General features: G+C 37.3%; 42 protein-coding genes and 1 pseudogene (2 of these 43 cut by a window edge). 27 read left to right on the plus strand and 16 right to left on the minus strand.

The genetic code is table 11. The features are described 5' to 3' along the window. The 10 genes from ACE1OF_RS02575 to ACE1OF_RS02620 all read left to right on the plus strand — a co-directional run. Positions 1-946, plus strand: partial view of an NADPH:quinone oxidoreductase family protein gene (locus ACE1OF_RS02575; RefSeq protein WP_448892510.1) — the 3' portion only. 32 nt of this gene lie to the left of the window's left edge; the window shows 946 of its 978 coding nt (coding positions 33-978); its start codon lies beyond the left edge, outside the window; its stop codon occupies positions 944-946. An 80-nt stretch (positions 947-1026) separates the two neighbouring features. Next, positions 1027-2274 carry an acyl-CoA dehydrogenase family protein gene (locus ACE1OF_RS02580; protein WP_448892511.1) on the plus strand — a complete coding sequence of 416 codons (1248 nt, stop codon included), beginning with the start codon at positions 1027-1029 and terminating at the stop codon, positions 2272-2274. Positions 2275-2381: 107 nt separating this feature from the next. Further along, positions 2382-3575, plus strand: coding sequence for an acyl-CoA dehydrogenase family protein (locus tag ACE1OF_RS02585; protein WP_448892513.1), 1194 nt, complete (start codon positions 2382-2384; stop codon positions 3573-3575). Between the two features lie 12 nt (positions 3576-3587). Beyond that, positions 3588-4724, plus strand: a complete 1137-nt coding sequence (locus ACE1OF_RS02590) for an acyl-CoA dehydrogenase family protein (RefSeq protein ID WP_448892515.1) — start codon at positions 3588-3590, stop codon at positions 4722-4724. A gap of 43 nt (positions 4725-4767) precedes the next feature. Continuing rightward, positions 4768-5520 carry an electron transfer flavoprotein subunit beta/FixA family protein gene (locus ACE1OF_RS02595; protein ID WP_448892516.1) on the plus strand — a complete coding sequence of 251 codons (753 nt, stop codon included), beginning with the start codon at positions 4768-4770 and terminating at the stop codon, positions 5518-5520. Then, positions 5517-6446: an electron transfer flavoprotein subunit alpha/FixB family protein gene (locus ACE1OF_RS02600; protein ID WP_448892517.1), complete on the plus strand. Its 930-nt coding sequence runs from the start codon at positions 5517-5519 to the stop codon at positions 6444-6446. The genes ACE1OF_RS02595 and ACE1OF_RS02600 overlap by 4 nt, the downstream gene beginning before the upstream one ends. Before the next feature lie 93 nt (positions 6447-6539). Continuing rightward, complete coding sequence (locus ACE1OF_RS02605) at positions 6540-8192, plus strand: electron transfer flavoprotein-ubiquinone oxidoreductase (RefSeq protein WP_448892519.1); 1653 nt, start codon at positions 6540-6542, stop codon at positions 8190-8192. Between the two features lie 13 nt (positions 8193-8205). Then, positions 8206-9864: a 3-hydroxyacyl-CoA dehydrogenase gene (locus ACE1OF_RS02610; protein WP_448892521.1), complete on the plus strand. Its 1659-nt coding sequence runs from the start codon at positions 8206-8208 to the stop codon at positions 9862-9864. A 3-nt stretch (positions 9865-9867) separates the two neighbouring features. Beyond that, on the plus strand, positions 9868-11097 hold the full coding sequence (locus ACE1OF_RS02615; RefSeq protein ID WP_448892522.1) for a 3-oxoadipyl-CoA thiolase: 1230 nt from the start codon (positions 9868-9870) through the stop codon (positions 11095-11097). 124 nt (positions 11098-11221) lie between these two features. After that, positions 11222-12016 carry an IclR family transcriptional regulator gene (locus ACE1OF_RS02620; RefSeq protein ID WP_448892523.1) on the plus strand — a complete coding sequence of 265 codons (795 nt, stop codon included), beginning with the start codon at positions 11222-11224 and terminating at the stop codon, positions 12014-12016. 154 nt (positions 12017-12170) lie between these two features. Here the strand turns inward: ACE1OF_RS02620 and ACE1OF_RS02625 are convergent, their stop codons facing one another. After that, on the minus strand, positions 12171-13082 hold the full coding sequence (locus ACE1OF_RS02625; protein ID WP_448892524.1) for a LysR family transcriptional regulator: 912 nt from the start codon (positions 13080-13082) through the stop codon (positions 12171-12173). 220 nt (positions 13083-13302) lie between these two features. On the opposite strand from ACE1OF_RS02625, the pseudogene ACE1OF_RS02630 reads away from it, so the two are divergent. Continuing rightward, positions 13303-13509, plus strand: a pseudogene (locus ACE1OF_RS02630) (glutathione S-transferase family protein); the annotation flags it as partial. 98 nt (positions 13510-13607) lie between these two features. Next, positions 13608-14735, plus strand: coding sequence for a zinc-binding dehydrogenase (locus ACE1OF_RS02635; protein WP_448892525.1), 1128 nt, complete (start codon positions 13608-13610; stop codon positions 14733-14735). Between the two features lie 133 nt (positions 14736-14868). Here ACE1OF_RS02635 and ACE1OF_RS02640 read toward each other — a convergent pair whose 3' ends face one another. Continuing rightward, the gene (locus ACE1OF_RS02640) at positions 14869-15984 is read right to left on the minus strand and encodes a patatin-like phospholipase family protein (RefSeq protein ID WP_448892526.1); all 1116 of its coding nucleotides are present in this window, start codon (positions 15982-15984) and stop codon (positions 14869-14871) included. A 109-nt stretch (positions 15985-16093) separates the two neighbouring features. On the opposite strand from ACE1OF_RS02640, the gene ACE1OF_RS02645 reads away from it, so the two are divergent. The 4 genes from ACE1OF_RS02645 to ACE1OF_RS02660 all read left to right on the plus strand — a co-directional run bounded on the left by ACE1OF_RS02645 (position 16094) and on the right by ACE1OF_RS02660 (position 20051). Next, positions 16094-16885: an enoyl-CoA hydratase/isomerase family protein gene (locus ACE1OF_RS02645; protein WP_448892527.1), complete on the plus strand. Its 792-nt coding sequence runs from the start codon at positions 16094-16096 to the stop codon at positions 16883-16885. Between the two features lie 264 nt (positions 16886-17149). Beyond that, positions 17150-18076, plus strand: coding sequence for a TRAP transporter substrate-binding protein (locus ACE1OF_RS02650; protein WP_448892529.1), 927 nt, complete (start codon positions 17150-17152; stop codon positions 18074-18076). A gap of 64 nt (positions 18077-18140) precedes the next feature. Beyond that, positions 18141-18656: a TRAP transporter small permease gene (locus tag ACE1OF_RS02655; protein WP_448892531.1), complete on the plus strand. Its 516-nt coding sequence runs from the start codon at positions 18141-18143 to the stop codon at positions 18654-18656. A 3-nt stretch (positions 18657-18659) separates the two neighbouring features. Next, positions 18660-20051 (plus strand): TRAP transporter large permease, encoded by a 1392-nt coding sequence (locus tag ACE1OF_RS02660; RefSeq protein ID WP_448892533.1) that lies wholly within the window; start codon positions 18660-18662, stop codon positions 20049-20051. Positions 20052-20610: 559 nt separating this feature from the next. On the opposite strand, the gene ACE1OF_RS02665 is transcribed toward ACE1OF_RS02660, so the two are convergent. The 5 genes from ACE1OF_RS02665 to ACE1OF_RS02685 form a co-directional block, all read right to left on the minus strand. Then, positions 20611-21099: a PaaI family thioesterase gene (locus ACE1OF_RS02665; protein WP_448892535.1), complete on the minus strand. Its 489-nt coding sequence runs from the start codon at positions 21097-21099 to the stop codon at positions 20611-20613. Positions 21100-21123: 24 nt separating this feature from the next. Then, positions 21124-22569 (minus strand): aldehyde dehydrogenase family protein, encoded by a 1446-nt coding sequence (locus ACE1OF_RS02670; protein WP_448892537.1) that lies wholly within the window; start codon positions 22567-22569, stop codon positions 21124-21126. A 55-nt stretch (positions 22570-22624) separates the two neighbouring features. Continuing rightward, positions 22625-24484 carry an AMP-binding protein gene (locus ACE1OF_RS02675; protein ID WP_448892539.1) on the minus strand — a complete coding sequence of 620 codons (1860 nt, stop codon included), beginning with the start codon at positions 24482-24484 and terminating at the stop codon, positions 22625-22627. Positions 24485-24655: 171 nt separating this feature from the next. Further along, positions 24656-25537, minus strand: coding sequence for a 5'/3'-nucleotidase SurE (gene surE, locus ACE1OF_RS02680; protein ID WP_448892541.1), 882 nt, complete (start codon positions 25535-25537; stop codon positions 24656-24658). A gap of 3 nt (positions 25538-25540) precedes the next feature. Continuing rightward, positions 25541-26335, minus strand: a complete 795-nt coding sequence (locus ACE1OF_RS02685; protein ID WP_448892543.1) for an SDR family NAD(P)-dependent oxidoreductase — start codon at positions 26333-26335, stop codon at positions 25541-25543. 153 nt (positions 26336-26488) lie between these two features. Here ACE1OF_RS02685 and ACE1OF_RS02690 point away from each other — a divergent pair, with 153 nt between their 5' ends. The 7 genes from ACE1OF_RS02690 (at position 26489) to metH (ending at position 39980) form a co-directional block, all read left to right on the plus strand. Further along, positions 26489-26944, plus strand: a complete 456-nt coding sequence (locus ACE1OF_RS02690; RefSeq protein ID WP_448892545.1) for a MaoC family dehydratase — start codon at positions 26489-26491, stop codon at positions 26942-26944. An 81-nt stretch (positions 26945-27025) separates the two neighbouring features. Continuing rightward, positions 27026-27790: an SDR family NAD(P)-dependent oxidoreductase gene (locus ACE1OF_RS02695; protein WP_448892547.1), complete on the plus strand. Its 765-nt coding sequence runs from the start codon at positions 27026-27028 to the stop codon at positions 27788-27790. 35 nt (positions 27791-27825) lie between these two features. Then, entirely contained in the window at positions 27826-28911 is a 1086-nt protein-coding gene (locus tag ACE1OF_RS02700; RefSeq protein WP_448892549.1) for a phosphotransferase, read from the plus strand. A 52-nt stretch (positions 28912-28963) separates the two neighbouring features. Next, on the plus strand, positions 28964-30982 hold the full coding sequence (locus tag ACE1OF_RS02705; RefSeq protein ID WP_448892551.1) for an FAD-dependent oxidoreductase: 2019 nt from the start codon (positions 28964-28966) through the stop codon (positions 30980-30982). A gap of 107 nt (positions 30983-31089) precedes the next feature. Then, complete coding sequence (locus ACE1OF_RS02710; protein WP_448892553.1) at positions 31090-34920, plus strand: molybdopterin-dependent oxidoreductase; 3831 nt, start codon at positions 31090-31092, stop codon at positions 34918-34920. Positions 34921-35244: 324 nt separating this feature from the next. Next, positions 35245-36192, plus strand: coding sequence for a homoserine O-succinyltransferase (locus ACE1OF_RS02715; RefSeq protein WP_448892555.1), 948 nt, complete (start codon positions 35245-35247; stop codon positions 36190-36192). An 83-nt stretch (positions 36193-36275) separates the two neighbouring features. Beyond that, on the plus strand, positions 36276-39980 hold the full coding sequence (gene metH, locus ACE1OF_RS02720; protein WP_448892557.1) for a methionine synthase: 3705 nt from the start codon (positions 36276-36278) through the stop codon (positions 39978-39980). 72 nt (positions 39981-40052) lie between these two features. Here metH and ACE1OF_RS02725 read toward each other — a convergent pair whose 3' ends face one another. Together ACE1OF_RS02725 and radA are read right to left on the minus strand one after the other, a co-directional pair. Continuing rightward, the gene (locus ACE1OF_RS02725; RefSeq protein WP_448892559.1) at positions 40053-42362 is read right to left on the minus strand and encodes a DPP IV N-terminal domain-containing protein; all 2310 of its coding nucleotides are present in this window, start codon (positions 42360-42362) and stop codon (positions 40053-40055) included. A 115-nt stretch (positions 42363-42477) separates the two neighbouring features. Continuing rightward, positions 42478-43848 carry a DNA repair protein RadA gene (gene radA, locus ACE1OF_RS02730; RefSeq protein ID WP_448892561.1) on the minus strand — a complete coding sequence of 457 codons (1371 nt, stop codon included), beginning with the start codon at positions 43846-43848 and terminating at the stop codon, positions 42478-42480. A gap of 196 nt (positions 43849-44044) precedes the next feature. Here radA and ACE1OF_RS02735 point away from each other — a divergent pair, with 196 nt between their 5' ends. Then, entirely contained in the window at positions 44045-46495 is a 2451-nt protein-coding gene (locus ACE1OF_RS02735) for a PilZ domain-containing protein (protein ID WP_448892563.1), read from the plus strand. An 11-nt stretch (positions 46496-46506) separates the two neighbouring features. Here ACE1OF_RS02735 and serB read toward each other — a convergent pair whose 3' ends face one another. Continuing rightward, entirely contained in the window at positions 46507-47514 is a 1008-nt protein-coding gene (gene serB / locus ACE1OF_RS02740; RefSeq protein ID WP_448892565.1) for a phosphoserine phosphatase SerB, read from the minus strand. 47 nt (positions 47515-47561) lie between these two features. On the opposite strand from serB, the gene ACE1OF_RS02745 reads away from it, so the two are divergent. Continuing rightward, the gene (locus ACE1OF_RS02745; RefSeq protein WP_448892567.1) at positions 47562-48230 is read left to right on the plus strand and encodes an AhpA/YtjB family protein; all 669 of its coding nucleotides are present in this window, start codon (positions 47562-47564) and stop codon (positions 48228-48230) included. Here the strand turns inward: ACE1OF_RS02745 and ACE1OF_RS02750 are convergent. Then, positions 48216-49049: a TatD family hydrolase gene (locus tag ACE1OF_RS02750; RefSeq protein WP_448892569.1), complete on the minus strand. Its 834-nt coding sequence runs from the start codon at positions 49047-49049 to the stop codon at positions 48216-48218. The two genes, ACE1OF_RS02745 and ACE1OF_RS02750, sit on opposite strands and share 15 nt — an antisense overlap. 123 nt (positions 49050-49172) lie before the next feature. After that, positions 49173-53132: a phosphoribosylformylglycinamidine synthase gene (purL, locus tag ACE1OF_RS02755; RefSeq protein WP_448892609.1), complete on the minus strand. Its 3960-nt coding sequence runs from the start codon at positions 53130-53132 to the stop codon at positions 49173-49175. A gap of 298 nt (positions 53133-53430) precedes the next feature. On the opposite strand from purL, the gene mltF reads away from it, so the two are divergent. Both mltF and ACE1OF_RS02765 read left to right on the plus strand, forming a co-directional pair. After that, on the plus strand, positions 53431-54897 hold the full coding sequence (gene mltF / locus ACE1OF_RS02760) for a membrane-bound lytic murein transglycosylase MltF (RefSeq protein ID WP_448892571.1): 1467 nt from the start codon (positions 53431-53433) through the stop codon (positions 54895-54897). Between the two features lie 143 nt (positions 54898-55040). Then, positions 55041-55205 carry a hypothetical protein gene (locus ACE1OF_RS02765; protein WP_448892573.1) on the plus strand — a complete coding sequence of 55 codons (165 nt, stop codon included), beginning with the start codon at positions 55041-55043 and terminating at the stop codon, positions 55203-55205. A 36-nt stretch (positions 55206-55241) separates the two neighbouring features. Here the strand turns inward: ACE1OF_RS02765 and tadA are convergent, their stop codons facing one another. The 4 genes in view from tadA to ACE1OF_RS02785 are tightly spaced (at most 50 nt apart) and all read right to left on the minus strand, a layout consistent with a single transcriptional unit that may run on beyond the window. Next, positions 55242-55739 carry a tRNA adenosine(34) deaminase TadA gene (gene tadA, locus ACE1OF_RS02770; RefSeq protein WP_448892575.1) on the minus strand — a complete coding sequence of 166 codons (498 nt, stop codon included), beginning with the start codon at positions 55737-55739 and terminating at the stop codon, positions 55242-55244. After that, positions 55736-56938 (minus strand): radical SAM family heme chaperone HemW, encoded by a 1203-nt coding sequence (hemW, locus tag ACE1OF_RS02775; protein ID WP_448892577.1) that lies wholly within the window; start codon positions 56936-56938, stop codon positions 55736-55738. The genes tadA and hemW overlap by 4 nt, the downstream gene beginning before the upstream one ends. Before the next feature lie 50 nt (positions 56939-56988). Next, positions 56989-57591: an RdgB/HAM1 family non-canonical purine NTP pyrophosphatase gene (gene rdgB, locus ACE1OF_RS02780; RefSeq protein WP_448892579.1), complete on the minus strand. Its 603-nt coding sequence runs from the start codon at positions 57589-57591 to the stop codon at positions 56989-56991. Positions 57592-57629: 38 nt separating this feature from the next. Further along, on the minus strand, positions 57630-57671 hold the 3' end of the coding sequence (locus ACE1OF_RS02785; protein WP_448892581.1) for a DUF4426 domain-containing protein. The gene runs 411 nt beyond the window's last position; 42 of the gene's 453 nt are visible here — the last part of the coding sequence; the start codon falls outside the window, past its right edge — the gene reads right to left on this strand; the stop codon is at positions 57630-57632.

Below are 57671 nucleotides of genomic sequence, written 5' to 3' on the forward strand. Positions count from 1 at the left end.
TATTGAGGCTCTGAGCTTTGAAGAAGTTCCTGAGCCAATGTTAGCTGAAAATGAATTAAAAATTGTTGTTCATGCTGCTGGAGTAAACTTTCCTGATGCCTTGTTAGTACAAGGACTATACCAAGCAAAACCTGATTTACCTTTTATTCCTGGTTCTGAATTTTCAGGCGTAGTTGAGCAAGTTGGTGATGAAGTTAGAGGCTACAAGGTTGGCGATAAAGTGATCGGTTTAAGTAGCACTTATGGCGCTTATGCACAGAAAATCACTTGCCCAGCCGAGAAAGTGATGCCAATGCCTGATTTTATTTCTTATGAAGCCGCCGCAAGTTTGGTTTTAGCACATGGCACAGCGCATCATGCTCTTAAACAGCGAGGTCAGTTAAAGGCCGGTGAAACATTGCTTGTTTTAGGTGCTGCTGGCGGTACGGGCATTGCCGCAGTACAGATAGGCAAGGCGATGGGGGCTCATGTTATTGCTGCTTGTTCAAGTGAAGATAAATTGGAACTTGCTCGTGCCAATGGGGCAGATGAATTAATTAATTATACGGAAAATGACCTTAAAAGTGAGATCAAACGTTTAACCAATGGTAAAGGCGTTGATGTTGTTTATGACCCTGTTGGTGGCGAGTTTTTTGATGCTTGTGCTCGTTGTATGAAAGCGGAAGGTCGATTGCTTGTTGTTGGTTTTGCCAGTGGCACTATTCCTAAACTACCGGTGAATTTAACGTTAGTTAAAGAGTTCTCTGTTGTTGGCGTATTTTTTGGTGCTTACACCAGACGAGATAAAAAAGGTTATGCCGACAATATGCAAGAGTTATTTAATTGGTATCAGCAAGAGAAAGTTAGCTTAATCATTGATAAATGTTACCCACTCGCCCAAACAGCACAAGCATTAAAAGCAGTAGCAAATCGTCAAGTGATGGGGAAAGTAATACTTACGCCTTAGGTTGAGGGTGCTTAGTTTCCCCTCATGATGAAGCAACCTAAATGCCCATGCTAATAGTTATATAAATAAGTGAGAAGCTCATGGATTTTGAATACAGTGAAAAAACACAAAAATTAAGACAGCAGTTAGATAATTTTATGCAGCAACATATATTGCCTCGTCTGCAGCAATACAAAGATGAAGTAAAGTCAGGACAGTATCCTGTTTCTTTTATGGAAGATTTAAAAGCATTGGCGCGTAGCGAAGGTTTATGGAATTTATTCTTACCGGGATTAAAAGAGGGTGAGCAAGGCACGCGTTTATCTAATTTAGAATATGCGCCGCTAGCCGAAATAATGGGGAAAGTGCCTTGGGTGTCTGAAGTGTTTAATTGTAATGCACCTGATACTGGTAATATGGAATTGCTGCACATGTTTGCAACGCCAGAACAGAAAAAACAATGGCTTGAACCCTTAATGGCGGGAGAAATTCGTTCTGCTTTCGCAATGACAGAGCCAGATGTACCTTCATCTGACGCGACAAATATCCAAACGATTATTCAACGAGATGGCGATGATTATGTTATTAATGGCCGTAAATGGTTTATTTCAAATGCTAGTCACCCAAACTGTAAATTGTTTATTTTGATGGGCAAAACAGACCCAGATAATGAAGATCGTCATCTACAGCAAAGTATGGTGCTGATCCCTAAAGATGCTGAAGGGGTTTGTGTAGAACGTAATATTAGCATCATGAATCACATTAACCCACACGGGCATTGCGAAATAACGTTTAAAAATGTTCGTGTACCTGTAAGTAACTTACTTGGAGAATTGGGCGGTGGTTTTACTATGTCACAAGCCCGATTAGGCCCTGGAAGAATTCATCATTGTATGCGTTCAATTGGGCAAGCTGAATTAGCACTACAAATGATGGTTGAACGCGCACAAGAGCGTAAAACCTTTGGTCGTTATTTGTATGACCATGGTGCGGTATCAGATTGGATAGGACGCTCACGTATAGAAATAGAACAAGCACGTTTATTGGTACTACGTGCAGCATGGAAAATAGATAAAGTGGGTGCTAAAGCTGCAGCAGATGATATTTCTCTTATTAAAGCACTGATCCCCACCTTGCAAACAACGGTTGTTGATAGAGCTATGCAAACCTTTGGCGCAATGGGAATAAGCCCAGATACGCCTTTACCTGATATGTGGACTCAAGGGCGTTCCTTACGATATGCAGATGGCCCAGATGAAGTGCACATACGTAAGATTTCTCGTATGGAAATTAACAAGAGTAAAAAAAATCCAGCCCAAACATTGATTTTTTACTCAAATCAGCGGTAAAAATAAAACGAACTTAAATTTCATTAAATTAACACTTGATTTCGCACAGTGAAACTGTATACTGAAATTAGTTGTAATACAATTTCACTTTATTTATGGTAAACAATATGAATATAGATTTTACAGAATCAGAGAAAAACTTTCGTCTTGAAGTAAGAGATTTTTTTCAAAATGAATTGCCAGAACAAGTCAAGCTTGCAATTGATAATGGCTTACGTCTGTCAAAAGAAGAGCAGATACTTTATCAACAAGCTTTAGCAACGAAAGGTTGGGCAGGTACTAACTGGCCTGTTGAACATGGTGGTACAGGTTGGAGTGCTACACAAAAATATATTTTCTATAATGAATCAGCCAAAGCTAAAGCACCGCGAATAGTACCCTTTGGTTTATCTATGGTTGCGCCAGTAATTTATAGTTTTGGTAACAAAGAACAGCAAGAGCGTTTTTTACCTGATATTTTGTCAAGTAAGGTTTGGTGGTGTCAGGGCTATTCTGAGCCTAATGCTGGCTCAGATTTGGCAGGTATTAAAACTAAAGCAGTACGTGATGGTGAAGATTATATTGTTAATGGCGTAAAAACTTGGACTACGTTAGGTCATTATGCTGATTGGATTTTCTGCCTTGTTAGAACGCAAGATACTGGTAAAAAGCAAGAAGGGATTAGTTTTCTACTTATTGATATGCACACTCCTGGTGTTACGGTAAAACCTATTATTACCTTAGATGGACGCCGAGAAGTCAATGAGGTGTTTTTTGAGGATGTACGTGTTCCTGCACATAATTTAATTGGTGAGGAGGGGAAAGGTTGGACTTACGCTAAAGTTTTATTAACTCACGAGCGAACTAATATTGCTGGTGTAGCTTCTTCTAAACAGCGTTTGAGTAGCATATACGAAATGTTAGAAACACCACCTGATGGTATGGCTGACTTAAGAAAGAATAATGTCTTTATGGCCAGAGTTTTAGCTACGGAAGTTGAGCTTAAAGCGCTTGAATATACTGAATTACGTGTATTGTCTTCTGTATCAACGGGTAAAGCACCGGGACCTGAATCATCTATTTTAAAAATCAAAGGCACTGAAGTTCAGCAAGCCTTAGATGAATTATACGTTGAAATGGCTGGTATATATGCCTTGCCATTTCTTCCTCAGCAGTATGATGACGCAACCGTAGAGCCAATAGGACCATTCTTTGCTGCTAATACCGCACCGCATTATTACAATAACCGTAAAGTGACAATTTATGGTGGTACAAACGAAATACAGAAAAATATTATAGCCAAACATGTACTTGGACTTTAGGAGGAGCTTACCGTGGATTTTTCATTAAATGATATTCAACAAATGCTGCAAGATAGCGCAGCAAAATTTATACAAAATGATTATGACTTTGAAACCCGTCAACGTTTTGCTCAAAGTGAACTTGGCTTTAATCCCAATAACTGGTCTTTATTTGCCGAGTTAGGTTGGCTCGCACTACCATTTTCAGAAACTTATGGCGGTTTAGATGGTAATGCTCTTGACTTAATGGTGTTACAAACTGAGCTAGGTAAAGGCTTGATCACTGAACCTTACATAGCGAGTGTTGTTCTAGGTGGCAATATAATTCAACGTCATGGTAGTGAAGTACAAAAGACTACATTACTTGAAGCCTTAATTGCTGGTGACTTAAAATTAGCACTAGCCGCTCAAGAAGCTAGTTCGCAAAATGATCTTACCACCATCACCACAACCGCTAATAAAACTGAAGGTGGCTATTTATTACATGGTCATAAATCTGTAGTTTTAGGGGCAAGTTGTGCAGATAAAATTGTTGTATTGGCTAGAACTTCAGGAAAATCATCTGATAAACATGGCTTATCACTATTTATTATTGACCCCCAACAAGCAGGCGTGACGTTAAATTCTTATGTAACAAACGATGGTAATCAGGCAGGTGATGTTGCTTTTGAGAATGCTTTTGTTTCATTTGAAAATGTGCTTGGTGAAGTAGATACAGCCTTTGATAATGTAAAAAAAGTTCTCAATGATGCGATTGTAGCTGTTTCAGCTGAAGCAGTGGGAGTGATGGAAAAAATGCTTAATGCGACTGTTGAGTACTGTAAAGTGCGTAAACAGTTTGATCAGCCTATTGGTAACTTTCAAGTATTACAGCATCGTATGGCAGATATGTTTATGGAGTGTGAGCAAAGTAAATCAATGCTGTATTACGGTGCTATTGCTATTAGCTCTGACGATGATGCTGATAAAGCAGCTTCGTTATTAAAAATTAAAATTGGCACAGCGGGTAGGTTAGTTGGTCAGGCTGCCGTACAGCTTCACGGCGGTATGGGGGTTACTGATGAGCTAGATGTTGGTCATTTCTTCAAACGTATTACAATGATCAACACTATGTTTGGTTCACATGATGAGCATTTAGATAACTTAGTTAAGCAACAGCAAATAGCATAATTTCCTGTAACTAATAACATACCCATAGAATGAAGAGCAAACCATGAAAATACTTGTAACGATTAAACGGGTGATAGATTTCAATGTAAAAGTTCGAGTCAAACCTGATAACAGTAATGTAGATTTAGCCAATGTGAAAATGGCTATTAACCCTTTTTGTGAAATAGCAGTTGAAGAGGCGGTGCGTTTAAAAGAAAAAGGTATTGCCTCTGAAGTTGTTGTTGTCTCTATTGGTGATAAAGCTTGTCAAGAGCAATTGCGTACTGCTTTAGCATTGGGCGCAGATAGAGCTATTCAGGTTGATACGGAAGAGGTTTTAGAACCTTTATCTATTGCAAAGCTACTTACTAAAGTCATTAAAGAAGAGCAACCAAGCTTGATTTTAATGGGTAAGCAAGCCATTGATGAAGATAATAACCAAACAGGACAAATGTTAGCTGCGTTGAATGGTTTTGCACAGGGTACCTTTGCTTCGAAACTTGAAATAGAAGATGGTAACGTCAATATTACGCGTGAAATAGATGGTGGTTTGCAAACACTCAAATTAACACTACCCGCCATTATTACCACTGACTTACGGTTGAACGAACCTCGTTATGCTTCATTGCCAAATATAATGAAAGCTAAACGGAAACCTTTGGCTATAAAAGCTGCAGCTGATTTAGGGGTAGATTTAAGTGCTCGGACAAAATTACTAAAAGTAACAGCACCTGCTGAGCGTCAAGCTGGCATAGTAGTAGAAACAGTTGATGAACTCGTTCAAAAACTAAGAAATGAAGCGAAGGTGATCTCATGAGTATTTTAGTATTTGCTGAACACGATAACAGTACCTTAAAAACTGAAACCTTAAAAACAGTTGCGGCTGCGCAAGCTATTGGAGGTGATATCACACTTTTAGTGGCGGGGTTTAATTGCCAAAGTGTCATTGACGCTGCGGTTAAAATAAATGGCATAGGCAAAGTATTAGTTGCTGATAACCCAGTTTATGAGCATCAATTAGCTGAAAATATCTGTTTACTTGTTAGTGAACTAGCTAGTGATTATGAGCATATTATGGCTACCGCATTAAGTACTGGTAAAAACTTTATGCCTCGTGTTGCTGCTTTGTTAGATGTAGCACAAATATCTGACATTATTGGTGTGGAATCAAGCGATACTTTTATTCGACCAATCTATGCTGGTAATGCTATTGCAACAGTACAAAGTTTAGATAGTAAAAAAGTGATCACCGTGCGGGCAACTGGTTTTGATGCCGTTGCAACAGACGGTAATGCTGAAATTGTTACTTTAGATTTTGTTACAGATGCAGGCATATCAAGTCATGTTAGTGATCAATTAACTGAATCTGAACGTCCTGATTTAGGCGCTGCAAGCGTGATTATTTCAGGTGGACGAGGCATGCAAAATGGCGATAATTTCAAATTACTTGAGGGGATTGCAGACAAGCTTGGTGCTGCTATCGGTGCATCACGTGCTGCAGTTGATGCAGGCTTTGTTCCTAATGATATGCAAGTGGGTCAAACAGGTAAAATTGTCGCGCCAGACTTATACATTGCGGTAGGCATTAGTGGCGCTATTCAACATTTAGCGGGTATGAAGGATTCAAAAGTTATTGTTGCTATTAACAAAGATGAAGATGCTCCTATATTCCAAGTGGCTGATTATGGCTTGGTTGCAGATTTATTTGATGTACTGCCTGAGTTTGAAGCAGCACTGAGTTAATAGAAAATTGTGCTTGGCTAATTTGTGATTTGAGAAATGAAAAAGATGCTGAAATGGTGTCTTTTTCAAACCTACTCTTATGGGGGTTATAAGATGGAAAGAGAATTTATGGAGTTTGATGTTGTTATTGTAGGTGCTGGACCTGCTGGTTTATCAGCATCTATTAAATTAATGCAGCAAGCTAACGCTAATCAACAAGATTTGAATGTTTGTGTCATTGACAAAGGTTCTGAAGTTGGTGCGCATATTTTGTCTGGGGCAATAATTGAACCCACAGCATTGAATGAATTATTTCCTGATTGGCAAGAACGAAATGCCCCTCTAAATACACCTGTCACTGAAGATGAGGTTTATTTATTTACCTCAGAGACACGCGCGATAAAAATGCCTAATTTTGTTGTGCCAAAAACGATGCACAACCAAGGTAATTACATTGCCAGTTTAGGGAATTTTTGTCGCTGGTTAGCCGTGCAAGCAGAAGACATGGGTGTTGAAATTTTTCCGGGTTTTTCCGCCTCTGAAATTATTTATGATGCTGATGGTTGTGTTAAAGGGGTTATAACTGGTGATATGGGTGTTAGTGAAACAGGTGAACAAAAAGATAGTTATATGCCTGGTATGGAACTACGCGCAAAATACACCCTGTTTGCAGAAGGATGTCGAGGCAGTTTAGGAAAAGAATTACAACAAAAATTCAATTTAGCTAAGGATACTGATGCTCAGCATTACGGCCTAGGTATTAAAGAGTTATGGGATGTGGCACCAGAAAATCACCAAGAAGGGCTAGTGGTTCATGGCTCTGGATGGCCATTAGTGAAAGGCAGTAGCGGTGGCTTTTTTCTTTATCATACTGAGAATAACCAAGTTGTAGTCGGTTTAATTGTCGATTTAAACTATAGCAATCCATATATGAGTCCATTTGATGAATTTCAACGTTTAAAGCATCACCCAACAATTGCCAAGGTTTTACAGGGAGGAAAGCGCGTTTCTTATGGCGCTCGTGCGATCACTAAAGGTGGTTTAAATGCCTTACCTAAAATGACTTTTGCTGGTGGTATGATCATTGGTTGTAATGCAGGTACATTAAATTTTGCTAAAATCAAAGGCAGTCACACGGCTATGAAGTCAGGTATGTTAGCGGCCGAATCAGTATTTGCCGCACTCAATGATGACAGTCATGTTGAGGGCGAGGAATTGGTCGATTTTGATGGTCGTTTTAAATCTTCGTGGTTATACGATGAGTTATATCGTAGTAGAAGTTTTGGGCCTGCGTTACACAAATTTGGTTTAATGGTAGGTGGTGCGTTTAACTTTATCGATCAAAATATTTTCTCTGGTAAATTGCCTTTTACCATTAGAGATAATCATGCTGATCATGAACAACTTAAACTTGCTAGTGATTGCCAGCCTATTTCATACCCTAAGCCAGATGGTGTTTTAAGTTTTGATAAATTGTCATCAGTGTTTATCTCTAATACCAATCATGAAGAAGACCAGCTTTGTCATTTAAAGTTAAAAGATAAAAGCATTCCTATCGACATCAATTTGGCTAAATTTGATGAGCCAGCACAGCGTTATTGTCCTGCTGGTGTGTACGAAGTCGTTAAAACAGACGGCCAACCGCAATTGCAAATTAATGGGCAAAACTGTTTACATTGTAAAACCTGTGACATTAAAGACCCGATGCAAAATATTACTTGGGTAGTACCTGAAGGTGCTGGTGGCCCGAACTACCCTAATATGTAGTGAGAATAATTTCATGAAAAATAACACAATAAATACTGAGAGTGTCATCGACAAAAATGCAAATGAAAAGGTTCAAGTAATTGGTGTGATCGGTGCTGGAGCAATGGGGCGTGGCATTGTTCAAATTGCCCTAGCCGCTGGCTTTAAAGTTGTGCTATCTGATGCTAACAAACAAATGTATGATGAAGCAGCTAGTTTTGTTATGAATATGCTTGCTAGAGCTGTTGAAAAAGGTCGATTAGCACCACAAATATTAGCGCAAGCAAAGCTAAATTTAACCTTGGCTAATTTAGACGATTTAACGACGTTTAGTGATTGTGATATTGTTGTTGAAGCTATTGTTGAAAACATTGGTGCCAAGCAAACCTTGTTTGATCGTTTAGAGCAAGTTATTAACGAGCAATGCATATTAGCGACAAATACCTCATCTTTATCCGTTACTGAAATTGCAGCTAAATGTCGACTACCTGAACGAGTAGCAGGTTTACACTTTTTTAATCCTGTGCCTTTGATGAAAGTGGTAGAGGTCATTTCAGGACAATTAACAGATAAAAAAGTCTGCGCTAAACTCGTTGATTTCTCTAATCAAGTTGGTCATCGCCCTGTCGAAGTGACTGATATGCCCGGTTTCTTAGTTAATCATGCTGGTCGAGGGTATGGTACTGAAGCTTTAAAAATACTCGCCGAAGGCGTTGCTGATCCCCAAACGATTGACCAAATCCTTCAACAACAATGTGGTTTTAAAATGGGACCTTTTACTTTATTTGACCTGACAGGGTTAGATGTTTCGCATACGGTAACCGAGTCAATTTATCATCAGTTTTATCAAGATCCACGTTATTGTCCGAGCCCAATCACAGCTCAGAGAATGAAAGCTGGTTTATATGGTAGGAAAACAGGTCGAGGATTTTATGATTATAGCGAGCCTGCTGAACATCAACATGAAGTAGAAAAGAGTGTAGATAACAACATAAGCCTTGATAACTATAAGAAAATGACTGTTTGGATTAGTCCTGAGCTACCCCAAGGTTATTCTGCTTTGTTATCAGTTTTAGAAAAAAATACTATTACTATTGAAACAAGTGACCGCCCATCAGAGAATGCACTTTGTTTAGTGACTCCTTTAGGTGACGATGCTACTCATACGGCTTTAAAACAAAGTTTGAATCCAGAACATACGGTGGCTGTCGATACATTTTTAGGGTTAGCTAAGATGAGAGTAATGATGTTAACGCCTGTTACTCACCCCATTTATAGAGACTTTGCTAAAGCTTTGTTGGCTGAAGGTAGTAATCAGCAAACAAAAAATCAAGTGGCCGTGATTAATGATAGCCCTGGGTTTATTTCGCAGCGAGTATTAGCTGCAATTATTAATATCGCTTGTGAAATTGCCCAGCTAGGTATTGCGAGCCCGGATGATATTGATAGTGCTGTTGTGCTAGGTTTAGGTTATCCCAAAGGACCTTTAGCGTGGGGGAATTCGCTTGTAGCGGATAATATCTTAGCTATTCTTACTTCTTTACAACAGCGTTATGGTGATCCTCGTTATCGTCCTAGTTTATGGTTGCAACGTCGTTCAAAGTTAGGACAATCATTATTGATGTTGCCGACAAAAATAACAGGTACCACACAACATAAGAGTGCTGAAAATTCAGTTACTTTGGAGTTATAGACAATGTTAGACGCTTATATTTATGATGGAATTCGTACACCAATAGGATGTCATGCGGGCGTGTTATCAAGTATTCGCCCTGATGATTTATTAGCCGAAAATATCAAACATTTATTACAAAGAACAAATGTTGATATTAGTCGAATTGAAGATGTTGTGATTGGTTGTACTAATCAAGCGGGTGAAGATGCCCGAAACGTTGCCCGACATGGCGCTTTACTTGCTGGATTACCTGTTAGTGTCGCAGGACAAACACAAAATCGTTTATGTGGTAGCGGGCTGTCCGCTATCATTGAAGCATCTAGAGCTATCTCTTGTCAGGAAGGGGAGTTATTTATTGCTGGTGGTGTTGAAAGTATGAGCCGAGCGCCTTACGTGATGGCAAAAAATGAAACGGCTTTTTCCCGTAATGTTATTGTATTTGATAGTACTATTGGTGCTCGATTTCCAAATAAAGAAATAGAGAAAGTATTTGGTGACGACACTATGCCTCAAACGGCTGATAATATTGCAGTTAATCTTAATATTAGTCGTAATGAAAGTGATGACTTTGCTTTGCGCTCTCAACAAAACTATCAACGTGCTTTATCGGCTGGTTTTTATAACGATGAAATCATGTCTATGAGTATTAAAAAATCTAAAAAATCTAAAAAATCTAAAAAATCTAAAAAATCTCCCGTAGAAACGGTTAACGCAGATGAACACCCAAGGCCGCAGATAACGTTAGATAAGCTATCAAGGTTGTCGCCTTTATTTGAAGGTGGTGTTGTAACTGCTGGTAATGCTTCTGGCATTAATGATGCCTCTGCTTTATTACTTATGGGTAATAAGCAGGTTGGTGAAGCATACAACATAAAACCTCGAGGTAGGATAATTGCAGCAGCTGTTGCTGGTGTAGAGCCTCGTCTAATGGGACTAGGCCCGGTAGTTGCTATCCAAAAAGTATTATCTAGAGCAAATTTGGCTTTGCAAGATATGGATGTTATAGAAATCAACGAAGCTTTTGCTACCCAAGTATTAGGTTGTCTCAAACAGCTAAAGCTTAGTTATAATGATGAACGTGTAAATCCAAATGGCGGTGCAATTTCAATGGGCCATCCATTGGGGGCATCTGGCGCTCGGCTTGCATTAACTGCTTTAAGACAGTTAGAAAATACTGGTGGCCGTTATGCTGTTGTTAGTTTATGTATTGGTTTAGGGCAAGGTATTGCGGCTGTTATCGAAAGAAGCTAGCACTATTTATTCCAATGGAATTTAAAATCGAATGGCGGATTATGGTTTTGTTCATTAAGAAATTTGTTGTACAATAGGCAAATACGGTAATGAAATTTTATTTATAACTAAAAGATGACTATAAATGACTGATATTTTTGATGCACCAAGAGAGAAAAAGGAAGAGAAAGATCGTAAATTTATTGAAGCATTAGCGCGCGGGCTTGATGTCTTAAGAGCATTTAGTCGACAGGGTGGTGTATTAGGTAATCAAGACTTGGCAAAAATCACAGGTTTACCTAAGCCAACCGTGTCAAGAATGACTTATACCTTAACACAATTAGGGTATTTAACATACTCCACACAGCTTGAAAAATATCAATTAGACGCTGGTGTTCTAGCATTGGGTTATGCTTATACTTCTAACTTACAAGTAAGAAGAGTTGCAAAGCCAATGATGGAAAGTTTAGCTGAACGCACCAAATTATCAGTAGGGTTAACCATACGAGAACGTTTATCTATGCTTTATGTAGAGAATTGTCGAGGAGATGATTCTCAAGCTCTTAGGATGGAAGTAGGCTCAAGTTTACCTTTGGCAACCTCAGCTGCAGGACGTGCATACTTAGTCGGTTTACCTGAACATGACCGTGAAATAGTGTTGGAAGAGATGAAAAAGCGAGCAGGTGAAAAATGGCCTAGGTATGAGGAAGGGATTATAAATGCTTTAACAGAATACGAAGAGCTGGGTTTCTGTACATCTCTTGGTGATTGGGATAAAGCCATTAATAGTGTTGGTGTGCCATTACAATTACAAGATGGTCGTATTATGGCTCTTAATATTGGTGGCCCGAAACATTTGGTTTCTGATGAAATGACAATAGAGTCTCTAGGCCCTCAGTTGGTGCATGTTGCTAGAAATATTATTTCTACAGGCGTATAATTGCTTTGAAAGCAAAAGTTAGAGACAAGGGAGCGTTAAATTGGTTTCGCGTATAGCGCATACTCACGTTAGAACAGCAGCAGTAATGAATTGAATGGCTTGTAGTAGTTAATTACTCTTACTGGCTGTTCATGTTATATTCTGATTAGCTACTTTAACTTCCATTTGTTATTTTTATTCTTTTAACTAAAAAGTCCACAACGGCTTTTACTTTTGGTACAAAGTAGCGCTGTTTTTGATATAACAAGTAAACGGCCATATTAGAGTTTTGAGTTATAGCTAACTGATGATCAAACTTAAGTTCTTGCAACTTTCCAGACTCTATATATGAAGCTAACGCCCATCGAGTTGACATTAAAATACCTTCTCCGTTACAAGCTTTTTTCGCCAACCATGGTCCATTATTTGCGATCGCTACCGCTGGTCCTGATACATCCTGCCATTGACCGTTCACATTGCATAGCCAAGGAGTGGGCCCTGATGGCGTTTTAAAATAAAGGCCATTATGTTCCTTTAATTCTATCGCATTGTTAGGGATTCCGTGCTTCTCTATATAATCTGGTGAAGCTACAGGTATAAATTCATTGTCCATTAGTCTTATCGCTAACACTCGTTCATTTGGAGCGTAACCACCTCGAATAGCAATATCGACGTCATCACGTCCGAGAGTTGATAACTCATCACTTAAACTGATATCTAATACAATGTCAGGATATAACGCGCTGAATTCATCCAACAAAGGAAGCAATATCTTGTTACCAAAGCCCACCATTGAACTTATACTCAAACGTCCCATAGGTGTTGTTTGATAACTACGCACAGCTTCATTGCTTTTCTCTAGCTGAATCAATATTTGTTGTACATCGTTATAATAAATTTGTCCCACTTCCGTTAGTTTAACTATTCGGGTCGAACGTTTTAATAAGGTTGCTCCTAAACTCTTTTCTAGATCAGCAACTCGCCTTGATAACGATGAAGGTGGTACCTTGAGGGTACTCGCAGCTTTGGTAAAACTGCCAGTTTCGACTACTTTACTGAAATAGCGTATTGCACGTAGTTGATCCAACAAACTTCCCCATTAAATAAATGCCTGAATATTTTAGCTTTATTATTGTCTTAAAAGCAATTGTAATTCGCCTTTTCCCTTATATATAACCAAATTAAAACAAGTCATAATTCATTCTTTGTAATCTTGCTTCTGTAGTTTCTTTGAATACAGGGGCTTTCATTTGGTTTTTGGTTATTCAAATAATCTATTACGTTAATTATGGATGGCTGATATCTAGGTTTATTACGTCAACACCATTGTCAGTTCTTTTAGCTCTAGTCAACTTGATTGGGATGTACTTGCAGAAGTCCCCAGAATGGAAGAGAAAAATGACTCCATGAGTCAATCTGTCATTACCAAAAATGTGGAGGTAGATTGTTTAGCAAACATGCCCGAGTTTAGCGAAAAGGTAAAGGCTCAAGTTCAAGCCGCAAACGCTGGATAGTAAGAACCAACATTAAAATCATTATTCTGACTGAAGTTTAGCCAATAGAACAAAGTTATTGGTTCAACAATTTTTATTATGTACAGGAACAAACCCCTATGACAGATACGAATATCCAACTTATTTCAACAATTAGCGAAGATAATAAATTAACACTCGCTTTACAAGAATTCGAAATGCCACAACCTTGTGCCGATGAAGTTGTTATTCGAATTGAAGCTGCTCCTCTAAATCCGTCTGACCTAGCAGTTATGTTCAGCGTTGCTGATATGCTAACAGCAAAACAATCAGGTACAGAGCAAAGCCCTGTTATAACGGCTGATGTTCCTGCTCATTTTATGTCAGCAGTTAAAACTCGTATTGGTAAAGCGTTTCCTGTTGGCAATGAAGGTGCAGGAACTGTTGTCGCAACGGGTTCATCGGCTGCGGCACAAGCGTTAATGGGTAAAACTGTTGCTGTGATTGGTGGTGGAACTTATAGTCAATATAAATGTGCCAATGTGCAAAGCTGCTTAGAATTAAAAGCAGGTACATCGGCTAAAGAAGGCGCATCTTCTTTTGTTAACCCGCTAACAGCATTAGCTATGGTTGAAACAATGCGTGCTGAAGGTCATAAAGCTATTATCCATGCAGCTGCTGCATCTAATCTCGGTCAAATGTTAAACCGTATTTGTATTGCCGATGGTATCGATTTAATTAACATAGTCCGTAAAGAAGAACAAAAATCGCTGTTACGTGATATGGGCGCAAAATATGTTGTTAACTCAAGTAGTGATGAATTTCTTACTGAATTAACCGCGGCGATTATCGAAACGGGTGCAACTATTGCGTTTGATCCAATCGGGGGCGGTAAGCTATCAAGTGACATTCTTAAATGTATGGAATTTGCTGCAGCTCGCAATATGAAAGAACATAGCGTTTATGGCTCAGACACTTTCAAACAAGTTTACATTTATGGTGCATTAAACCCAGGTCCTATTACGCTTAATCGTAACTTTGGTTTTGCTTGGGGAGTAAATGGATTTTTATTATTTAATGCTCTCGGTAAGCTAGGTACTGAAACTGTAATGTCGATGCGTAAGCGTGTTGTTGATGAAATTACCACAACATTTTCTAGTCGCTACACACATGAAGTGTCATTGGTAGAGGCATTGCAACTACAATCAATAGCTGCTTATTCTAAACAAGCTACAGGTGAGAAATACCTGATTACACCCCAAAGGTAATTGTTTCTCAATTATTTGGGTAAAACCAGATAACGGTTCTTGTTATCTGGTTTTTATTTACTTGATCTTAAATAGAAAACAACTAACAATACTTGTACTAACGTTATGGTTCGACGTTAATTATATTATGACTTTAGAAGTTTAATTTTCTTATTCTACTCATATCGCTACTATTTAAAAAATGTTTGAACTCATCTTTAAGTATTGTTGTTTTATCGAGTACCTCCTTCCAAAATTTAATTCTGTGAGATGATGACATCGTTTTAAAATCAGACCTATCAGGAATTTTTTGTTGAGATAGCGTATTGATAAACTTTTGTGAAGGGCAAATTAATACCGTTTTATCATAATTTTTTGCTGATACGGAACGATTTAAATTTTTATCAAACCAACCGGCCTTTGGAGTAGAATTAAAATGAGGATAAAGCGTTAACCCTTCTCCTTTTGGCATAAAATCAAAATGATAATCTACAATACCACCATCTCGATAGGTGCCAATAGGAGATCCTGCAATATTATTAATACGTTCCATAACTATCGGTATAGAAGCCGAAGCTAATAAAGCTTGCTTAATATTCCTTATATTTAGGGGGATTTTGTGGGTTGTAATTTGAAATTGATCAGTTAAATCTAAGCTGCTTTGTGGATGATGAAAAATGTATCGTTCATTGTTAATATCTAAATATTTGCGGTTTAGCCGATTAAGAAGGTAATTATATAAGAAGCCTATTGCTTGTAGAAATTGGCTTTTCTTTGCGCTTAAACCATGCACTTTCGTTACGATAAAATGTGCTCTAAACAATGGGTTGTTAATTATTTCTAAAGAAGCATTATTATCAAAGAGTGCCTCAACTAGATTATTCACCTTTGCTGAAACCTCTGATGGGGTTGGTTTGTCGGAATAAGTGGTTTCTGAATAATGCTTAGCAAGTAATTCAATTGCTTGTATTGGTTGTTTTTGGCTAAAGCACGCAGCTCTAAATGCACCAATACTTGAGCCTATGATGTTAAGGGGCGTAGTTCTTTCTTTAAAAAACTCACCAAAAAAATACTTATCTAATGCATATAATATAAACCATTTAGGCCCACCACTCGCCCCTAAAAAATTTGTAAATAGCTCTTGTTTAAAACCATGTTCTTGAATAGTTTTAAAAGCGCTTTCTCCCGCATATATTTCCAACATCATATTTATATTTTTACCTCTATCATTGTTATGGTTTTTAACGCGAAGGTATTCTATAACTTGCATTAAGTGACATATAAACCGAACCACTAGTTTCTCATAAATGTACCAAAGATGTATTGCATTGTGAAATTGTGTTTTGTAATATGGTATTTTATTTTGCAGTAGGTTTTTTATGAGCGGGTATAACGTATTAACTTATCAACGAAAGAATGATTTAGGCTTTATTACATTAAACCGGCCACAATCTCGTAACTCTCTTAATAGGGAATTGAGGCAGGAATTAATTTCTGCCATTGAAAAAGCCAATAATGATGAAAGAATTCGTGTTGTTGTTATTTCAGGTGCTGGTAAAAGCTTTTGTTCAGGAGCAGATTTAACGGAAAAATTAGCAGGACGTGATGCTGATAATTTCACTGCTGAGATTATGCATAATGAATATCACCCTATTATTAAGGGGATTTTTAATGCGCCTAAACCTTATATAAGTGCTGTCAATGGGGCTGCTGCGGGTATTGGTTCATCGTTGGCTATGGCATGTGATTTAATGGTTATGGCTGATGATGCTTTTTTATATTCACCCTTTGCCATGATTAGTTTAATTCCTGATGGTGGTTGCCATAAATTTTTATTGTCGTTATTAGGTTCAAAAAGAGCCTATGAAGTGATCGCTTTTTCAGAGCGTATTTCGGCTGAGGAATGTTTATCTCTTGGTGTGACGAATAAAGTCGTTGAAAAAGAAAAGCTGCTAGATTATAGCATTGACTGGGCAAATAAATTGGCTGAGCAAGCGCCGTTAAGTTTGAAGTTCTCTAAGCAATTATTACGTGAGTCAGCAGCTATTAGCTATGAAGAGGTTATGAATATTGAAGCTAAGTACCAAAATATAGTTAAAAAAAGCAGTGACCATCAAGTAGGGGTTCAAGCCTTTTTTGAAAAGCGTAAAGCAAACTTTATTGGAAAATAGCTATTCCAACAACATCTTCTAGATTGCAGTTATATCTCTTATTTTCAAGTGGTTGACTAATGTAGTGTCTTAACCAGTTTCTTTCATTCTTATTGATAGTAAAACCCTCTTGATTTATAGATTCACTTGTTTTATTGTGGTACTTAATTTCGCATCGCGAACCTATGTTTTGTGTTTTTATTGTTTTAGGGAAATAAAGTGATTCCATTTATTCGATTTATATGTTCAATATTTTTAGTTGTTAGCTGTTATTCTGCCAAAATAATGGCTGAACCTATTACTCTCACTTTTGCGTCTTGGGGGCCAGATAAGCACTACATAGCTGAGGCTCGTACTAGCTGGGTTTCTCAAATAAATGAAAAATTTAAAGGTCGCCTTACTATAGTTGAATATCCTGCCGGCCAACTCTATGGACCGAAAGAAATGCATATAGCAGTAGCAAAAGGTTTAGTTGATTTGGGTGTTATTTTGCAGCCTCGTATGATGGCTTTAATACCAATGCTACAAGGCGTTTATTTACCGTTTGCTTATGATAATGTCACCCATGCTGCTCAGGCTTATCAAGGGGAGTCCTTAGAAATTATTGATAAGGCATTAGCTGAGAAACATTTGAAACTGATCTACACAAGTTTTACTGATGGTGTGCAAATGTTTAGTGCGAAAAAAAGCCTAGAATCAATTAATGACTTTGTTGATTTAAGAATATTGTCGACAAGCCCAATGTTAACAAAAATTTTGGCAGGTATAGGCGCTTCTCCTGATACATCAATTCCACAGACAGAACAATATATGGCTTTAAAGCGGGGAGTTGCAGATGCTAGTTTAAACTCAACGGTTTCTGGCTACTTCCAAAAGTCTTTTGAAGTGTCTCCTTATGTAACCAAAATAAATATGAGCTATCCAACGATTATGGTAGCTATGAACTTGGATAAGTGGCAAAAACTACCAGTCGATATCCAAGAATTTATGTTATCAACAGGACAGCAACAATCTGAAAAATCGATAAAATCAGCTATTGCTTGGGAAAATAAATTTACTTCTGTTTTAAAAAGGTCAGGGGCTATTGTCACTGATTTTCCTGAACAACAACGAGGTGAATTAAAAAAAATGAGTCAGGTGTTCTGGAGAGAATGGGCTAATACCTACGGTGAAGATGCAAAGCGTTTGCTTGAACTAAATATAGAGAGATAACGTTCAAATATACTGCTTGTTATAAGATTTTAAGCAGAACTTTAAATTTTTTTGAGGATTAAAAATGAAAAATAGTGCACTACCTTCATCACGTTTTTTTCTACTACGATGGATAGATATGTTATGCGATATTGGCGGTGGTATTGCTGCTGTTTGTTTATTTTTACTGGCATTTTGCGTAACGGCTTCAGTACTGCTTCGTTATTTTTTTAGTTACCAAACACCATGGATACAAGAAGTGAGTACTTATCTTTTTATGGCAATAGGTTTTTTGGCTGCGGCTTATGCTCTGCGTAAAGGGGGGCATTTCTCTATTACTTTTTTGGTTGATAAACTCAATGTTAATAATCGTAAAAAAATAACCTTTTTCGCTAATTTATTAGGGCTTTTGTATTCCATTACTTTCATTTATGAAGGGATAAAAATGGTTGCTTTTTCTCATGAAATAAAAGATGTCAGTACTGGATTATTGAGTATCCCTATATGGATTCCTCAGCTGTTAGTACCCATTGGTGGTTTTCTACTTGCTTTGCAATTTTTTAATCAATTGTTTTCTGCTACGCAAACTAATAAGGAATAATTCATGACGTTATATGTAATAGGCTTTGTAATAGCATTTTTCTTTGTTTTGCTAAGTGGTTTGCCTGTGGGTTTCGGTTTGGGGTTGCTGGCGTTAGGGTTAATGACGATGTTGACCAATTTTGATTTAGCATTAACAACGAGCATTGATAAAGCTTACATTTCGATGGACTCAAGTATTTTAATCGCGATTCCTTTATTCATATTAGCTGCGCAGTTAATTTCTGCTACAGGAATGGGCAAGCGCTTATTTGATGCGGCTAAAACATTGTTAGGGGGATCTCGTTCGGGTCTAGGTGTAGCAACTATTGCAAGTAGTGGTGTATTTTCAGCAATGACAGGTTCTAGTTTTGTGTCAGCCTCAACGATGGGGTTAATCGCTATTCCTGAATTACGACGTGCGGGATATTCGGATCGTTTAATTTCATCAGCTATTACTGCTGGAGGTTCTCTCGGTAGTGTCATTCCTCCAAGTATCGTCATGATTGTTTATGGTTATTTAACTGATGAGTCGATTGGGAAACTATTTATGGCAGGTATTGTACCTGGCATATTGTTAATTTCATTATATTCAATAGTATTATCTTTTTTTGTGCGAAGAGAGCTAAATAAACCCATTGGAGTTGGAAAAACAGTTAATAATTCTTTAGCGGAAAGTGACGAACATTCGTTTGACTCAGAAACGCAAAGTATTGCTCAAGGGATCACCGATTTAGAAACTTCTACTAAAAACATTTCTGTCAGTGAAGCTTTTATTGAAGCCTTTTGGGGAATAATGGCGCCAGTTATCATTTTAGGTGGTATCTATTTAGGGGTATTTACGGCCACTGAAGCTGCTGCTGTCGCTGTAGTTTATTGCATGATAATCGGTTTTTTTGTTTATAAAAGTTTAACGATAAAAGGCTTAATTAATGTTCTGATGGAAGCGACTTCTACATCAGCAATGATAGCAATTATCGTTATTGGTGGTGCAATATTGGGGCATGCTATTATCTATGGTCGTGTACCACAGGACATTCTTAGCGTGATTATTGACGCGGACTTATCGCCTGGCTTATTAATGTTAGTGATTAATATTGCTTTATTTATTTTAGGTATGTTTATGGAGGTATTAGCACTGATGTACTTGGCTATTCCTCTGTTATTGCCATTAATTGCCTATATGCAGTGGGATAACATTTGGTTTGCCGTTATTATTTTAATCAATGTTAATTTAGCTTTAATAACTCCGCCACTAGGTGGCGTATTATATGTGGTATCTCATATAGGCAACATTCCTTTAGCGACGGTCATTCGAGGAGCCATGTTACCCATTGTAATATTATTGTTTACCCTTCTATTAGTGATACTTTATCCACCGATTGCTACTTGGTTACCAAGTATGATGGACGGCTAGAATAGTAAAAACTCTATTTGGAAGTATTTTAGAAAAAGTATGATGAAGCATAATACCAGTTTTATTAAGTTTGTGATCTTATTGTGCGTAGGAAAAATAAACCAGGGCAAGGCGCTCGATAGAGTAATAGCAAGCTATTGGGATTGAGAGCAACGCCGCCATGGAGTATTTTAACCAGCACAAGTGGGTAATAATTTAGTGAAATTGGTATAATTGCTTCCTCTTTTGTGGGTAAGTAGTTTATTCAGGAGTTCATTAATACTGTTATCTTAGAGGTGTAGTGTCGAAGATCCATTGTCTTTTAACTTCTTCAGTGATCTTATTAACCTAGTACGAAATAGTGTTCAGTTAATAATATTCCACATAAATCCACATAAAGAAGTGGCCAGATAGAATGAAATGAGGTGACATTAGAAGAAGTAAATACGTGTAGTTATTTTATATCTACACGTATTTTGTGTTATTGATTTTTACACAGAAGCTACCTCCCTGTAGCTTGATAGACATTACTGGAATCGATTATCCAGAATAATCACTATCGGTAATTAATGCCTTGCTTTTAAGTGCTGGCTATACGCTCAGTTTTTGGCACACCTTCAGCTTTTTCAGATCCTGAACGTAATCGAAATGTACCTTCTCCCATCGCTAAGAGGTTACCTTTATCATCAAAAACTTCACCTGAGCTATTGTAAATTTTTGTTCCTGACGCACGTAATGTCCCTATTACTCGTATTTCACCTTGATTACACTGACCAGTAAATGTAGTTGTTAACGATAAAGTCATGGATTTTCGTATTCTATCTTTATAAGGACAAAATGTGCCTGCTTGAGCACATGCAATATCGAGTAACGCTGCTAAAACGCCACCATGTATAACCCCACCAAGGTTTAAGTGATGCGGTTGAAGGGTAAGCGCAATTTCAACCCGTTTTTCATTCCAACTAATGTGCCTAAAACCTAATACGTTATGATAGCCATGCAAGGTAAATATTTTATCAGCATTGAGTCTTATTTCCTCTGCTGAGGTAAGATAGATTAACTCGTTCATAATATTTTGTAATAACTACAGAAATTAAGCTGTATGCCAACCCATAACCGATTTTATTTCGAGAAAATCGTCAAGACCATGTTCGCCCCATTCGCGACCATTACCAGATTGCTTGTAACCACCAAAAGGGGCAGTTAAATCTGGTTTAGCACCATTAATGTGAACCATGCCTGTTCGCATTTGTGCTGCTACTCGTTGTGCTCGCTCTAAACTAGCCGAGGAAACATAACCAGAAAGACCAAATGGACTGTCATTGGCAATGTTAATTGCATCTTGTTCATCTTTATAGGGAATGATGCATAGTACTGGGCCAAAAATTTCTTCCTGTGCTATTGCCATTTTATTATCAACATAGGCGAAAATGGTTGGTTTAACATAGTAACCATTTTCTAAGCCTGAAGGTCTGCCTAAGCCACCTGCAATAAGCTTTGCACCTTCATTGATGCCCACTTCGATCATTTCTTGAATTTTGTTAAATTGTGATTTGTTGGCAACAGGGCCTAGTAGCGTTGTTTCTGAAGTAGGATCACCAACACCAATTAAGGTTTTATCGGCTACAGCTTTTGCAATAGTAATTGCTTCTTCCATTTTATCTTCAGGCACTAACATGCGAGTGGGTGCGGTACAGGTTTGTCCGCAATTTCCCATGCAACTGGCAACACCACCACTAACGGCTTTAGTAAAATCAGCATCATCAATAATGATATTGGCAGATTTACCACCTAACTCTAATGAGACACGCTTTATTGTCTCTGCGGCTTTTTTAGATACTGCAACGCCTGCAGGTGTAGATCCAGTAAATGAAATCATATCAACATCAGCATGACCACATAAATAATCACCAATTTTAGAGCCTGAACCATTAACTAAATTGAATACACCTGCTGGTACACCAGCTTCATCCATTACTTTGGCTAACCAATAAGCGCTTAACGCAGAATCTTGACTTGGTTTTAAGACTATAGTGCAACCTGCGGCTAGAGCAGGTGCAACTTTACAAATAACTTGATTCATAGGCCAATTCCATGGTGTTATCAAACCGACAACACCAATGGGCTCTTTAATAATATTGGTTGTACTTTTATTATTTAGGCTTTGTTGAAAAGAGAAAGTTTTCAATGTTTCAAGTGTTGTTGAAAAGTGCCCTAAGCCCATAGCGGTTTGTACTGTTTCACTGAGTTTTTTTGGAGCGCCCATTTCTGTGGTTATTGCTATGGCAATTTCAGCGTAATATTTTTGATAGGTTGCAATGATTTTTTCAATTAAAGAGATACGTTCTTCCTTTGTACTTAATGACCATGTAGGAAATGCTTTTTTTGCAGCAGCTACTGCTTTATCAATATCAGCATTGCAGCCCATAGCAAGTTTACCACAAGGTTTCTCTGTTGCAGGGTTAGTTATATCTCTTACTTCATCACTTAAAGGCGCTTGCCATTGACCATTTATATAAAATTGATTGCAATTATTCATTGTGTTTCTCATACGTTGTTTTTGAAATAATATTGAAATAGATTTATGTTTATATTCATTTGCCAATTACAATCACTTGTTCATCGGGAGTTTCTGCATATAAACGCTCAACTAAATGAGCTTTGTTTTTTAATACAGCACGTTGATTAATTGAGCGTTTGTCGGATATTTCACCATCGTCTAAAGATGGAGGCTCGCTCATATTAATCACTTTTAATATCCGTGAGGTAGAGCCTTTATTTTGTTGATTATATTGTTGGAGTGCGTTTTCTAAATGTGCAGACAATTTTTTAGAGAAAAGTAATTCATTATAAGTTGAGTCCTGATCGTTAAATAGCTTCCTCAATGCAGCTTCATTAATCCATAACAATAAAGATATATATGATTTATCTTGACCAGCAACCACTAAGTCATCAACTAAAGGAAATAAAGAAGATATTACGTTGGTTCTAAGTGCGTCAGTGTGTACCCAGCTACCATTCAATAGTTTAAAGTCCTCACAAACTCGGCCTGCAAAAATAAGCCCTTTTTTGTAATCTTTTTCATCTTTCCAACGAACAGCATCACCCGTAATAAAATAGCCTTCATCATCAAATGCTTCTTTAGTTTTTTCGGTATTTTTAAAGTAACTAGGAGTTATTTGTGGGCCTTTTATGCGCATTTCATATTTATCGTCAATTGGGCATAATTTTATTGTAGTTGAAGGTATTGGTAAACCAATGTTTCCCATCTCTTCGGTAGGCCAGTGCAATGCGGTGATTAATGAACTACTCTCAGTTGAACCTAATCCCGTTACAATTGGAATTCTTTGTCCTGTTTCAGCAATAGCCATTTCTTGAATTTCATCGTAAGTTGATTGTGGCATATCTGAACCGCCATAACTTATCCATTCTAAATTTTTGAAAAAGTTTTTTCTAAGTGCTGTATTTGTTTTCATTATCTTCGCTAACATGGAGTAAACAGCAGGTACTGTGGTGTAACCATTAACAGCTATACTTGTTAAATTGGCTACTGTTTTGTCAAATAATTGTGGAACAGGTTTACCTTCATCTATATATAATGTTCCACCATAGCGCATAACTCTATGAACAATTTGATTACCACCAAATGTGTGGTGCCATGGCATCCAATCAAGCATTACTGGTGGGTTGTCAACTGCATCAATTCTAACAATAGCACCTAAAGAGGCGACCGTTGATACTAAATTACCATGGGTGTTAATGACTCCCTTTGGCTCACCTGTTGAGCCAGAAGTAAATAGTATTTTTGCAATGTCTTGCGGTTGAATTGTTGCTATAGATTCATTAACTGCAGTGGTTATTGGTGTGTTCACAATGTTTTCAAATTTACTTGTACTGAGCGAGCAATCGTCACCTTCAACAAACACAACTTTCAGATTTTTCTCATTAAATGACTTTATTGCATTGTGATAGTGATTTAGGTTTTGACAAAAAACGATAGCGGGTTCAATCAGCGAGTATATATTTTTAATTTTTTGATGATCTACACTCAATAAGCAATAATTTGGTGATGTTGGCGCAACGGGCATACCTGCTTTCAACGCTCCTAACATGAAAAGTGCATGTTCAAAACTATTTTCCGATAAAATCATCACCGGATTTTTAACTTCAAGGTCTAAATTTAGCAACCATTGAGCAATAGCAGATGATTGTTCATCTGCCTCTTTGTAGGTAATAAACTCCCAGTCATTATTATCTTTATTACGTCGCCCAATAAAATTTCGATTGGGGTATTGCGCTACGGTATCTTGAAACATACCAATGACATTACCTTCATCATTTAGTGGGCTATAAGGAGAATTAACGTACTGTATACCGTTTTTTTTCTCTGAAACGATAACATCAGGTGCAGACCAGTCATTTTCTCTAAATGCAGGGAGTTTGTTACATGTCATTGTATTTACTCGTTTTTAAGTGAATTTAATGCTTTAAAGCAATATATCGTTTTATATCTTTATTTGTTATATTTTTACATAAAAAAATCATCAAATCAAAACTATATTTCGCTATGCGGTAATTTGTGTGATTTTGTGGTATAAGGTTAGTTAGGTTTTTAATTACTAAAATTAATTCAAACTATGTCTACAAACATTAACTGTTGAGATGGCAATTGCTTTGTTTCTTAGTATGTTAATATCGCTTAACGGTTCTTTCACAACACTGTAATTATGTTCAAACGCATACCAGTGACATTCTTTATTTCTTGGTGTTGTATAGGTTTCAATATTAATATCATGAATACTCCCTCTTCCTTGCTTGGCAAAAGCAAAGCCTGAGATATCTTCTATTACTTCATCAGGAAAATTGATGTTATAGCAGAAATCAATACTGAGATTTTCACTATCAAAACCATCAATAGAAAAAGCATCAGCTATTAAATGATGAATAACTGAACTCGCCAATTTTTCGGTCATTGGCCAGTTTATAGCATCAGCATTTCTGAATGATTGACTTAAAGCAATAGCTGGAACCCCTAATATAGCTGACGTTAACGTAGCACCTATCGTGCCAGAAAATGATACACTATCTGCAACATTAGCACCTCTGTTCACACCTGATAAAACTAGTTGAGGAGGATAATCTCGCATTAAATTTTTCAATGCAAAAATAACACAATCACTTGGCGTGCCGTTTATGTGATAATACCTTTCTTGGTATTTTTCACAATGAAGAGGTTGATGCAAAGTAATACTCTGAGATTGACCGCTTTGATCAGAACTTGGCGCTACAACCCAAACTTCATGGGCAATTTCATGTGCTATTTTGAGTAATACTTGAAGCCCTTTAGCATCATAGCCATCGTCATTAGTGAGTAATATTCTATTTAGCTTTTGCTTCGTGAAGTTACTTTTTAGCAGATTTAATGAGTTGATTTTTAATGAAACTGCATCACCTGTCATTACTGAAGAGCTAGTATTTATTCCAGTTGATTTATTCTTACGTGTCATCACTTATACCTTCATTCCTGGCATGTTTAATGACGCGGTATTGCCGCCATCAATAGCCAAAGCTTGCCCTGTTATATAACTTGCTCTATCACTAGCTAAAAATAGAATGGCTTCAGCAACTTCTTCAGGCCGCCCTGAACGCAATAGCTCACAACGCTCCCCTAAACGATTGGTAACTCCTTTATCGCGAGCTTTATCAAAAAATATTTTAGTCATACCTGTTTCAATTAGACCAGGACAAACAGCATTCACACGAATATTATATTTACCTAAGTCACAAGCACTTGTTTGAGTGAAGCTAATTGTTGCGGCTTTTGAAGCACTATAGGCATTTCCTCCTGCCCCTGATCTTATACCAGCAATTGAAGCTGTATTTACTATAGCGCCGTAGTGTTGGGTGATCATTTCTTTTGAGGCATACTTAGTGGTGAGAACAGTTCCTAATAGGTTGACATCTAATACCTTGTGCCAATCACTCAATTCTTGCTCTGGCGCTGTAAACCTTTTTGAAGCTATGCCTGCGTTATTGATTAAAATGTCAATTTTGGTAAATAGTGAAATTGTTGTGTTGATGAACTGTTGTACTTGTGCTTCATCTGCAATATTTGCAACTTGAAAACTAACTCTTTTATCATCACCTATTTGTTTAACAAACTCTTCTAAAAGAAGTTTGTTTCTATCAATAAGCATAATGTTAGCGCCATTTTTATATAACATTTCAGTAACAGCCCGCCCAATACCACTTGCTGCTCCAGTTACTACAGCTGTCTTTCCTAAAAAGTCTTTGTTTAAAGTCATTGATAATTTTCTCAACATTCTTGATATTTTAGTTATTATATTTCATGATATGTAATTCCGCAATGCGAAATTTTATATCAAAAAAAGATATAGCTATTTCGTTTGTATTATGTTTGACTATATAGATAATATTTAGAATTGGAGTCATGTCAGATGAAGATGATTGATGCAGGGTACTTGAAAAATAATATAGGTTCACATATTGCAAGTAGCCCATGGTTTTTAGTGGAACAATCTTTAATTAATGGCTTTGCTGAGGTTACAGGTGATAAGCAGTGGATACATTTGGATACTGTTCGGGCAGAGAAAGAGTCCCCCTATAAAGCAACAATCGCACATGGTTATTTGCTGGTTTCTCTAATCCCACAGTTTGCTCAGCAAAGTTATAACATTGAAGGTGTAACAACTAAGATAAATTATGGCTTAAATAAAGTGCGATTTTTGCAGGCTGTAAAACCAGGACAAAAAATACAGGCTAATTTTTTTATTGAAAAATTTCAAGAGATTGAAAATGGAGATTTTAAGTTAGAAGTAAGAGTTGAGATTGAAACAGCGCCAAATAAACAACTTGTCTGCGTAGCAAATACTGTTGTGCTCTGCATCTCGTAATTAGCTGGATATTCGTCACATTACCATGCTTTAAAAATTCTATCTTTGAAGATAACAATGAATGATATAAATAGGAATCTCATGAATACAATATTTAATATTAAAGGAAAAGTCGCTTTAATTACTGGCTCAACTCGCGGTATTGGGCTCAAAACTGCAGAATTATTTGCAGCAAATGGTGCAAAGGTTGTCATCTCAAGCCGTAAAACTCAAGCATGTGAAGATGTTGCTGAAAAAATTCGAAATAGTGGTGGCGAAGCTGTTGCTATTCCATGCCATATTGGTGACAAATCACAATTAGAAAACTTAGTTAATAAGACGCTTGAGCACTGGGGCAAGATTGATATTCTTATTTGTAATGCTGCAACAAACCCTGTCTACGGTACCTTGTCAGAGTTAAGTGATTCAGCTTATGAAAAAATTATGGATACTAATCTAAAAAGTACTTTTTGGTTATGTAACCTAGTTTTACCCAAAATGGCAGAAAATGGTGGTGGTAATGTTGTTATGCTTTCTAGTATTGCTTCAATGAAAGGCAGTAACGTTATTGGCTGTTATGGTATGTCTAAAGCGGCAGAGTCTGCTTTATCGAGAAATCTTGCAGTTGAGTGGGGAGCAAAAAATATTCGCGTTAACTCGATAGCACCAGGTGTTATCGTAACTGATTTTGCTAAAACACTTATTGATGATCCGAAAAGAAAATCGGCTGTTGAGACACAAGTTCCACTAAAGCGCCTAGGCCAGCCTATTGATATTGCGTCTATCGCACTATTTCTCTCTTCTGATGCTTCAGCTTATATAACAGGGCAAGTGCTCGTTGCTGATGGCGGGCAAACAATAGCTTAATTGCTATTGGCTAGTCTTGATAATAGGAACTTACCATGTCAACCAACCAAGCAGAGTTATGTGATATTTTGGACAAGCATCAATTTGATCAAAATAAGCTCAAGCATTATCTAGCAGATAAATTGCCCGATATTGATGACAATTTATCTATTTTACAATTTCAAGGGGGGCAGTCTAACCCAACTTTTTTATTGGAAACTACAAGCAATAAATATGTATTAAGGAAAAAACCTCCTGGCAAGCTTTTACCTATGGCTCATCTTATTGAAAGGGAGTATAGAATTATAAAAGCATTAGAATTAACAGAAGTACCTGTTCCTAAAACTTATTTGCTATGTGAAGACAATAACATAATAGGGACATCATTTTACATAATGGATTATGTCCCTGGTCTATTATATGGACACCCTGCAATTAAACATGCGTCAGCACCTGAGCGCACAGCAATATATTCATCCATGTGCAAAACTATGTCAGCCTTACATAATGCAGATTGGCGGGAGTTAGGGCTGGATGATTTTGGTAAACAGGAACATTTTTATAGTCGCCAAATTAAGTTATGGTCTAAGCAGTATTTATCCAGTTGCGATGTACCTGCAGGAGGTGATGAGGGAGCTTATGCTATGCAGCAATTAATTGCATGGTTACCTAACAATATTCCAGAAGATAGCCGCTGTTGTATCACGCATGGAGATTTTAGAATTGGTAATATGCTGATAGATGCTAAATCAGCCGAAGTTGCAACTTTGCTTGATTGGGAGCTGTCAACCTTAGGTCATCCATTATCTGATTTAGCTTATTGCTGTATTCCTTATCATTTACCTAGCAATATTGACGGTGTTAAAGGGCTTGTAGGCTTAGATCTTGTGAAAGAAGGAATACCGAGCGAGCAGGAATTTATAAAACAATATTGTCAATTAACAGGTCGTACAGAAATAGAAAACTGGCCATTTTATATCGCATTCTCAATGTTTAGATTAGCATCCATTTTACAGGGGGTTTATGCCAGGGCATTACAAGGAAATGCTAGCTCTAGTAACGCACTAGAAGTTGGTGCACGTTGTGCTGTGTTAGCCATAACGGCTTGGAAGTTAATTAATAAAGATGATGATAGCAAGTAGTTTGTACTGCTATTCACTTTGTTCCAAATGACTTTTTAATATAGAGAAAGCTATGTCCCAACAACAATATATAAAACTATTAGAGCCACTTGAACTCGGTTTTACCACCTTAAAAAATCGTGTAATGATGGGTTCCATGCATACTGGGTTAGAAGAGCATCCTGATGCTAAAAATCGTTTAGCCGCCTTTTATGGCGAACGTGCTAAAGGTGGATGTGGGCTTATTGTCACAGGCGGATATGCGCCGACTAAGCACGGTTCATCCCGTCATGATGCAAAATTGATGGAAACTGCCGAAGATATAGCAACGCATAGGTTTATCACAGATGCAGTACACAAATATGATGCTAAAATTTGTATGCAAATACTGCATGCTGGTCGTTATGCTTTTAATGGTAGTCCCATTGCGCCATCAGCAATTCAAGCGCCAATTAATATGTATAAACCAGAAGCTTGTACGGCAGAAATGATCGAAGAAGAAATTTGTGGTTTTGTGAATTTAGCCATACAAGCACAAAAAGCAAATTATGATGGCGTTGAAGTGATGGGATCTGAAGGTTACTTCATTAATCAGTTTATTTCATTAAGAACGAATCAACGTGATGATGAATGGGGGGGGAGTTACGAGAATCGTATCAAACTAGCTGTTGAAGTGGTTCGACGTATCCGCGATGCCGTTGGCGAAAACTTTATCATTATATTTCGTTTATCTATGATGGACTTGGTTGAAGGAGGGAGTAGTTTTGAAGAAGTCGTTCAGCTTGGGCAAGCGATTGAAAAATCAGGAGCAACAATTATAAATACAGGGATTGGCTGGCATGAGGCGCGTATCCCTACTATCCAAACGAAGGTGCCACGTGCCGCATTTACTTGGGTAACGGCTAAATATAAACAACATTTTAATATACCTGTTGTTACCTCTAATCGCATTAATACGCCTGAAGTTGCAGAGCAAGTTTTACTCAATGGCGATGCCGATCTCATTTCTATGGCGCGTCCCTTCTTAGCCGATGAAAATTTTGTAAATAAAGCAGCAGCAGGACATAGTGATGAAATTAACACCTGTATAGGATGTAATCAAGCCTGTCTTGATCATGTCTTTTCTGGCGAAGTGGCTAGTTGTTTGGTTAACCCTCGAGCTTGCTTTGAAACTGAAATAAATATAATTCCTACAAAAATAGCAAAGAAAATAGCGATTATTGGCGCTGGTCCTGCAGGCTTATCTGCTGCAACCTCTCTTGCTAAAGCGGGCCATGATGTAACGCTTTTTGATGGTGAAAGTGAAATTGGCGGTCAGTTTAATATTGCTAAACAAGTCCCAGGGAAAGAAGAGTTTTATGAAACTATCCGTTACTTTGCTCGTCAGCTTGAACTAACAAAAGTCAAAGTAAAACTAAACACTAAGGTGACATCAGCAGCGCTAAACGAGAGTGATTTTGATGAAGTTGTTATTGCAACAGGTATCACTCCGCGAATACCAAACATTGACGGGATTGAACATAGCAAAGTATTAAGTTACATCGATGTCCTTAAACATAAAAAAAGTGTTGGTAGAAAAGTTGCTGTTATTGGGGCTGGCGGAATCGGTTTTGATGTTACTGAATACCTAATTCATTCAGGTGAGCCGACAAGCCAAAATATAAAAGCGTACATGAGAGAGTGGGGTGTTGATATGACCTTACATGCTCGTGCTGGCATTGAAGGAATAAAGAAAGAAATTAAAGAGCCAGCAAGAGAGGTTTATTTATTACAGCGTAAAGAAACCAAAGTAGGGGCAAATTTAGGTAAAACTACGGGTTGGATTCATCGTGCAAGCCTTAACCAGAAAAAAGTTAACATGATGGCTTCGTGTGAGTATTACAAAGTTGATGATGCAGGTTTACATTTGAGCGTAGATGGAGAAAAACAAATACTCGATGTTGATAACGTTATTATTTGTGCAGGTCAAGATCCCGCAAGAGAATTAGTAAAAGATTTAATCAAGCCTTTTCATCTCATTGGTGGTGCAGATGTTGCTGTTGAACTTGATGCTAAAAGAGCAATAAAACAAGGTCTAGAATTGACTGTTTAGTCAACACCAATACTAAGGCTCTAGTGTGATGTAATCCATTACATGGGCTGAATTTTCTTTGAATTTTTTCTGATTATTGAATGTAAACTGAACTGGAGCCAAAAATAATGTCGTATGTAGTCACTCAAGCCTGTATTGGAAATAAACACACGAGTTGTGTTGATGTGTGTCCGGTTGATGCTTTCCGTGAAGGGCCAGAAATGCTTTTTATTGACCCAGAGGCCTGCATTAATTGTAATGCCTGTATTACCGCATGCCCTGAACAGGCAATATATCCAGAAAGTTCAGTACCTGTTGATCAACAAGACTTTATCGCGCTTAATGCCAAAAATTCCCTTATTTATCCCGTTATACGAGAGAGTATTGATCCCATAGACTCCAACACGCCTAAAAGAAAGTCAGACCTCATTGGAAGGTTTGCTGTTGTAGGGGCTGGTCCTTCAGGCTTTTATACTGCAGAAGCGTTACTCAAACAAATGCCAAAAGCAACAGTAGATATTTTTGAACGTTTACCTACGCCGTTTGGCTTGGTTCGGTACGGTGTTGCACCTGATCATCCACGAATAAAATCAGTTTCTGCTAGTTTTGAGCATATTGCTAATTCCCCACAAGTACGTTTTTTTGGAAACATTCATATCGGTAAAGATATAAGTAGAGATGATTTACTGAAAAACTATCACGGTGTCATTTATGCCACAGGAGGATCACAAAGCCGAGAGCTCAACATTCCTGGCGCAGAGTTAGACAACGTTTTCGGTTCTTCGACATTTGTAGGTTGGTATAATGGTCACCCGGATCAACATGATCTGCATGTTAATTTTGCAGGCAAGGCTGCGGCTGTTATTGGTATGGGTAATGTAGCCTTAGATATCGCACGTATTCTTATACTGCCAACAGAAGAGCTAGAGAAAACTGATATTGCTGATCACGCACTGCTGTGTTTAAAAAATAGCTATATTACAGATGTTTATTTATTTGCTCGTCGAGGTCCAGCTCAAGCCGCTTTCACTCCCAAAGAGCTAGAACAATTGATGGCGATCTCCAATTTGGATCTGATTGTCGATCCGAAAGATCTTGCGTTAGATAAAGAGAGCTTGGCTCAGATTGAATCAAATGAAACTAAGAAAAATATTGCATTACTCGAAGAAATATCTCAAAGAAAAAAATGTGGTGGCAAGCGTATTCATTTCAAATTTTTCTCAAGTCCCGCACGAATAAACAAAAATAGCGATAAACTGAAAGTTTTAACTATAGCTCGTACTGAATTACAAAAAAACTCATTGGGTCAATTAACCGCAACGATATCTGAAAAAATTTATAAGGTTCAGGCTGAACTTATTGTGCATGCGATTGGTTATCAAGGCGAAAAAATAAACAACTTACCATTTGATAGCGGCCGTGGAATCATTTTAAATCAGCAAGGACGTGTCGGTAAATCTGACAATTTAGCATCTACACCAGAATATGTTGCAGGATGGATTAAACGTGGTGCAAATGGTGTAATCGGCAGTAACAAACAATGTGCTAATGATACAGTGAACCGAATTCTTGAGGATATTCCTAAGAGCTTAGTGTCAATTAACAGTGATATAGCAAGGTTATTAAAAGATCGTTTTATTGAATATATTTCATTTGATGATTGGCGGTTATTGGATACGCATGAACTAAATGAAGGTAAGCTTAAAGGGCGTTCTCGTCAAAAAATTACAAGCATTGCAGAAATGTTGAACGTTATTCAGGTAGCCAAACAACAAGCTGAAGATGAGGAAAAAAACCTACAGGACTTGCCAATTAAAACTCACTTTCGAAGTTGCACATTATGTGAAGCTATGTGTGGTGTTAAGATTGAATACCAAGGTGATAAAATTATTTCGATTGCAGGCGATAAAGATGATCATCACAGTGTAGGTCATATTTGCCCGAAAGGATATGCATTACAAGATTTGCATAATGATCCAGACCGCTTAAAAACACCACTTGAAAAAGTGGACGGTGAATGGCTCCCCATTGACTGGGCAACAGCTTATGAAAAAATAGCTAAACGCCTTGTTGGTATTCAAGAGATGTATGGTAATGATGCTATTGGCATATACTCGGGCAACCCTGGCTCTCATAATTTAGGGATAACGATGGGGGTAGGTGGATTAAGAAAAGCAATAGGCTCACACAATATATTTACTGCTGCTTCACTCGATCAAATGCCACATCAACTAGTATCATATTTGATGTTTGGGCATAGTAATTTATTTACCATTCCTGATATTGATCACACCGATTATATGCTGATGCTTGGGGCAAATCCTGCGGTCTCAAATGGTAGCCTTATGACCGCGGGGGATGTGCTCAAACGTTTGAAAGGAATTAAAAATCGCGGCGGGAAAATTATTTTAGTTGATCCTCGTCGTAATGAATCAGCGCGCTACATGAGCGAGCATCATTTTATTCGCCCTGCATCGGATCCGTTATTTTTAATCGGCATTATCCAACATATTGTAAAAAATAAACTATACAAAGTTGATCGTTTAGCAACACTATCTGATAACTGGGATGGACTGCTTGATTTATTTAATCAATTATCGATTGATGAAATAAGCAGTGGTTGTGGTATTAGTGAAAAAGAGATCATTCGTATTGCTGAAGAATTTGCCTCGGCTGAACGCGCAGTATGTTATGGGAGAATGGGAGTCTCTGCACAAAGATATGGAGCGCTGAACCATTGGCTCATGGTTGTTCTCAACTTGCTAACTGGAAACTTGGATCGTCAAGGCGGTGCCATGTTTACAACACCCGCTTTTGATAAAGGTATTAGCCGTCCTATGGGAAGTTTCAACACGTTTAAAAGTCGTGTGCGCGGTTTACCTGAATTTGAAGGAAAACTTCCTGCTGCCGTTATGGCAGAAGAAATGCTAACACCAGGCGAAGGGCAAATAAAAGCGTTTATCTGTTTGGCGGGTAACCCCGTGTTATCCACACCGAATGGACGAGCAATGGATCAAGGCCTTGAACAATTAGATTTCAGAGTATCGATTGACTTTTATTTGAATGAAACTTCACGTCATGCTGATATTATTTTACCACCAACAGGCCCATTTGAGCATGAACAATATGACATTGTGTTTAATTTATTAGCGGTTCGTAATCTAGCAAAATTCTCTGAAGCATTATTTGAACCAGCTGAAAACGCTCGCTCTGATTGGGATATTTTACAAGGTATTACTCAAGCTATTCTTGAACTAAAAAATCCTGTACAAGCTGAGAAAATGAAAGCTAGCAATACCAGCACTGAACAAATATTAGACTATGGGTTACGCACAGGGCCTTACGGCGAAGGTTTTAGTGAGTTTTTGCAAGGTAAGGAAATTAAACATAAAGAGGGTCTAACGTTAGATGTGTTAAAGCAATACCCACAAGGTATTGACCTGGGACCTCTGCAATCTAATCTTCCTGCTTATTTATTTACTGAAGATAAAAAGATTCATGTAATGCCAGCGTTGTTAGTCAATGAGTTAGATCGCTTTATAACCGAAAATAAAGTGCGAAATAATGCTGATTCACTCATGTTAATTAGTCGTCGTGACTTACGCACCAATAACTCTTGGATGCATAACTCCCAACGATTAGTTAAAGGTAAAAACCGTTGTGCACTATTGGTTAACCCGAAAGACGCAACAACAATAGGCTTATATGATAAATGTATCGCCATTATTAGCTCCCGAGTAGGCAATTTGAATGTTGAAGTGACCGTTACTGAAGATGTGATGCCAGGCATTGTGTGTCTTCCCCATGGTTGGGGACATCACCGTGAAGGTATACAATTGAGTGTGGCAGAGAGCAGTCCAGGTGTTAGCATTAATGATATTATTGACGATCAAGTAGTCGATAATATGAGTGGAAATGCTGTTCTGAATGGTATTCCTGTAAAAGTGCGTCCTGCATAAGTGTAATAGCATAGATTTCTAGGATTTAGAACTTAAGAAAAGTTGGCTTTATCAAGAAAGGTGAAATTTAAAAGATAAGATATCTAATTGTCCGTTTTTGTTCCGACTTTTGTAAATTACAAGAGGTGCACAGCTTCATTCTCGCGCTTGACGGTATCCTTTTTTAAATAATCTTTTACATATATTCCTAGCCAGTTTTTATTTCTTGATAAAAATCATTTGGCCATCTATACGTTTAGATGTTGACATATCTATCGATCTAAGTAGTATTGTAATCAGTGCCTATTAGGTGCTTTTATTTGTTTTTTGCTAGTTAGGTGCGTTATGCCAATTAAAATTCCAGATCAATTACCTGCCTTATCTATTTTAGATAATGAAAATATTTTCGTTATGTCTGAACACCGCGCGATGTCTCAGGAAATTCGCCCAATGCAAGTGGCTATTTTAAATTTGATGCCGAATAAAATTGAAACAGAAGTGCAAATATTACGCATGCTGTCAAACACACCACTGCAAATAAATATTGAATTTGTTCGTATACATGCGAATGAGTCTAAAAATACTCCAACAGAGCATTTAGATACTTTTTATCACTTGTTTGATGATATTAAACACAAACAATATGATGGTTTAATTATTACGGGGGCTCCATTAGCTTTACTTGACTATTCGCAGGTAACTTTTTGGGATAAAATTTGTAAGGTGTTTGACTGGGCTGAAGAAAATGTTACCTCAACCATGTTTTCTTGTTGGGCTGCGCATGCTGCGTTGTACCATCATTATGGATTGAATCGTCATTTGCGTAAACAAAAGCTATCAGGAGTGTATAATCACAAAGCACTTGATGAAAAAGAACCATTAACGCGTGGTTTTGATGAAAATTTTAATGTACCTCATTCTCGATATGGTTATATTGATAAATCTGATTATGAAAGCGTTCCTCAAATAAAAATTTTAGCAGAATCAAAAGATGCTGGTGTTTATTTGGCTGCCAGTAAAAACAAGCAGCAAGTTTATCTGACGGGTCACCCTGAATATGATACTACCACGCTACATGAAGAATATTTACGAGATAGATCGGTAGACAGTAATGCGGCTATACCTGAAAATTACTACAAAGATAACAATATAAATAATTCACCAGAAGGCTCATGGCGTAGTCACGGTAGTCTATTATTTACTAATTGGCTTAATTATTATGTATATCAAATAACACCTTATAAATTGGATGCTTCTAATATTAAAGCAATACACCCTGATACGGTTATTTAAGCCGATACTACTATTTAAGGTAGTTAAATTAAGTTAGTCCCTATTTTGATTTAAAGATTTACCCTTAGGAAACCGAATACATCATGAAAAAACATACATCGTTTGCTTTATTTGAACAACAATTGGCTAAAAACATATTAATTCTTGATGGCGCAATGGGTACCATGATTCAGGCATATAAGTTTGAGGAACAAGATTTTCGTGGTGACCGTTTTGCTGACTGGCATAGTGATGTTAAAGGTAATAATGATTTGTTAGTACTAACTCAGCCAGACATCATTAAAGCAATTCATTTAGAGTACCTTGAAGCAGGGGCCGATATACTTGAAACAAACACGTTCAATGCTACAACGATTGCTATGGCTGATTATGATATGCAAGCGTATAGTGCTGAAATCAATTTAGTTGCAGCGCAAATTGCACGTGCTGCGGCAGACGAATATAATAAAAAAACGCCAGAAAAACCACGGTTTGTAGCAGGTGTATTAGGGCCAACTAACCGCACGTGTTCCATATCACCCGATGTTAATGATCCAGCTTTTCGTAATGTAACGTTTGATGAATTAAAAGATGCTTATATCGAATCAACAACTGCCTTAATTAAAGGCGGTTCAGATCTTATCTTGATTGAAACGATTTTCGACACATTAAATGCAAAAGCGGCTATTTTTGCGGTAGAAACAGTATTTGATAATCTTGGAGTTAGATTACCAGTAATGATATCAGGCACTATTACTGATGCGTCAGGCCGAACTTTGTCAGGACAAACTACAGAAGCATTTTATAATTCTTTACGTCATGCAAAACCTCTTTCTTTTGGTTTGAACTGTGCACTTGGTCCTGTTGAATTACGTCAATACGTAGAAGAGCTAAGTCGTATTTGTGATGTTGCCGTTTCTGCTCACCCTAATGCCGGCTTACCAAATGCTTTTGGCGAATATGATTTTACTGTGGCTGATATGAATACTCATGTTGGTGAGTGGGCTAATGCAGGTTTTTTAAATATTATTGGTGGCTGTTGTGGTACCACACCAGATCATATTAAAGGGATGGCTGATTCTGTAGCCAATATTAAGCCACGTGAAATCAAACCACGTAAAATTGCTTGTCGTTTATCTGGCCTTGAAGCGTTAACCATTGAAGAAGACTCTTTATTCGTAAACGTTGGTGAGCGTACTAACGTAACTGGCTCTGCTATGTTTAAACGTTTGATCAAAGAAGAGAATTATGATCAAGCTATTGCGGTTGCTTTACAGCAAGTTGAAAATGGCGCACAAATTATCGATATCAATATGGATGAAGGTATGTTGGATTCGAAAACCGCTATGGTGCGTTTTTTAAATCTTATTGCTGGTGAGCCTGATATTGCTAAAGTACCAATTATGATTGACTCTTCTAAATGGGATATTATTGAAGCAGGCTTAAAGTGTATTCAAGGTAAGGGTATTGTTAACTCGATTAGTTTAAAAGAAGGGGAAGATAACTTTCGCGAGCAAGCCGAGTTATTACGCCGTTACGGTGCTGCTGTTATTGTAATGGCATTTGATGAAGATGGACAAGCTGATACACGAAAAAGAAAATATGAAATTTGTCATCGTGCCTATCATATATTGGTTGATGAAATAGGGTATCCAGCAGAAGATATTATTTTTGATCCTAATATATTTGCTGTTGCGACAGGCATTGACGAACATAACAATTATGCCGTTGATTTTATTGAAGCGGTTGCTGACATAAAGCAAAACTTACCCCATGCAATGATCTCAGGTGGTGTCTCTAATGTGTCATTCTCATTCCGTGGTAATAACCCCGTTCGAGAAGCTATTCATGCGGTATTTTTATATCACGCCATAAAAAATGGCATGGATATGGGGATTGTTAATGCAGGGCAATTAGCCATATATTCTGACATTCCTGAAAAATTACGCTTAGCCGTCGAAGACGTTATTCAAAATAATGATGCGGGTGCAACAGAACGGTTGTTGGATATTGCTCAAGAATATCAAGGACAAGCAGGGGGGCAGGCAGCAAAAACTGATTTAGCTTGGCGAGAATTACCAATTAACGAACGTTTGGCTCATTCGTTGGTTAAAGGCATTAATGAATTTATCATAGAAGACACAGAAGAAGCTCGTTTATGTGCTTTACGACCGCTTGATGTGATTGAAGGTCCATTGATGGATGGTATGAATGTTGTGGGTGATTTATTTGGGGCAGGAGAAATGTTTTTGCCGCAAGTTGTAAAGTCTGCCCGAGTGATGAAACAAGCGGTGGCACATTTAAATCCTTTTATTGAAGCAGAAAAAACAGAGGCAAGTTCTAACGGAAAGGTATTGTTGGCAACGGTTAAAGGTGATGTTCACGATATAGGTAAAAATATTGTAGGTGTGGTATTACAATGTAACAATTATGACATTATTGACTTAGGCGTGATGGTTTCCTGTGAAGATATTTTAAGAGTCGCCAAAGAAGAAAATGTTGATATTATTGGTTTGTCTGGACTTATTACACCGTCTCTTGATGAAATGGTGCATGTTGCCAAAGAAATGAAACGACAAGGCATAGATTTACCCTTGTTAATTGGTGGTGCTACTACTTCAAAAGCTCATACCGCAGTTAAAATAGCACCTCAATATGATCATCCTGTTGTTTATGTGTCAAATGCATCACGTGCAGTTTCTGTCGTGAGTAAGTTGTTGTCTGAAGAACATAAAGCTGATTTTTTTGCTAGTACTCAAAATGAATATGAGCGTGTGCGTGCTCGTCATTATAAGAAAGGCCCTCGTTCAAGTTTAATTACATTAGAAGATGCACGTGGTAATGCAACCAAAGTTGATTTTGATAACCATACGCCGAAAAAGCCTAATAAGCTTGGTGTGACAGTGTTAGACAGCCTTGATTTAAATAAAGTGCGCAATTATATTGATTGGACACCATTTTTCACTACATGGCAATTATCAGGTAAATACCCACTTATTTTAAAGCATGAAGTGATTGGAGAAGAAGCGAGAAAGCTATTTAATGATGCGAATAACATGATAGATGATGTTATTAACAACAAAAAAATTACTGCTAAAGCTGTATTTGGCTTATTTCCAGCCAATAGTGATGTTGATGATATTGAAGTTTATAGTACTGATAGTGATAATGAAGACCGCACTAAAACCATTATGAGATTACAACAACTTCGTCAGCAAAGTAAAAAACCCTCAAAGCAATTTAATCGTTGTTTATCTGATTATATTGCACCTAAAGGATCTGGTGTAAATGATTACATTGGTGCCTTTGCTGTTTCTTCAGGCTTTGGTGTTGATGAGTTAGTTAAAGCATATGACGCCAAGCATGACACCTATAATATGATTCTTATTAAAGCAGTGGCAGATAGGTTAGCAGAGGCGAGTGCAGAATATCTTCATGAAAAAGTACGTAAGGAATATTGGGGGTATGCACCTGATGAAGACTTAGATAATGATGCGCTGATCCGAGAAAGCTATCAAGGTATACGTCCCGCACCAGGTTATCCTGCTTGTCCTGAGCATACTGAAAAAGGGTTGTTGTGGGAGTTGCTTAACGTAGAAGAAAATATTGGTATGAAACTTACCTCAAGTTATGCCATGTGGCCAGGAGCAGCAGTTAGCGGTTGGTATTTTTCTCACCCTGAATCTAAGTATTTTGCCGTAGCAAAACTAGCTAAAGACCAAGTGCTTGATTACGCTGCACGTAAAGGAATGACTATAGAGCAAGCTGAGCGTTGGCTTTCTGCTAATTTAGATTACGAACCAGAGTAGACAGGTATTGAGTAAGATAAGTTATAAGTAACGAAAACACTTATTGAAATGTTTTCGTTACTTTTACATTCGCTACTCTTTAAAGTGTCTATCGAAGAAGTTCATAATAGTATTATTCAAATGAACTTTAACTTTTTTGCCTCGCATGCTGTGCTTACTACCAGGGTAAGTCATTAATTCAAACTGTTTGTTCTCATCTTGTAGTGCTTTTATTAACTTGGTTGTGTTAGTGAACAATACATTATCATCAGCCATACCATGATAAACCAATAAGGGGTTTTTAAGGTTTGTTATGTAAGGAAAAACACTTGATTGCTCATAACCTTTTGCATTAACTTTAGGGTGATTTAAATAGCGCTCTGTGTAATGAGTATCATAAAGTAGCCAATCTGTTACGGGCGCACCACTAACGGCTGCTTTAAAATAGTCACCTGCTTTTAATAGCGTCATTAACGCCATATAGCCGCCGTATGAGTGACCAAAAATACCAATTCTATCTTTATCTACATAAGGTAATGTGTGAAGGTATTTAACCCCTGTTATTTGGTCGTTTACTTCAACTTGTCCAAGTTTTTCATAAATTGAAAATTCAAATTCGGTCCCTCGGTAGTTGGATCCTCGGTTGTCTAATTGAAAAACAATATAGCCCTGTTGTAGCATGTATTGAGTCATATCGGCACCTTGCCAGACATTTTTTACTAATTGTGCATGTGGACCACCATACACATTAACAATGACGGGGTGTTTTTTGCCTGGCATCATATTATTAGGTTTATAAAGCTTGTAATAAAGTGTTGCTTTGCCATCATCCGATGTTAATGTACCAAACTTGGGTTGAATTAAGTCTGCATAATAAGGATAAATAGGGTGTTCTTCTGCAACTTTATTTTGTGCTAACCATACCATATGGTCGCCATTAGCTTGGTGTAAACTAACTTGTTTTGGCGTAGAAATATTTGAGAAACTGTCAATATAACTTTTACTGTCTTTACTAAAGTTGATGTCATGAAAACCATTGCGTTTACTAATTCTGGCAACGTGTTCAGGTGATTTGCTGTTTAAAGGAACTCGGTACAAATGACGTTCAAGTGGTGTATCTGCACGACCAGTAAAATAAATTAAACCATTTTTTTCATCTATGTGTTCTATAGAGTCAACAACCCATGGTCCTTTGGTTAATTGATTTATTAGTTGCCCTTGAGTATTAAAATGATATAAATGTTTAAAACCGTCACGTTCAGAAGCCCAAATAAAAGATTTACTGTTTTTTAGAAAGTAAAGGTCGTGATGTAAGTTCAACCAATGTGTTGATTGCTCAGTTAATAGGGTTGTTTGTTTGCGTTTTTTTAAGTTATAAGCTTTTAATTTTAAAGTTTTTTGGTCGCGACTTTGCCATTGATATGATAGATTTTGACTATCAGGTAACCATTTTACGCGGGGTATGTAAAAATCATTTTTATTACCCTTTGACGTGTCACCTGTGGCATCATCAAGCTCAATAAAGCGTGTTTTTTGGCCTTTTATATTGGTCACTGCCAGTTGTATTGTAACATTGTTAGTGCCCGTAGCGGGGTAACGTTGTTCGATGAGTTCTATTTTTTCAGCGTATATTTCGTTGCGAATAACCGTTTGCACGGGGGTTTCATCTACACGTAGAAAAGCAATATGCTTCTCATCAGGAGACCACCAGTAACCTGTCATTCTATCCATTTCTTCCTGAGCTACAAACTCACTCATACCGTTTTTGATAGCTTCTGAGCCATCTTTGGTTAATTGCGTTTCCTCACCATTTTTAATATTAAGTACAAATATATTTTGATTACGAATAAAGGAAACATAGTTACCCTTAGGGGAAAACTTAATATCGGTTTCAAATTCATCCGTTTCGGTTAAACGTTTGGCGTTTTTATTCGCTAAATTATAATAGTAAATGTCACCATTTAAAGGAAATAATAGTGCGCTACCATCATTTGAAAACTTATATTCCATGATGCCAAAACCATAAACACGCTGACGCTCACGCCGTGCTTTTTCTTCATCGGAAAGAATTTCTGGCCCACTAAATAAGTCTTGAGAATTAACTAATAACTTGTTTTCTTTACTTGATAGATTGTATTCCCACAAATCGTAACGATTTAAGTCTTCGGCTTTTCCTTGTAAATAAGTTACTCGTGAGCCGTCGGGTGAAAATTTCAAAGATTTAGGTGTTTGACCATTTAACGAAGGAGAACTATAAATTCGTTCTATGGTTAAAGGGGAATTCTGTTTTGTTTCTTTTTGTGTTGCTAGTTGCTCTGCTGCTTGAGTTGGTGCAGTAAATAGAGCCACAGAAGACATGAGAGAAATGGCAATAAAGCCAACACGTTTTAAGTTTTTTTTCATAGGTTAACCAAATTTTATTACCATCAAAATAAGTTGTAATTTACGTTGTAATTAAAGCATATCTAAATACCCTAAACCGAGTTCAGCTTAAACAATGTTAAAAACGATGTATCGCTTATATCACTTCTAATGCTTCGCTTAATTTTTTTATGCCAATCACTTCCATACCTTCAATCGGGTCTTTAGGCATGTTGTTAAAGGGAACAATAGCGCGTTTGAATCCGTGCTTTGCTGCTTCTTTTATACGTTCTTGGCCACTTGGTACTGGGCGAATTTCACCAGAGAGGCCTACTTCGCCGAATATTACTAAGTCTTGTGGTAGCGCATTATCTTTAAAGCTTGAAACTAATGCAAGGATCAGGGCTAAATCAATACTTGTTTCAGTGACTTTTATCCCCCCAACAACATTAACAAAAACATCTTGGTCGTTAAGTTGTAATCCACCATGACGGTTCAAAATAGCAAGTAACATTGATAATCTATTTTGATCTGCACCCACAGCAACTCGTCTGGGATTACCGAGTGCAGAGTGATCAACTAAGGCTTGAATTTCAACAAGTAATGGTCTTGTTCCTTCCCATAAAACCATCACTACGCTACCTGCTGTTTGTTCTTCTGTACGGCTTAAAAAGATGGCAGAAGGGTTTTTTACTTCTTTTAAGCCCGTGCCCGTCATTGCAAACACACCTAACTCGTTTACCGCGCCAAATCGATTTTTATTGCCACGCAGTGTTCTATAGCGAGAATCTGTACTGCCTTCAAGCATAATTGAACAGTCGATACAATGTTCTAAAACCTTTGGTCCAGCGAGCGATCCATCTTTAGTTACATGACCCACCAGTAATATGGCAACATGGTATTGTTTGGCAAAGCGAGTCAAATAAGCGGCGCTTTCTCTTACTTGAGACACGCTGCCCGGAGCTGATTGTATGTCACTCATGTGCATTACTTGAATAGAGTCAATAACAATAATTTTGGGTTGTTCTTTTAGCGCAATATGACAAATGTTTTCAACACTGGTTTCTGAAAGCATTTTCAATGCATCGGTAGGTAAACCCAAGCGCTTAGCACGCATAGCAACTTGCTGTAGTGATTCTTCACCTGTGATATATAAGGCTGGCATGTTAGCTGCTAATGCGCACATGGTTTGTAAAAGTAAAGTGCTTTTACCTGCTCCTGGTTCACCGCCAATTAAAATAGCGCTACCCGGCACAATACCACCACCAAGTACACGGTCAAACTCGGCAAAGCCTGAAGAAAATCGTGGTAAGTCAGCTAAGTTAATAGCGTCAAGGATTTGAACTTTTGATTCTTCATAGTGTGCGGCACCTGCAAATCCAGCAAAGTTACCACCGCGCGCAGGTAATTTTGCTTGTCTGAATTCTGAAATAGTATTCCATGCTTTACAGTCTGTACATTGGCCTAGCCAACGTGAATACTCTGAACCACAGTCAGTACACACATAAGAGTTTTTTACTTTTGCCATACGTTTCCTTTATCTTTAATTGTTTTAGGCGTAAAAATTGCATTGCTTATAATCATCGAGACGATAGCACTATGTATTTACTTACTCTATTATTTATTAAATACTATATGGCTGAATTTAAATGTCTAAAATATAATGCGATATGATAACGCATTAATACTTTATATAAAAAATAAGAACAACAAAATTATTATTCATGAATACTGACTTTTCTAAACATCAAAAAATAATCGATAGCTTTCGTGGTGAAGTACATAAGCCAAGTTTTGATATTAAGTTTACACAAAACACTAAGCATATAGCTAAAACAGAAAGATTCTTATTAAAAATGGAGTTGAAACGATTAGCTGGTGCTTGTCATCGCTCTATTGATTTGCGCGGCTTAGTAGACGGGGAATGTCAATTGTATGAATACAACGGACAAAGTCATTTTTTAGATGGTATTGCTATTAGTGTATTTAAAGATCAGGTTGATATATATGGTGGGTATACTTTTGGGGTTTATGAGGCAGTAAAGAATACGGAAAATAATTTTCGAGTTATTTATGAAAAAGAAAGTAATAACAGTGAACAACTAGCGCTACCAAAGAAGTTCATTGAATTAACTGATAAAATACAAGATAAAACCCAATATCCCGTTACTGTTTTTCCACTCAATCAATATCATGTTCGTATAGAAGAACGGATGAATTTTGTTTCCCCTTTAGAATTAGTACTAGAAGATAGTAAACAAAAATCAGTGAGTAGTATTGATATCAGTGTTAAGGGCATAAAGTTTCGTATTAGTAGTAAAGAAGGTTTATATATTGATCAGAATATAACCGTATACTTTAAAGGATTAGAGAATGAATTTAAGTTTGCTAAAGAAGAACCACTTCGTTATCAAGTTAAAAATATCCATCGTGATGAAAATACGCAACTTGTTGGTTGTCAACGGGTAGAGATTGGTGCTCAGGATTCATTTGAAAAATTTTTGTCAAACTATATTCAGACGAATAAACGTCGTTACAAAATTAATTTAGAAAATACAATTTCTGCGATACAATTTCGAAGTTTTGAACAGTATATTTTACCAAAAATTAGTGAGTTACCCATTTTTTTTGAACGAAAAGGTGATCGTATACTTCCTCGTTATGCATTAACCACAAATAATAATCAATCTCTCTTTCAATATTGGCAAGATGAAAATAATAATACTAATTTACATTTTTTAGCCAATGAAGTACGTATTGCTCGCTTATTAAAAAGATATAAACAGGGTAAGTCTTTACGAGTTTATAGCTTTATTCATCACAACAAAGGAAAAGATTTTTTTTATAGTATTGATGAAGAACAGTTATCTGAAACAAATAGCTTCTCTCCTTCATTTTTAACTTTTGCATCGAAAAAAAGTTCATTCAAAGTAACTAAATTAACATATTATGGTGTAAACACGTCAGATATTCACGCTCCTTTTGCATTATCAGGTACATTAGAACCGACAAAACAATTTGTCAATTTACCGCCTTCAGATGAGGTTGTTGAATGTATAAAATCATTGCCTTTTGCTGTTGTTGCGAGTGACATTACGCACAAAACATCTGTTGAGCAATATCAGAAATTTTCTGACATGCCAATAGAGGTTGGTAAATTTAAAAGGTTTGGGCATAAGCGTTTAAACGAGAAAGTTGTAGTTGATAGGCTGGGAATAACCTATAAGAATCAGCGAAAAGAGCCAAGGTTTATTTATAAAACTCCTATCCTGATGGAGTCTGGTGATATTCAATGGGAGGGTAATTCTGTTGATTTTTCTACGTTAGGACTAAAAGTAGTCGTAGATAAATCAGTTACGCTTGCTGCTGGGGATATTGTTTATATCACCCTTCCTAACTTGCAAAAAATTACATCGTCTTATGATTTGAAAAAGCTACCTTATGAAGTTGTACAGGTTAATGATAAAAAAACGATTATCAATTTTCGAGTGTTTATTAAAGAGCATCAACATGTAGGTCGTTCTTTTTTTAAATTATTGATTGATAAAAATAAAAATAAACTAACCAGCGATGAGTATACCTTTGTATTACCCAGTTTATCTGAGGCATTAAGAACGAACTATGCTCAAAACATACAAGTGCCAACACTTGTTGTTCAAACAAGTGGTAGTCGCTATAAAATAGAGGCACTCGTTACTAATGATCAGGGCACTGAATTTTTGCAGAAGTTGAATAAGTTAAGCGACAGAAAGAATTTTTATAACTTTTATCCTCTTTTAACAAAGCTTTATAAAGATAGCTTTATTGAATCCTGTTTAAAGCGCTTAATTATCAATAAAGAGGCTGTTACTGAAGTTCTATATATTTCAATGGCGAATAATGTAAAGCAAATTAATAGAGATTTAAGTATTAAATTTGATTATGAATTAAGTACAACAGAATTAAGAAAAAACTTTATAAAACAAGCGATAAGCAATGGAAGCCTTTTCTGTTTTCAATTAAAAATATCGCGTACTAATAAGCCTGATTTAGAATATTTAAATACTGAACTCAGTTATATTAGCACTTATGCAATACATCGTAGCAAACAAATAGAACAAGATATCTGGAGTGTTGTTGCTACGATTCAATATGTAGATATAACAGAAGAAGTTTTATTTAGCCACAAGTTATAAGTTGATATTTTTTATGCTAGCCAATGCAATAAACAGTCTAATCCTTGGTTATTAATACTGCTGTCAGCTTGCGCTAATACAATAGGTTTAGCATGAAAAGCAACGCCAAAATTAGCGGCGGCCATCATAACAAGATCGTTAGCACCATCACCCATAGCAACAGTTTGTGAGGTCGGTATATTATATTGTTTCGCTAACAATGTTAATGAATCAGCTTTCACTTGTGCATCAACTACATCACCTAATACTTTACCCGTTAGCTTTCCGTTTTGAATCTCTAAAACATTAGCAAACGTTGCATCTAGGTCTAATAAGTTTTTGAGGTGATCAGCAAAATAAGTAAAGCCCCCTGACGCTACAGCAATGCGCCAGTTGTTTTTTTTAAGTTCAGCAATTAAGGTCGTTAAGCCAGCCATTAAGGGAATGTTTTTCGCTACATCCACAAGAATTTGTTCTGGGGCATTTGCTAAAGTGGCGACTCGTTGATGTAAACTTTGGGCAAAATCTAACTTACCTTGCATTGCTAACTCTGTTACCGCTGATACTTGTTCACCCACACCTGCTAACTTAGCTATTTCATCAATGCATTCAATTTCAATGGTGGTAGAGTCCATATCCATCACAAGCAGTCCAGGTTCATTCAGTTTTGGTACGTGTTGAATTAACGCGGCTTCTATTTTTTTATCTAAAGCAAAATGAGCAAGCGCTTGGCGCGATTTGACAAAATCTTTGCAACGTATATTAAATCGATAGCTTGTTTGATTATTACGTGTGTTGATTGCCAATAAAGCCTCAATACTCAAATGGCAACTTGTTTGCAAAGTAAGTAAATCTGTTAGTAATAGATCATCAAAAACAACTAATGTTTGTTGTGTTATGGTTATGGGGTTGTTGTTATCTAATGCTAGTTGCTTATCATTTATTGAAAAAGCAATAGGTAAATTAGTTGGAATCGTCTGTTGTTCAAAGTAATTTCTTAGTGATAAAGAAAATATGCTGGCATTAGTAGATAAAGACACGTTAACTCTCTATTATAAGTGCATGTGTATATTTACCATGCAAGTTTATGATGAATAAATTAGAACAGCCTTTATACCCTAAACTATCGTCAATTTATAATAAAATTCTGCAATTAGTTAGTGCAATTTTGCTTATGATCATGTTGATGGTCTTTTTGGTGGCTAATACGGAAAAAAGTAGTCAAGTGTTAGAGGAACACTTTAAACAAGTTGCTGATAAAATATTACAGCAAACCATGTCGGGGGTGCAGGTGTTACTCTCTGAAAATTCCTCATCAATTAGTAATAAAGATCGAGAGGCTCAACTACAATCCTATTTAAATATTATTGCGAATGCTGATTATATAAAACAAGCACATTTATATGATGAAACAGGGTTACTTATGCTGGAGTCTGAGCTGGGTGGTGAAGCCAGTTCGTCGATAAAATTACTTTATGGTATTGATAAAAATGTGAAAACATTGGATAAAAGTAAACAGTATGTTCCTTTTATTAAAGAGATCCGTCATGAAAAATTATTAGGATATATACGGATAACAATAGAAAAGTCTTACCTGACGTCTGAATTAGCTAAAAACAGTTATGAAAGTCAAACACTTTATCGTTTGTTGCTGATTGTAGCAGGGCTTATAGGCTTTTTACTAACCCGTGGCGTTAACCGTTTTAGTCGCCAAGGTTATCGGGTACCAGCAATGACGCCTTTAGCTAAAAAATAACTGCGCCACATTTTTTTCTATTTGTTGGGCAATGACAGTTTTAGGCTCGCTTCTCATAGTTACTAATGCTTGAAAAACATAGCTTAAATTTAAAGGAGAATTACTTTCGCCCTGCATACCCATAGGTGGCATTGCTGGGGCATCTGTTTCAAGTAGTAAACTTGATAAGGGGAGTTTTTTAATCGCATTAATGGTTTTTTTGGCTCTTGGGTAAGTGATTGTGCCTCCAACACCAAGTTTAAAGCCTAAATCGACGTATGCTTTAGCTTGTTGATAGCTGCCAGAAAATGCATGTATCACACCCGTTTTAGCAAGTTTATGCTGTTTTAATAAAGGTAATATTAAAGAGTGAGATTGGCAATGGTGTACAATTACGGGTAAATTGTTTTCTTGGGCTATAGTTAATTGCATATCAAAAAATTCTTGTTGTAGCATAATGTTTTTGTTTAGTGCTTGTTCACTTTGAGAATTTTTTTTCGCTTTAAATACATCAATACCACATTCCCCTATCGCAACTACTTTGTTGCCTTCTTTGGTGATTGCTCGTTTGAGTTGTTGTTCTTGAAAGCTTACATCATAAGCTTGTGATAGTCGCTTGTCTTGAAGAATTATGTACCAAGGATGTATCCCTAATCCACAAGCAATATCAACCTCTTTATTTGGTTTAGATAAAGATAAAACCCTTTGCCAATGTTCGGGATTAACCGCTGGTATAATAATACGGTGAATGTTTTTAGCTTGGCAATGCTGAAGTATTTCTGTGATATTTTGACTAAATTCAGGGAAATCAAGGTGACAATGGCTGTCGGTAAATTGCATCACTGCCTCCCATAATAAATGTTTTTAGAATAATCTTACGTTAATAATGACAATAAGCGTAAACACGTGAAGTGTCTACGCTTATTAGTTTATCATTCTACATTTAACGAGCTTGTAAATTCATCAACCTATAAATTTTCTAGCGTTACGGAACATACGTACCCAAGGTGAGTCTTCACCCCAGTTATCAGGGTGCCACGAGTTAGCAACGGTTCTAAATACACGTTCAGGATGTGGCATCATTATAGTGACACGCCCGTCAGTAGTTGTTAATGATGTTATTCCGTCAACAGAGCCATTTGGGTTTGCAGGATACGTTTCGGTGACATCGCCATAGTTGTTAATATAACGCATTGAAACTGTACCTGAGTTATTAGCGGCATCGATTGCTTCATCAGAGCTAAATTCAGTACGGCCTTCACCATGTGATACAGCAATAGGCATGATTGAACCAGCCATACCTTTAAACAATACCGAAGGACTTTCTTGAATTTCAACTAAGGAGAAACGCGCTTCAAAGCGTTCTGATTTATTTTGTACAAAACGTGGCCATGCGTCACTGCCAGGAATGATTTCTTTTAAATTAGACATCATTTGACAGCCGTTACAAACACCTAAAGAAAAAGTGTCTTCACGTTCAAAGAAGGTTTTAAACATGGCTTTGGCATTTTTATTGAACAAAATTGATTTTGCCCAACCTTCACCCGCACCTAATACATCACCGTATGAGAAACCGCCACAAGCCACCAAGCCATTAAAGTCTGCTAAATCAGTTCGACCCGTTAAAATATCAGACATATGTACATCAATAGCTACAAAACCTGCACGGTCAAAGGCTGCTGCCATTTCTACATGCGAGTTAACACCTTGTTCACGTAAAATAGCAACACGTGGGTTTGTGTTATTTTTTGCATCGTTAATAATTAGATCAGCAACAATATCTTCATTAATGTCAAAGCTTAGCTTAGCTTGTAATCCCGGATCTTCAGTATCAAATTTAACATCGTGTTCTTGTTGCGCACACTCAGGGTTATCACGCAGCGATTGCATTTTGTATGTTGTTTGTGCCCAAGTTGTTCGGTAATAGGTTCGAGAGTTTTCTAGTATTACCTTGCTGTTACGGCTAAAGCGAATAGTATCTTCGTTATTAATGCGACCAATATCAGTACAGCAATCTAAAACATTATGTTGTGCTAATACAGCATTAACTGCTTCAACATCGCTTTCACGAATTTGAATCACAGCACCAAGTTCTTCGTTAAATAAAACAGGTACGTTATCGCCATTTAGTTTAGACAAGTCAATGTCAACACCCGTATGACCTGCAAAGGCCATTTCACATACGGTAGTAAATAAACCGCCGTCTGAAATATCATGATAAGCAATAAGTTTTTCATTACGCACAAGTGACTGTATTGCATTGAAGAAACCTTTTAAGGTTTCAGGGCAATCCACATCAGGAGTTTCATTACCTAATTGTTTGTAAACCTGTGCTAAACATGAGCCACCTAAGCGGTTTTTGCCTTTTGATAAATCAATGGCAAAAAGTCTTGTATCACCTTGATCAAGTCGAAGTTCAGGGGTTACTGTTTTTCTAATGTCTTCAACAATTCCAAAGGCGGTAATGATTAGTGACATTGGAGATGTAACAGATTTCTGTTTGCCATCTTCATCCCATTGGGTACGCATAGACATTGAGTCTTTACCTACAGGGATAGTTAAGCCTAATGCGGGGCAAAGTTCTTCACCAATAGCTTTTACTGCTTCATAAAGGCCTGCGTCTTCGCCTGGGTGTCCAGCAGGTGACATCCAGTTAGCAGAAAGTTTTATACGGTTTAACCTATCACCGTCAGTACCAGCAATATCAGTACCTGCAATATTCATTAATGACTCTGCTACGGCTAAACGAGCAGAAGCACCAAAATTTAATAAAGCAACAGGCGTACGTTCACCAAGTGACATGGCTTCACCGTGGTAAGAATCAAGTGCTGAAGCAGTCACTCCACAGTCAGCTACGGGTACTTGCCATGGCCCAACCATCTGATCACGATTAACCATACCTGTAACAGAGCGATCGCCTATGGTGATTAAGAAGGTTTTTTCAGCAACAGTAGGTAGAGACAAAATACGATTTGCCGCTTCTTCTAGCGTAATGTTAGCTATTGCTAACTCATCACCCAGCGCTGTTTTTGATTCTACATTTTTAAATATTTTTGGGGTTTTCCCTAACAAAACATCTAATGGTAAATCTATTGGTGTATTTAAGGCTTCATCATTGGCAAAGTGTTTGTCAGTAACCGTTAAGTGTTCTTCTTCTGTTGCACGACCAACGACAGCAAATGGAGCACGTTCACGTTCACAAATTGCAGTGAATTGTGCTAGTTGTTCGTCTGATACTGCTAGTACATAACGCTCTTGAGACTCGTTACACCAAATTTCATGGGGAGCCATGCTGCGTTCATCATTAGGTACATTGCGAAGTTCAAAAACACCACCTCGACCCCCGTCAGAAACAAGTTCAGGGAACGCATTAGATAAACCGCCAGCACCAACATCATGAATAAATAAAATAGGGTTTTTGTCGCCTAATTGCCAACATTTGTCGATAACTTCCTGACAACGACGCTCCATTTCTGGGTTTTCACGTTGTACTGATGCAAAGTCTAGGTTTTCAGCTGATTGACCTGAGGCCATTGATGAAGCAGCACCGCCACCTAAACCTATGTTCATTGCTGGGCCACCAAGGGCAATTAAGTTTGCTCCAACAACAATATCACCTTTTTGTACATGTTCATCACGGATGTTACCCAAACCACCTGCAAGCATAATAGGCTTATGGTAACCACGTATCTCTGTACCATTAAAAGAATTGACTTCTTCTTCATAAGTTCGAAAATAACCTAATATAGCAGGACGACCAAACTCATTATTAAACGCTGCACCACCGAGAGGGCCTTCCATCATAATATCTAAAGCAGACACAATGCGGCTTGGTTTTCCAAAGTCGGTTTCCCAAGGTTGTTCAAAAGTTGGAATACGTAAATTAGATACTGAAAAACCAACGAGGCCTGCTTTGGGTTTTGAGCCAATACCGGTTGCGCCTTCATCACGAATTTCTCCACCACTACCTGTAGCAGCGCCAGGGTAAGGAGATATAGCGGTAGGATGATTATGAGTTTCAACCTTCATTAATACTTGAATATCTTCGTGGTTATAACCATAAATATTAGTGTCAGGGTTAGGGAAGAAACGACCACCTTTGTTACCTACCATTACGGCTGCATTATCTTTGTATGCGCTTAACACAAAATCTGGATTAACTTCATGAGTGTTGCGGATCATTTTAAATAATGATTTTGGCTGTTTAATGCCATCAATAGTCCAGTCAGCATTGAATATTTTATGACGGCAATGTTCTGAATTTGCTTGTGCGAACATGTAAAGTTCAATATCGTGTGGATTACGACCTAATTTACTGAAATTTTCAAATAAGTAATTTACTTCATCTTCTGCTAAGGCTAAACCTAGTTCAATGTTGGCTTGAACTAAAGCATTTTTTCCGCCGTTTTCTATATCAATAGCGGTTAACTTACCTGGCTCTGCACTGGCAAATAAATTAGCGGCATCATCAAAGTTGTTAAATACACTTTCCATCATGCGATCGTGCAATAAGCCCGACAGTTGAATAGTTTGTTCAGGCGTTAATTTAATGTCTGCGTCTAGAGTAATATAATAAGCCATGCCACGTTCTAGGCGGCCAACTTTATTTAAACCACAGTTGTGAGCAATATCGGTTGATTTAGATGACCATGGTGAAATAGTACCTGGACGAGGTGTTACTAGCATGAATAACCCTTCAGGAGCATGTTCTTCAATGGTAGGGCCATATGTCAATAATTGTTGTAAAACGTTTTCTTCTTCTGTGGTTAAATCTTCATTTAATTGGGCAAAATGTGCGAATTCTGCGTATATATCGATAACTGGCAACGCCAAATGTTCGCATTGAGTTAATAGCTTTTGTATTCTAAAGTCAGAAAGTGCTGGAGCGCCACGAAGGTTTTTAACTAACGTCGTTTTAGGCATCGTCATAGGGTAATCACCAAGTTTGTTTAAGGGTTTGGTTAAATTTTTAAAGCGTTTTTTTCAGCATAAATAACCAGCATATATAACAGTAAAGGTTAACCGAAAATTTCGCGCGTATTATATACATAAGTGATCTCGAAATATAGTTTTCAGTTATAATAATAAATGCGTTTGGGTGAGTCTTTGAAAGTGGTGAATTTGCTATTTTAAATCAATACTAAATCATTATTTCTTGATCAAAGTAAACTTAAAAAAAAAAGAGCTTGGCTAACAAGCGAATACACGACACAATTGAGCCATGAAATTTATATGTATTTATCAAAAAAAGAAGGGCGTAATAAAGAAACTGTTTATTACTTTCTTTTTCTTAAGTGCGCTTTTTTCTTGTGAAGAAAAAAGTCAGCAAGCTAGCCTTACTCGTATCATTGAGCGAGGTTATGTTAGTGTGGGTACTTTATATGCAGCGAATAATTTCTATGCTCAAGGAGACGAAATTGCTAATAACGATATGCATTCAAATGCTTATGCGGGTTTTGAATATGAATTGGCGAAGAAATATGCAGATTATTTAAATGTTAATCTAAAAATAATACCGAGCTACTCCCTAGATGAGCTTTTTATCAAACTCAATACTGGTGAAGTTGATGTTCTTGCTGCTGGTTTATCTGTCACAGATAGACGTTTAAAACGCTTTAATTTCGCTCCAAGTTATGCAGAAGTTAGCCAAAAGCTTGTGTTTAAACAGGGCAATGTAAGACCAAGAGAAATTAGCGACTTAACAGGCAGTTTAATGGTAACCGCTAGTTCAAGTCATGCAGAAAGCTTGATGGTATTAAAGCAAACAAACCCGTCACTTAATTGGATTGAAACAACCGAATTTGACCGTGAAGAACTGTTAGCTAAGTTATTAAATGACGAAATAGATTATACCATAGTAGATAGTAATACCTTGGCAATTAATCGTCGGTATTACCCTGAAATTAGCGTTGGCTTTACGATAAATAAAGCTGAACCTTTAGCGTGGATGGTTAGTAAAAATGGTGATGATGCAATATTAGCAAGCTTAGTTGAATTTTTTGGTGAAGTTCATCATGACGGTACGTTACTTGCGCTTGATGATAAATATTACGGTCATATTGAAGAATTTAATTACGTAGAGACACGCACCTTTATTAAGGCGGTTGAAACTAAATTACCCCAATATCAGGCTATGTTTGAAAAGTATAGCCAAGATATTGATTGGCGATTATTAGCAGCTATAAGTTATCAAGAATCACATTGGAAACCTCATGCGCGTTCTCATACTGGGGTTAGGGGGATGATGATGCTCACGTTGGCAACTGCTAAACAAATGGGTATTCAAAGCCGTTTAGATGCAGAGCAAAGTATTCGAGGTGGCAGTAAATACTTTAAACGCATGATAGATAAAATGCCTGATAGAATTCCAAACCCAGACCGCGTTTGGTTTGCTTTAGCCTCTTATAATGTTGGCTTTGGACATTTAAATGATGCCCGTATTATTACGCAACAGCAAGGCGGCGATCCTGATCGTTGGGTTGATGTAAAAACACGATTACCTTTATTACAGCAAAAGAAGTTTTATAAAAAAACTAAATATGGCTATGCTCGTGGCCGTGAGCCTGTAGATTATGTTGAAAACATTCGTCGATACTACGATACGCTAACGTGGTTAGACGCTAGGTCAAAAGAACCTGTTCAAGATGTTAATAATACTGAGTTAGCTGTTTCTCAAACCACTGAATAAGGTTGAATTAAAAATAATCATGCAGGATAAAAATTGCTGCGGAAGTGGCGGAAAATATATTTATCTTTTGTCATATGAACGTAATATTCTTCAATAATAATAAGGTGAAATTAACGTTTAATAGCAATAAAAGAGAGAATATTATGAAAGTAAGAAGACAAGTATCTGCAACAGCAAGAAAGAAACATTTAAAGGTACAGCATCATAAAGTGAACTCGCGCCGTCAGTTTTTCTTTAACCAAGCGAGTAATGAAGTTGAGAATCAAGTGGCTAGTCAAACGTCATCAGCTGAAATAAAAATCAATTGATAATTTGGGCTATGTGATTGTGCTTTAATAGACAAGTCAACGTTGAGCTTTTTTAGCTAATTTTTTTTCATTCCTTCTACGCTTGAAAAACCCCGATAATAGTGCGCTACATTGCTGAGCCATAATCCCTTGGTCTACGATAATTTGATGATTAAGTTGAGTAGAACTCACCAAGTTAAAAGCGCTTCCTGCAGCACCAGTTTTTAAGTCAGCACTCGCGTAAACAAGTCGTTTTATCCTGCTATGTACCAAAAGACCAGCACACATAGGGCAGGGTTCAAGCGTGACATATAAGGTACAGTTTACTAATCTATAATTGTTAAGCTGTTGTCCTGCTTGTCGAATTGCAAGCATCTCTGCATGGGCAGAGGGATCATTGAGTAATATAGACTGATTAAACCCTTCCCCAATAATTTTTCCTTGGTAAACCACCACAGCACCCACAGGAATTTCATCAATTTTTTCTGCTTGCAGAGCTAATTCATAGGCCCGCTGCATAAAGTATTGATCGTTGCTTTCATCAACGGATGTCATGATAGAAAAAGCTCTAATAAGTCATTTAAATATCGATGCCCCATAGGCGTTACTTGCCAGCTATTTTGGCTTGTTGTATGTGAATCGGTGCATTTCATCAATTGTTGATTTTGTGCTTGCAATAATGTTGGCAAAATAGAAGCTGCTGTTAAGCCTGTTCGTTCTTGATAATCGGTTAGCGTGAAACTAGAAAAGAGTCTTAATTGGTTCATCATGAATTCAAAAGGTAACTCATCACGTGTTACGGTAGTTAAGTGATCTAATGGATCTCGACTTGGGTCTAAGTAACCCTTTGGGTGTTTAACTTTTACTGTTCGTTGAATTATTCCAGTTGCACTATCGGAAATTTTGCCATGCGCACCACAACCTATGCCTAGGTAATCACCAAAACGCCAGTAGTTTAGGTTATGTTGACATTGAGTGCTATGCTGCTGCGTTTGTGTTGTATTTGCTAAACTAAAAGCTGATATTTCATACTGTTGATAACCAGCCTTTGTGAGCAACTCAAAGCCTTGATCTTGAATATTCCATAAAATTTCATCTTGCGGAAGTTTAGGTGGTTTTGAATGAAATGCAGTATTGGGTTCAATAGTTAATTGATACCAAGAGAGGTGGTCAGGTTTAAGGCTGATTGCTGTTTTTAAATCGTCTAATGCATTTTCAATACTTTGATTTGGTAAGCCGTGCATTAAATCTATATTAAAACTTTTTACACCTGAATTTTTAGCTAGTTGTGCTGCTTGTTTTGCTTGGTTAACATTATGAATACGGCCAAGTTTTATTAGTTTTTCTGATTCAAAGCTTTGTACACCAATTGATAAACGGGTGACACCTGCTTTAGCAAAACCAATAAATTTGTCTGCTTCTACCGTGCCAGGGTTGGCTTCTAAGGTTATTTCAATAGCATTGTTTTGTGACGAGTTGTTTGAAAATCGTGATAAGACTTGATTCAATAATTCTTCAATAGCTTCTGGTGAAAATAAGCTGGGTGTGCCACCGCCAATAAAAATAGAATGGAGCGTTCTACCTTGTAGATTAAAGCGTGTAATATCTGCATCTAAATCTGCAATTAACGCTTTTACGTAATCTTGCTCTGGAACTTTGGCTTTGAGTGCGTGAGAGTTAAAGTCGCAATAAGGGCACTTCTCCACACACCAAGGTATGTGAATATATAAAGAGAGCGGTGGCGTGGTTAACAAGTTGTACTCACTATAAAATTGATTAATATCGAGTTTGAAGATAATGCATTTTATTTTGCTAACTGTTTTACCAGTTGAGCTAAAGCTTGGCCGCGATGGCTTAATCTATTTTTTATATTACGTGGTAATTGTGCTGAAGATAATTGTAAATCTTTTTGCCAAAAAACAGGATCATAGCCAAACCCTTGTTCGCCACGTTTTTCGCGACTAATACTGCCTTGCCATACACCGTGGCAAATTATTGGGGTAGGGTCATTTTCATGCTTCATATAAACTAAAACACAATGAAAACGGGCGTTGCGTTCATCATCTGGTGTGTTTTCTAATGCTTTAAGTAGCTTATTTATGTTGTCATCATCGGTGACGTGTTCGCCCACAATATCATCAGCATAACGAGCAGAATAAACACCGGGGGCTCCCTGTAAAGCATCTACTTCTAAACCAGAGTCATCAGCAATGGCTGGTAGCCCTGTTAACTTAGCAGCATGACGCGCTTTGATAATTGCATTTTCTATAAATGTTGTGCCTGTTTCGGCTGCATCAGGCACATTAAAATTACTTTGTGGCACTATTTCAATTTGATGTTCAGCCAATAAGCTAGCTAATTCTTTCACTTTACCTTGATTGCCTGTGGCTAATACTATTTTAGACATGACATGAATCCCGCACCTTAAGGTGGTATTAAATTGTTTTAATCGACATAAAATTTTTGTGAAAATTTTAACGTTTGCTG

This window comes from Colwellia sp. E150_009 (assembly GCF_053543955.1).

Coding starts and splice junctions, on each gene's coding strand:
- ACE1OF_RS02705 (WP_448892551.1), top strand. CDS start 28,964: ATGTCCCAACAACAATATATAAAACTATTAGAGCCACTTGAACTCGGT.
- ACE1OF_RS02595 (WP_448892516.1), top strand. CDS start 4,768: ATGAAAATACTTGTAACGATTAAACGGGTGATAGATTTCAATGTAAAA.
- surE (WP_448892541.1), bottom strand. CDS start 25,537: ATGACACGTAAGAATAAATCAACTGGAATAAATACTAGCTCTTCAGTA.
- tadA (WP_448892575.1), bottom strand. CDS start 55,739: ATGACATCCGTTGATGAAAGCAACGATCAATACTTTATGCAGCGGGCC.
- ACE1OF_RS02725 (WP_448892559.1), bottom strand. CDS start 42,362: ATGAAAAAAAACTTAAAACGTGTTGGCTTTATTGCCATTTCTCTCATG.
- ACE1OF_RS02670 (WP_448892537.1), bottom strand. CDS start 22,569: ATGAATAATTGCAATCAATTTTATATAAATGGTCAATGGCAAGCGCCT.
- ACE1OF_RS02615 (WP_448892522.1), top strand. CDS start 9,868: ATGTTAGACGCTTATATTTATGATGGAATTCGTACACCAATAGGATGT.
- ACE1OF_RS02650 (WP_448892529.1), top strand. CDS start 17,150: ATGGCTGAACCTATTACTCTCACTTTTGCGTCTTGGGGGCCAGATAAG.
- ACE1OF_RS02660 (WP_448892533.1), top strand. CDS start 18,660: ATGACGTTATATGTAATAGGCTTTGTAATAGCATTTTTCTTTGTTTTG.
- ACE1OF_RS02700 (WP_448892549.1), top strand. CDS start 27,826: ATGTCAACCAACCAAGCAGAGTTATGTGATATTTTGGACAAGCATCAA.
- ACE1OF_RS02675 (WP_448892539.1), bottom strand. CDS start 24,484: ATGACATGTAACAAACTCCCTGCATTTAGAGAAAATGACTGGTCTGCA.
- mltF (WP_448892571.1), top strand. CDS start 53,431: ATGAAATTTATATGTATTTATCAAAAAAAGAAGGGCGTAATAAAGAAA.
- ACE1OF_RS02745 (WP_448892567.1), top strand. CDS start 47,562: ATGATGAATAAATTAGAACAGCCTTTATACCCTAAACTATCGTCAATT.
- ACE1OF_RS02640 (WP_448892526.1), bottom strand. CDS start 15,984: ATGCAAGTTATAGAATACCTTCGCGTTAAAAACCATAACAATGATAGA.
- ACE1OF_RS02605 (WP_448892519.1), top strand. CDS start 6,540: ATGGAAAGAGAATTTATGGAGTTTGATGTTGTTATTGTAGGTGCTGGA.
- ACE1OF_RS02655 (WP_448892531.1), top strand. CDS start 18,141: ATGAAAAATAGTGCACTACCTTCATCACGTTTTTTTCTACTACGATGG.
- metH (WP_448892557.1), top strand. CDS start 36,276: ATGAAAAAACATACATCGTTTGCTTTATTTGAACAACAATTGGCTAAA.
- ACE1OF_RS02750 (WP_448892569.1), bottom strand. CDS start 49,049: ATGCAATTTACCGACAGCCATTGTCACCTTGATTTCCCTGAATTTAGT.
- ACE1OF_RS02610 (WP_448892521.1), top strand. CDS start 8,206: ATGAAAAATAACACAATAAATACTGAGAGTGTCATCGACAAAAATGCA.
- ACE1OF_RS02620 (WP_448892523.1), top strand. CDS start 11,222: ATGACTGATATTTTTGATGCACCAAGAGAGAAAAAGGAAGAGAAAGAT.
- ACE1OF_RS02765 (WP_448892573.1), top strand. CDS start 55,041: ATGAAAGTAAGAAGACAAGTATCTGCAACAGCAAGAAAGAAACATTTA.
- ACE1OF_RS02665 (WP_448892535.1), bottom strand. CDS start 21,099: ATGAACGAGTTAATCTATCTTACCTCAGCAGAGGAAATAAGACTCAAT.
- ACE1OF_RS02695 (WP_448892547.1), top strand. CDS start 27,026: ATGAATACAATATTTAATATTAAAGGAAAAGTCGCTTTAATTACTGGC.
- ACE1OF_RS02735 (WP_448892563.1), top strand. CDS start 44,045: ATGAATACTGACTTTTCTAAACATCAAAAAATAATCGATAGCTTTCGT.
- ACE1OF_RS02715 (WP_448892555.1), top strand. CDS start 35,245: ATGCCAATTAAAATTCCAGATCAATTACCTGCCTTATCTATTTTAGAT.
- ACE1OF_RS02600 (WP_448892517.1), top strand. CDS start 5,517: ATGAGTATTTTAGTATTTGCTGAACACGATAACAGTACCTTAAAAACT.
- ACE1OF_RS02690 (WP_448892545.1), top strand. CDS start 26,489: ATGAAGATGATTGATGCAGGGTACTTGAAAAATAATATAGGTTCACAT.
- radA (WP_448892561.1), bottom strand. CDS start 43,848: ATGGCAAAAGTAAAAAACTCTTATGTGTGTACTGACTGTGGTTCAGAG.
- ACE1OF_RS02585 (WP_448892513.1), top strand. CDS start 2,382: ATGAATATAGATTTTACAGAATCAGAGAAAAACTTTCGTCTTGAAGTA.
- ACE1OF_RS02645 (WP_448892527.1), top strand. CDS start 16,094: ATGAGCGGGTATAACGTATTAACTTATCAACGAAAGAATGATTTAGGC.
- purL (WP_448892609.1), bottom strand. CDS start 53,132: ATGCCTAAAACGACGTTAGTTAAAAACCTTCGTGGCGCTCCAGCACTT.
- ACE1OF_RS02710 (WP_448892553.1), top strand. CDS start 31,090: ATGTCGTATGTAGTCACTCAAGCCTGTATTGGAAATAAACACACGAGT.
- ACE1OF_RS02580 (WP_448892511.1), top strand. CDS start 1,027: ATGGATTTTGAATACAGTGAAAAAACACAAAAATTAAGACAGCAGTTA.
- rdgB (WP_448892579.1), bottom strand. CDS start 57,591: ATGTCTAAAATAGTATTAGCCACAGGCAATCAAGGTAAAGTGAAAGAA.
- ACE1OF_RS02635 (WP_448892525.1), top strand. CDS start 13,608: ATGACAGATACGAATATCCAACTTATTTCAACAATTAGCGAAGATAAT.
- ACE1OF_RS02685 (WP_448892543.1), bottom strand. CDS start 26,335: ATGACTTTAAACAAAGACTTTTTAGGAAAGACAGCTGTAGTAACTGGA.